Raw genomic sequence first — 56,813 nt, 5'->3', positions numbered from 1 at the left:
GCAGGCCTGCTGTCGGGACAGGCCACTGCGAGCGGTCAGTTCAGCGACCGCTTCGCGAACTGGCGAGTCCGCGAGGCGACCCACGCGTGGGACCGCGGCTACCGCGGCCGTACCGACCGAACCATCGGTTTGACCGACAGCGGCATCGACGCACGCCACCCCGACGTCGGTCCGTGGAACGGCGTTCGGGTGGTCGCCCGCGACGGCGAACTCGTCGTCACGAAAGACGGCCCGGACGCGGTACAGCGCGTCGAACTCGACCAGTCGGAATCTTTCTCCGGCACCATCGGGCCGGGGACATTCGTCGCTCCGACGACGAAACGCCACTCGTTCGTCGTGCCGGACGGCGCAGACGAGATCCGGGCCGCCTGCGCGTGGTCGCCTGACGACATTCAGGGTGAAGGTGAAGACCTCGAATTCTACATCGAGGACGCCGCCGGCGAGCGCGTCGCGACCTCCGCGACGGCGGAGAACCCGGAGACGCTCACCGTCGACGTGGACGCGGGCAGCGAGTACACCTTCGTCGTCGAGACCTACCTGAACGTCGCCGCCGACTACGAGATTACGGGCGACTACTTCCGGTACGAAGGCTCGCTCACGCCCTACGACGGGAGCGTCTTCCCATCCGGCGGTGTCGAACCGGACACCCCGAAGGTCGTCGGCTGGTACGACTCGGGCAGTCGGTACGGAAGCTACGCGAAACCCCGCGACGAGAACGGCCACGGCACGCACGTCACGTCCATCATGGCCGGGTCGGGAATCGCCAGCGCGGTCGATCCCGACACCGTCACCGAAGACGACCCTCAGACGACCCTGACGCTCGGCGAGACGCTCTCCTACGAAGTCGAAACAGGCTCCGACCGTGGCGTCTTCGGAAGCGCCTACGGCGACGGGATCGAAATCGTCATCGAAGGGCCGAACGGCCGGGAACTCGGCTCCTCGAAGGTGCTCTCGGACACCAGCGAGTGGGACAACAACGTCGCTGAGGCCCACACCGTCCACGATTCGGGCACGGCGACGTACACCGTCTACGTCCGCCCCGCCGAGGGAGAACTCGTCTCCACCGCCACGGTCGACACCGTGAGCGTCGGCGCGTTCTTCGCGGAAGACGAGTCCGTGGGCGACAGACTCGCCAGCGGGGACCGCTCCATCCACGCTGGCATCGCGCCCAACTCCAGCGTCGTCGGGTTGCAGGGACTCGGCGGCGCGACCGCAGACCTCGCACAGCACGCCGAGGCGTTCGCCGACCAGTTCAACATGCGCGTCGTCAACATGTCGTGGGGCTACGTCGGCGGCGCACCCCTCGGCGCGGCGGGTGGCCTGCTGGCCGAAGACCCGTCGCTCATCGAGGACATCGCGTCGGCGGGAATCCTCGTCTCAGCCGCGGCCGGGAACGCCGCGACGCCAGCCAACGGGAACGGTGCGCCGAACGTCGCGGACGAGACGATTTCGGTCGTCGCGACCGGCCCACTCGACGGCATCGCGGCCTACTCCAGCGGCGGCATCGGGGCGTACGACGAGGACTCCAATACGGTCTACCGCAAGCCCGACGTGACCGCGCCGGGCGGTACCATCACCGACCTCGCACGGGCGGCGAAGAAAGGCATCGCCGCCGACCCCGAGAGCGAGCAACCCCCGATTCGAGATTACACGGGCAAGGCGGGCACCAGCATGGCCGCACCCTACGTCTCGGGCATCTCGGGACTGGTCGCGGAGGCGATGGAGAGCGACGCCACGCCGAGCCAGATTCGGCTCTCGTCGCCCGATGCCGCCGGGATGGAGGACGTGCTCCTGCTCAAGCAGGCCGTCCTCGCGACCGCGTCCGAGACCGCGTTCACCGCCGCACCGTACCACCGAACCGAGGGACCGACCTACGACTTCGGTGCCCGCGACCCCTACGAGGGTTACGGCCGGGCGAACGTCGGCGCGGCCATCGACGCCGTGACCTGCGACGCGACGGGGATTTCGGATGCCACGCTCGGCCTGAACGTCCCCGAGGACGAACGCGCCTTCGCGGGCTACGTCGAGGCCGGGCCGGGGACCGTCGACGTGAGCGTGTCGTTCAGCCACCTCTCGGGTGGGAACAAGGGCATGGCGAAGGGTGACCCGCACGTCGACCTGTTCGTCTACGACGCCGCGAACCCGGCACAGAACGGCGAACCGAACGTCCTCGGACGAGCCCAGGGGCTGACCGGCGACGCCTCTCTTACGGTCTCGCTCGGTCGAGACGCCGGCGAGAAGGTGCTCTACGTGGTCGGCAAACTCGTCGACGTGCCCGGCGCGGTCAACGGAAACGACGTGCAGGCGCACTTCGACGTGGACGTCTCGACCACCGAGGGCTTCTTCGCGGACGGAACCCGCGAGAACGACGCCACCGTCTTCACTGGTGGGCAGACGAACCACGTACAACTCGCCGTCGACCCCTCCGAGGACTCGCAGGTTCGTGACGTGGTGCCCGCCGAGTGGAACGTGCTGGTCGAACACTCCGACGACGTGGCCCGGGTCGAGGATGCGGGCGACGTGCAGTACGTCTACTTCACGACCGACGCCACCGCCGACCAGCAGACCGAGTACGGCTACTTCGCGGAGGCACCCGACTCGCTCACCAACTCGGGCGAGTACGCCATGGGTCCGGTGCAGGTCAACCCCGGCGGGTCGTGGGTGGACGTGAGCGGAACGAGTGCGACGCTGGTCGTTCTGGGGGCCAGCACGTGAGGTGCGTGAGATGAGCGGAGATACTACAAGAGTCGACCGTCGTACCGTCCTCAAGGGCGTCGGCACCGTCGCGGCCGGGTCGATGCTCGCCCGCTCTGCGAGGGCCGGCACCGACACGAGCACCGTCGACGACGAACTCGACCTCTCGGCGTCCGGCCCTCACGAGGTGCTCGTCGTCTTCGACTCGCGGGAGTCGATGGGTCGGCTCACCAACCTCGACCTCCCGGACGGAAAACACGAGTACTCGGTGCTCCCCATCACCTACACCACCCTGTCGACCGATGCGATTCGCACGGTCGCAGAATGGGACGGCGTTCGCCGGGTTCGGAAGGCGGTCGAACTCGACTACTTCAACGACGACTCACGGGGTGCGATGGGCGTGGACGTGGTGCAGCGGGAACTCGGCTACGACGGGTCGAGCGTCGACGCCGTCGTCATCGACTCCGGGTTCAGCGGCCCGCACCCGGACTTCGAGGGTCGCCTCGAATCCAACTGGCAGTGGGTCGACGACCCCCTCGGAACGCGAGACGCAGACTGGCTCGACCTCGGCCCCGACGCCGACACCGACGACCTGGGACACGGCACCCACTGCGCTGGCATCGTCGCTGGCGACGGCTCGGCCAGCGACGGGCAGTGGCGGGGGATGGCCCCCGGCGCACGGCTGTCGGTCTACTCGGTGAATCAGGCGGTCTACCTGCCCTACGCCATCGGTGCGTGGGACCACGTGCTCGCCCGTGCCGCCGACCCGGACGACGACTTCGACCCGGCGGTCGTCTCGAACTCCTACGGCGTCGCCCGCGACGTGCGCTACAACCCGAACGACCCGCTGAACGTGGCGACGTGGGAGGCGTTCTGTCGTGGTATCGTCCCGGTGTTCGCGGCGGGCAACGACGGCCCCGACGCCGACACGCTCTCGCGGTTCGCCAAGGCTCCACACGTCCTCTGCGTTGCCGCGACCCGCGACGACGAGCACGTCACGAACTTCTCGTCGCGCGGTCGCCTTCCCGACGAGAACCGCGAGACGAACTACGACCGCAAGAAGGCACTCCGGAATCTCGGGAAGTTCCACGCCGCGATGACCGACGGACAGTACGTCGTGGACGTGGGCACGTGGAAGGGAACGGTCGGTCCCGCCGCGGACAACGGGACGACCGGCACCGACGCTTCGACCGAGAGCGAGTTCTACGAGTGGGACGCGCCGCCGAACGCGGACACGCTGGAATTTACCCTCGACGTCACACCGGACGGCGAGCAGGTGCGCGTGTCGGTTCACGAGGGGAGCGAAGACGGAACCGTCGTCGCACAGATGGGCGAAGAACCCGTCCACCAGCACCGAACGCTGACGACCGACGTCGACGGCGGAACGACCTACTGGGTCGAGGTGGAGCCAATGGTGTCGGTCGTCGTCGACTACACCCTCGACTACGAATCCCACGAGAAGGTCGACGAACCCGAGAAACGGCGACCGGTCGGTCTTTACCGTCCGGCGGTCGGGACACCCGGCGACATGGTGATGAGCACGCTCGGGCCGACCGACCCCCTGGACGCCTACGGCACGGACACCGAGACGTACTACGGCCCGATGAGTGGCACGTCGATGGCCTGCCCGGCCGCCGCAGGGGTCTGTGTCCTCGTGCTGGACGCGGCCCGCAAGAACGGCTACGAGCCCTCGCCCATCGAGGTTCTCAATACCGTCGAGGCGACCGCTCGTGACATTCACGAGAGCTACACGCCGTGGAACGTCGGCGCGGGCTTCGTGGATGCCGCTGCGGCCGTAAAGCGCGCCGAGTCGGGAGAGTTCGGGAAGTTCAACGACACGACGCTGGTCGACCCGGACACGCCGACGACGCTTTCGGTGCGCGGGTCGCGTGCCGACGACGGGTCGACGTTCACGGGCGGCCAGACGAACCAGGTCGACATCACCGTCGGTTCGGTGTCCCACACCGCAACGGTCCGCGATACGATACCCGCCGAGTGGACCGTCGAGAGCGACTACGGCGACGTGACGCGCGTCGAGACGACGGGCGACGTGAAACACGTCTATCTCGGCTCGGTCGCGCCGACCGACGGTGAGGTGACCCGCACCTACTTCGCGGAGGCACCGAGCGAGACGAGCGAGACCGGCGATTACTCGTTCGGCCCTGCGACGGCTAACGCCGCGAAGACCGACGACGAGTGGGTCGCCTTCAGCGAGTCGGAGACGAACACGGTCGTCGGCCAGGATACGAGTTTCTGATTCGAATCGGCAATTAGATTGAAATTACGACGAAATCATTACGAACCATGCTAGACGATAACGTCCTTCCCGATCTCACGAGACGGGATTTCGCACGGCTCGCAACCGCGACTGCGGGCGCACTCGCGCTCCCCGGTGCGTCCGAGGCGAAACTGACCTCGGGGTCGATGACCGCACGCTACCAGTACGTCGTCAACCACACGGCAGACGACTACGCGGTCGCGACCCTCGTCGAGTTTACGAGCGAGGCGGGCTTCGCGGAACTCGACGCGCTCGGCATCGACTACCGAAAGACGACGACGCCGAAATCGGCGGCTCACGCCCACCTGACGACCGGTGAGGTGGGCGACGTGCTCGACATCACGGCCGCCGAACGGCTCAGCCACTCGCCCGGTTCGAATCCGTTCTGGCGACTCGGGCAGTACCCGCTGGGCGTGTTCCCCGATCCGATGGAATCGACGGGGTACATCGACTACGAGCAGATGGTCGACGGGCTGAAACACCTGGAATCGAACAACCCTGACAGACTACGATTCTACTCCATCGGCGAGAGTCCGGGCCACTACAACTACGTCTCGGGCGAGGACGACCCGAAGGACGTGTGGGTCGCGGAAGTGACCAACGACGTAACCGACGACACTGCCTTCCGCGAGAAGGAGAAGGTAATGTTCAGCCTCTCGCTTCACGGGCTAGAACGCGCTGGCGCGGAGGCTGGGTCTCGGTTCATCGAGGATCTGCTGGGCGGCGAGGAACGGGACGTCGAATCGCTGCTGGACGACGTGGTGCTGATATTCGTCTACCCGAACCCGGATGGCTGGGTCGCAAAACACCCTCAGTACGAGAGCGGCTGGCAACTGCTCGGTCCGGAGAGCGGTGCCCCCGTCATCCCGTTCTACGAGCGCGGCAACGCCGAGGTGTTCGACACGAACCGCCAGTATCCGACCGTCGGGTGGATCGACCCCGCACACTATCCGGGTGAGCCACAGGGGGCGAACCTCGCATACGACGGTTCGGACGTGGACAGCGACGTGCCCGAGCGCAGTGCGACCCACGTCCCGGACGCGCTGGCGCTGGTCGAACACTTCCGGGAGTATCAGAACCTGAACTACGGCGCGGACTTCCACGGGATGCTCTGGTCGGACGATTTCATCCTCGGTCTCATCAGCCAAGACCAGTTCGACCACGGCCAACTCCACGAACTGTACGAGATGAATCGGGTCATCGACGGGCAGGTCGAGGAGGAACTGACGGCGTGGAACACGCTCGGTGACGCCCAGCAGCGCATCACCGGGAGTCTCAACCCGGACGCACTGGGTTTCGAGACGCTGCCCGAACAGGCGTTCGACTACAGCGCAATCTGGGACACCATCGGCTACACCGTCACGGGTGCGATGGGCGACTGGATGGCCCACCCCGAGGAACTCGGCGGCCTCGGGATGACGACGATGGACTTCGAGATGGCGTACTCGCACATGGTCGGTGCGAACGTCTACGACCCGAAACTGGTCGAGATGCAGGTTACGGGCTACGTGACCGCCATCCGAACCATCGCCGAGTACGCTCTAGCGAACACCTCGGCCACCATCGACACCGGCGGGAAGTCCACCGCCTACGTCACGACAGATTCGCTGACGCGTTCTTCTGACGACCTCTCGTTCGTCCAGAACCCGGACACCGGTTTCGTCGAGATGGACGCTGGCGAGCGCTTCTCGGGTACCATCGGGCCGGGCGCGTCGGCGGCCCCGGCGCGCAAGCGACACACCTTCACCGCCGTCAGCGACGCCGACAAGGTCGAAGCTTCGCTCTCGTGGACGCCGCCGGGCGAAGACCTGGAGTTCTTCCTGGAAGATGCGGACGGTAACGCCATCGCCACGTCCGCGACGGCGAGCAACCCCGAAGAACTGGCCGCGAACGTCGAAGCCGGGAAGGAGTATGCCTTCGTCGCCAAGACCTATGCCAACGTCGCCGCAGACTACGAGATTTCAGCCAGCTACTACACCTACGGCGAGAAATCGACGGAGACGGATTCGACGGAGGAATCGAAAACGTTCGGGCCGGACAGCGTGACGGAGTTCTACGCCGACGTGCGCGAGGACGTCGACAGCCTTTCGGTCGGCGTCCACACCCAACCGAACACCGTCCACGCCGCGAAACTCCTGCGACCGAACGGGACGGTTCATCGCCGATTCGATCCGACGAAAGAGGCAGCCGACGGCTTCGTCGGCATGGAGGAGTGGACGGTCGACGACCCCGACGCTGGTCGGTGGACGGTCGAAGTCGAGAACCTGATGGACGCCGAGAAAGGTGAGGTTTCAGTTCGGTTCGGCACGCTCGCCAGCACCGACCAGAACCCCGACCCGAAGGAGGCGCTGGGCTACGAGCAACGCTCCTACGAGGTGTCGCCGTTTGCCTTCTTCGAGGACTACGCCGCGTACGCCGACGGTCCGGTGGACGCGCTGACCGTCGCCGACGTGAAGGCGGGCGCACACCGGGAGTACGACAACCTGGTGGTCATCCACGACGACGCCGTCACCGACGGCAAGTACGTCGACGCGCTCGATTCGTTCGTGGACGACGGCGGAAACCTCGTGCTCACGGATACGGGAATCCGCCTGCTCGCGCCGATGGACAACCAGTTCGCCTCCGACATCGACGCCGGACACGTGACCGAGGAGTCGTTCTACATCGCCCACCTCGCGGAGAAGTACCCCGGCCACGCGCTGCTCGACGACACGCGACCCATCCAGAAGGAACTCTGGAAGATTACCGGCCTGGGTTACTCGACGGCGAACCAGGCCCCGATGACGCTCCTCGACGCCGACGCCTTCGACGCGGCGGGCGGCACCGTCGCGGGCGAGACCGACGGGAAGGTCGCGGCCGGGTCCATCACGAGCGGACTGAACGACGGCACCGGAATCCACGTCGTCGGGAGTCTCCTCCCGCCAGCCTCGCAGGCCAACCTCCACCCGTTCGGCCTGCTCGACTACTCCGTTGCGTTCCTGGGCCACACCCTGTTGACCAACGCGCTCGGTTTCACTCAGACGCGGCGGGTGGACGGCGAGACGGTCGCCACGTTCGGGGGCGAGTTCAGCGTCGACCCGAGCGTCACAGCAGAGCGAAGCGACGACGGCGACCTGTTCACGGGCGGGCAGACCGACCAGATTGACGTCACGGTGAGCGCCAACACCGAGGTTCGCGTCCGCGACCGGATTCCGAGCGAGTGGTCGGTCGTCGGCGGTGACGCCCACTCAACCCACGTCGAGGACGACACGCGGTTCGTCGAGTTCTCGTCGTCGGTCGAGGACGGCACTCGCACCTACTTCGCGGAAGCGCCCGCGTCGCTGACCGAGACGAACACCTACGAGTTCGGCCCGGTCGAGTACAGCCTCGACGGCGGGAAAAACTGGATAGCGATTCCGAACACGACGGACAGGAACAACGTGCTCGGCGCGGACACGAGCCTCTGAGACGTCGAATCGAGATAACGGACAGCACGACCCGAAGATAGCACGCATCGGCGGACGACCAGCAGACGACGCGAACCAGAAACCACGACGAATCCGCCGCCGACGCGAACCAGCAACCAACACGAACCAATTTCGACCCCACACACCATGTCAGACGACACGTCGAACACGACCGACCGACTCGACCGTCGCCGATTCCTCGCGCTCTCGGCCGCGACCGGGAGCGCGCTCGGCCTCGCAACCGGTACAGCAAGCGCCCACAACTACGGCAGCGACTCCGGAACGCAGTCGACCGGCGGTCACGACCACACGGACGAATCGGCTCACCAGCAGGCAGACCGGGCGGAACTGCTCGACTACCACAGCCTCGGCGGCGTCGGCGCGTCGAGCAACAGCGGTCGCCCCGAGGAACCACATTACGGCGCGATAACCGAACTCCACGTCCACGGCGATTACGCCTACGTCGGCGTCTTCTCGTCGGACGACCCGACGAACGACCGCGGAATGGCGATTCTCGACATCCACGAGTTCAACGACGCCGAGACGCTGGAAGAGGCCCGAGACGCCGAACTCTCGGTGCTCTCGTTCGTCCGGAACGACGACCCCGCCTCCGCCGTGATGGACGCTCGCCTGAGCGACGACGGAAAGTACGTCTTCATGTCGAAACAGCCCTACACCGCGCTGTTCAACGAGACCGACCCGACGCCGGGCACCGACGGCGACTCGACCGACCCCTCCGCCGGGTCGGTCGTCGCGGTGGACGTCGAAGACCCCGGCAACCCGACGGTCGTCGGCTCGTACAACGCCTGGACGACCGGGTCGCACAACGCCTGTTACCACCGCATCGACGGCGAGGAGTACGTCTTCGCCTGCAAAGACATGAACGACGGGACGGCGGGGCTGTACGTGCTCCAGTTCGACCGCACGACGGGCCAGTTCGTGCTCGTCGACCGGTGGACCGCGAGCGGCGCGACCGGCGGACTGGATTACATCCACGACATCACGATACAGAACGACCCCAAAACTGGGACGCCGACGGGCTACCTCTCCTACTGGGACAAGGGCCTGCGCATCCTCGACCTCTCGGACCCGACCGCAATCACCGAACTCGCGGTGTTCGAGATGAACTCGGCACATTTCGCGGAACCCGCCCCAACGCTTCTCGATGGGAAGCGCGTGGTCGTCGTCGGACAGGAGGTTCCGAGCGTCGAGGACGGATCGAGCGGCAAACTCTACCTGCTCGACGCTGACGGCATCGAAGACGGCGAGAGTCCCACCGAACTCGACGTGTGGGAGTGGAAATCGAGTACGACCTTCCAGAACTTCACGCTCAGTCCGCACAACTTCGACGTGACCGAATGCGGGTGGGTTCACCTCGGCCACTACCACGGCGGGGTTCGATTCCTCGACATCGACACCGACGACTGGGTGCTCCGCGAGGAGGGCTTTTACCTCCCACACGAGGACGTGCCCGAAGAATCGAAGATGCAAGGGCTGAACGAAGCGACACCGTTCACCTGGTGTGCCGTCGAGCAGGACGGCGTCACCTACGTCGCGGACGTCAACACCGGGGTGTACGCCATCCACCACGACTACGTGCCGTTCGGCAACGACTCGGGTCCCGGCGTCCACGTCACGGTCGAACGGGCCGACGACGGGTCGGCGTTCACCGGCGGCCAGACAAACCAGGTCGACCTGACCATCGCGGCGGACGAGTCGGTCCACGTCCGTGACCGAGTTCCGAGCGAGTGGAGCGTGGTCGGCGGCGACGCCCACACCACGTACGTGCAGGGAGGCGACCGCTACGTTGAGTTCGTCGGCACGGTCGACGGCGACGACCGCACCTACTTCGCGGAAGCTCCGAACGGGGTGGACGAGACCGGGTCGTACACCTTCGGCCCCGTCGAGTACAGCACCGACGGCGAGACGTGGCATCCGCTCCCAGGCACGACCGAGGAGAACTCCGTTCTCGCCGCCAGTACGGCAGGAATCGGCACGCTCGGAATCGCTGCGACGGGGACTGCGCTCTATCGTGTCCGCTCGAACCTTCGGCGACTACTTGGAGAGGAACGGGAGTAACGACGCGTCTCGTCTCGTGTCATTTTCCTCGACAGGCGGTGCAAAGACCATCTTCCAGATATACGTCCAACATCTGCTCTCCACAGCTATCACACTGTTCGAGTACATCCGTAGCTGTCACGACTCTTCGACACTCCGTAGATACCCGATTAGAATAGAGGTATCGATTCCGGAGAAGTGGAATCTGTCTCAGTAGTTTACGAGCGTGACGTCGCTGTACGTTCCCACGTTCCCGTTCTCCGCGCGGGTGACGGCGTCTGCGGCGTCCACGAAGCCCGACCCGACGTTCCACGGCGTGTAGCCACTGAGCGCGTCTTCGGCCTCCGCCGAGACGGTGTTCAGCAGTTCGGCGGGCGTCGGCGACCCGCCGTTGTTCTGCCGGTAGGCGTCGACGACGAGGGTGGCGATGCCGGCGACGGCCGGGCAGGCCATGCTCGTCCCGCTGATGGTCGCGTACCACAGGCGGGTGTCGCCGCTGGACAGATTGAGTGCGTCCGTCGGTTCCATCGTGCTGACGATGGCGTTGCCGGGCGCACCGACGCCTGGTCGGTAGACGCCGAGTGGCCCGGACGGTGACCCACCGTTGCGATACTGCTCCAAGTTGTCGAGCGCCGTCTTGCGGTCCCAGTTGCTCGGGTCGGCGCTCTGTTTGCGCCCGCGTGACGAGAAGTCGGTGACCGACTTCTCGTCTGTCGTCGCGGCGACGCCGAGGACGTTCGGTGCCTTGGCGTACTGATTGAGCGTGTTCGTGTCCGGCCCGGAGTTGCCCGCCGCGAACACGGGCAGGAGCCCCCGTGTCCACGCTTCCCACGTGGCGACGTTGAGCGCGTCGTCCGGGTTGAACGCCTCGCCGTTCGAGGAGCCATAGGAGTTCGAGACGATACTGATGTCCGTCTCGCCCGCTTGCTGGCGCGCGAGCAGGTGGTCGAACGCGGCGACCGGTTTGACGATGAGCAGAGCTAATCCCGCCGAGTAGACGGTGAGGTCGGCGTCCGGTGCCATCCCCCGGAACTGACCGTCGCTCTGGGTACCGTCGCCCGCGACGGTCCCCGAACAGTGGGTACCGTGCCCGTTGTCGTCCGTGTCGAGGTCACCGGCACGAACCCAGAGGGTGGGTTCGCCGAGCGGATTGCCCGCCCAGCGCCAGTTCGCGACGAGACTGGAGTCGAGGTCGGGGTGGTCGCCGTCCACGCCCGAGTCGATGACCGCGGTGTGGACGCCCTCTCCGGTGTACCCGCTCGATTGTACCTCCGACACGCGCGTCACGTCGCGCGTGTCGTCGTTGTAGTAGTCGAGTTCGACGTTCTTCTGGACGTACCGAACCGAATCCCAGTCGGTGAGCGTCTCCAGTTGGCTGACCGAGAGTTCCGTGTAGCCGATTGGAAGTACCTCGAATTTGTGATAGCCGTTTTCGAGGTCGAGCGACCCGAGCTGGTCGACGTCGTCGTTCGTCTCGAAGACGACGAGGGCTTGCTGTAATGCACTCGTCGTCAAGTCGAACGCGCTGTCGAGAATCCCGTCTCCGGCAGTTGCAGTTCCGCTGAGTGGGAGCGTCGTCGCAACGGCCGCCGCACCAGTCGCCTTCAGAAATCTTCGTCGTCCATGTGGCTGGTTCTCAACCATTCCGTTTTTACCACTGAAATTGATGAACTAAATAATTTCCGCCGATTTTTGAAAAGTATCTGTCCATGTAATGTCTAGAACGATGATGATGTTCTCCCCGGTTCGTTCGATTATTCGACGACCGGCGACTCGATATTCTCGCCCTGGTAGTCACCGTTGTACGTCGCGTCGTGGTCCGCCTCGCTGAGAACGAGTTGTGCGATGCGTGCGCCGCGTTCGAGTTCGATGTCGTGGTGGACCTGCAACAGTCCCTCGCCCTTGCCCTCGTATCCCGCGTCCCAGACCGCCGTATTGAGCATACAGGAGTTTCGCATGAGCGACGACCGAGGGAAGACGAATCCGACGTGGCCCTCCGGAATCCGAACGGTTTCGGCGTACTGGACGATGTATCCACCCTCCGGGAGGTAGTAGGTCTCGGGCGACTTCTCTGTCACCTGTTCGGGTTCGACCTGCTGTCTGTCCCCTATCTCCTTCCCGTTGCGCCCGATACGTCCGGAATCGCGCTGTTCGTAGACGGTTTCGAGCGTCAGGTCGATGCCGTTTGGCTGTATCTGCTCGTCTCTGGTGTCGGTGATGTGCTCTGCGACGAACGTTCCGCTCTGGAACATACTCGAACGAACCGGGCGGGGGGCCAAAGCCGTTATCCTTCTGGCTCGACGTACTCGAAGGGGTCAGTCCCTTTCGACTGCCGGACCGTCCGACCGGTGGATTGCTCGACCGATGGGCGACGCTCGCATCGCGAAAATTGCCACCCGAGAGCCGTATTTACCACGAACGATGGAAACGGAAACACGCGGGATTTATACCTCCGGAGAGTCGATTATCGACCGATATGGGACAGACACTTACGGAAAAGATTCTCGACGACCACCTCGTCGAAGGCGAACTCGAAACCGGCGAAGAGATCGGAATCGAGATCGACCAGGTTCTCACGCAGGACACGACGGGGACGCTCGTGTGGCTCCAGTTCGAGGCGCTCGAACTGGACGAAGTTCAGACCGAAATCGCCGCCCAGTACTGTGACCACCAGACGTACCAGTTCGACTTCAAGAACACGGACGACCACCGATTCCTTCGCTCGGCGGCGGGCACGTTCGGCGCACACTACTCGCGCCCCGGCAACGGTATCTGTCACAACGTCCACAAGGAGAACTTCGCGGCACCCGGGAAGACGATGCTCGGGTCGGACTCGCACACGCCGACCCCCGGCGGCCTCGGCGAACTCGCAATCGGTTCCGGTGGACTCGACGTGGCGGTCGCCATGGGTGGTGGCCCGTACTACATCGAGATGCCCGAAATCGTCAACGTCCGTCTCGAAGGCGAACTTCCCGAGTGGGCGACCGCGAAGGACGTCATCCTCGAGATGCTCCGTCGCCTCTCCGTGAAAGGCGGCGTCGGCAAGATATTCGAGTACACCGGTCCCGGCGTCGAGACGCTCTCGGTTCCCGAGCGCACGACCATCACCAACATGGGGACGGAACTCGGCGCGACGACCTCCATCTTCCCGACGGACGAGAAGACCGAAGAGTGGCTCGACCGCCTCGGCCGCGAGGACGAGTACGTCGACCTCCAGCCGGACGACGACGCGGAGTACGACGACGAAATCGTCATCGACCTCTCCGACATCGAACCGCTCATCGCACAGCCGTCGATGCCGGACAACGTCGTCCCCGTCCGCGAGGTCGCCAGCCAGTCGGTCGACCAGGTCATCATCGGTTCGTGTACGAACGGTGGCTACGAGGACATCCTCCCCGCCGCGAAGATGCTCGAAGGCCGCACGGTCGACCGGAAGACGGACCTGATCGTCGCACCCGGTTCGAAACAGGCCTCCGAGATGCTCGCTCGCGAGGGCTGGGTCGCCGAACTGATGGCGGCAGGCGTCAACTTCTCCGAGGCGACCTGTGGTGCCTGTATCGGTATCGGGCACGTTCCAGCGTCCGACTCCGTCTCGCTTCGAACCTTCAACCGTAACTTCGAGGGTCGTTCCGGTATCGAGGACGACAACGTCTACCTCTGCTCGCCGGAAGTCGCCACCGCGGCGGCCATCAAAGGCGAAATCGTCGACCCGCGTGACCTCGCGGACGAACTCGGCGACCTCGAAGACCCCGGCTTTGAACTCGGCGACAAGTACAGCAGTAGTGTCGACGACCCCGACCTCATCGCCCCCGACGAGGCCGTCGACGACGAACTCATCAAGGGGCCGAACATCGGTGACGTCCCGCTGAAGGACGAACTCGAATCCGATCTCGAAGGCCCGGCCCTGCTCAAGATGCAGGACAACATCACGACCGACCACATCATCCCAGCGACCCAGGACATCCTGATGTACCGGTCGAACATCCCGAAACTCTCCGAGTTCACCCTCTCGCGCGTGGACGACACGTTCGCACAGCGCGCACTCGACGCCGACGGCGGGTTCCTCGTCGCTGGCGAGAACTACGGACAGGGTAGCTCGCGCGAGCACGCCGCACTGTGCCCGATGTACCTCGGTGTCGAGGGCGTCCTCGCACAGAGCTTCGCCCGCATCCACAAGGCGAACCTGTTCAACTTCGGTCTCCTCCCGCTCGAAATCGACGAGGAGACCTACGAGAAGATAGAGCAGGGCGACGACGTCGAAATCGTCGACGACGTGGCCGAAGCGGTCCGCTCCGGGCAGGACGAGTTCACGGTCCGTGTGAACGACGAGTGGGAAGCGACGGCGACGCTCAACGCCTCCGAGCGCGAACGCCGCATCCTCGCCGACGGTGGCAAATTGTCCCACACGAAAAAGCAGGCCGAATCCGGCGACAGCACGGCACCTGCTGACGACTAACGACCGTTTCGCTTCCACCTTTTACGACGGTCGCAGGCAGGAGTGACGACCACGGTGGTCGTCACTCCTGCTGGCTCCCTGTAAAAGCTGGAGCAAAAGCACGGCGCTCCTCCCGATGGTCGTCGCTTGGCCCGGAAAATCTTCGATTTTCCGGAGGGTGCGCTGGCCCTCTGCCAGCCGGTCGGCTTGCCGTCACGCTGTGGCAGGCGACACGTCCGCCAGAGAGCAACGATTCACCGCGACCACCGGGAGAGAGCACGGACAGACGTACACTTCCGGAGCGCAACTCGACGAGCGAGCGGAACGAGGTATGCCGAACCTCTCATCGTCATTACGTGTCGGCGGCACGGTCGGACACGAGAGTTTTAGTGTCCTACGTCGAATGCTAGGTCGTGACGACCACCGCCAGCGAGGCGGAGACGCCGGTCATTCGCCCCGCCGAGAGCGCGGATTTGCTCGCCATCTCCCGCATCGAAAATGCGTCGTTCAGTCAGCCGTGGCCGTTTGCGGCGTTCGAACGCTTCGTGGACGAACCCACCTTCCTCGTCGCGGTCGACGGTGGAAAAATCGTCGGTTACGTCGTGGCCGACGTGGTCTCTAACCACGGCCGACCGCTCGGACACGTCAAGGACCTCGCGGTGCATCCCGCCCGTCGCGGCGAGGGAATCGGCCGGATGCTGCTGGAGCGGGCGCTCTCGGGCCTTCGGGAACGCTGCGTTCGGTCGGTCAAACTCGAAGTGCGCGCGAGCAACGAACCGGCCATCTCGCTGTATCACCAGTTCGGGTTCGGCTACCTCCGGACGATACCCGACTACTACGGCGACGGCGAGAACGCGCTGGTGATGCTGGCCGAACTGGACTGAATAGTTTTTCCGTCCGCGCTCCGTACCCTGCGGTATGGGATATGCGTGTCCTGTCTGCGAGACGCCACAGTCCGACGGGAAGCACCTCGCCAACCATTTCGCGTTCACCGCCATCCTCGGCGACGACGAGCACGAAGCGTGGTTGGACGAGCACGCACCGGGATGGGACGAGGAGAGCCCGGACGAACTTGCCTCCAGAATCACCGAATCCGTCCCTGAAGCGGAATATCCGCAGGTGTTCGAGGACACGGTTCACGACCACGGCCACGACCAGGGCCATCGACTGGAAGACGAACTCCAGCAGACCGGCGGCTACGGACGAGATACGGGCGTGAGTGGCGGAATGGGGAGCGGCGAGATTGACGCAGACGCCCGCGCCATTCTGGAGGAGGCACAGCGCATGACACGGGAGATGGTGGACGACGAACCGGAGGCGGACGAGTCGAACTCGGACGAAGCGAACGCCGAGGACGAAAACGAATAGTCCCCACCCCGAGAACGGTCACGCATGCAGACACACGGGCTTCTCGCCCCCGAGGACGAAAGCGACGTGCGAGAACAGTACGAGACCGTCGGGCCGGCGGCCCAGACGGTCGTCAAAGAGACGGCCAAGGCCATGCGCTTCGACCGCGCGGAGTACGACGAGCGCGTGACCAGCGACGTGGTCGAAACCGCGCGCGACGCACTGTTCGCGTCGTTGCTCCAAGTTTACACCGGAACGCGCGAGGAGTTCGAGGAGTCGATTCCGGCGGATTTCGACGTCCACGAGGAGGGCAGCGAGAACGTCGACCACGTCGTCTGGCACGCCTCCCCCGTGGAAGCGACGGTCATCGCCGCCACGTACCAGCACGAAGAACCCGCCGCGATTGCGACGCTTCGACGAATCACGTTCGGTCGCGTGTATCGAGACCTCGTATAACTCGGTCGTCGTGACCGGGACATCGTTTAACTCGTTCGCCCTCGATTTCACCGTCGAATGACGTACGACTACGGCCAGTTCGACCGCGGGCGCGGGATGAACTACTGGGAGTACGACCCCGTGCTCCGATACGAAGTCGCCCGAGCCTACCCCGGTGACCCACCCGAGGAACGATTCGCCGAGTTCGGCGACCTCGTGGGAACGACCGTGGCCGACAACGCCGACGTAATCGACCGCCACGGGCCGACGCTCCACCGCTACGACCGCCACGGGAGGCTCGTGAACGACGTCGAGTACCATCCTGCACAGAGAGAGAACGAAGCGTTGGTGTACGGCGCTGGCATCGTCGCCGACTCGCTCCGGTCGCCACCCGGAAGCGACGAACCGGAACCCATCCTCCACCATCTGACGATGGACTACTTGCTCGCCTACACTGACGTCGGACTGACCTGTCCCGTCGCCATGACCGCGGGCGTGGCGCTCGTGCTGGAACGTTTCGACGACGGGTCGCTGTCCGAGTTCTTCGACCGACTCACCACCCGCGAGTACGACGACCTGCTCCAGGGTGCGATGTTCCTCACCGAGCGACAGGGCGGCAGCGACGTCGGCGCGACCGAAACCGTCGCCGAACGGACGGGCGACGTGTGGGAACTCACGGGCGAGAAGTGGTTCTGCTCGAACGTCGACTCCGGTGCGATTCTCACCCTCGCCCGGCGACCCGACGCGCCGTCGGGAACCGCCGGTCTCTCGCTGTTTCTCGTCCCGGGAACGAAACGCGACGGGGAGCAAAACGACTACTACGTCCGTCGGCTGAAAGACAAACTCGGCACCGTGAGCGTCCCGACGGCGGAAGTCGAGTTTCGGGGAACCGAGGCGTACCTCGTCGGCGAGGCCGAATCGGGTTTCCGATACATGTCGGAGATGCTCAACCTCGAACGGATAGCGAACGCCTTCGCCGCCTGCGGTCTCATCGGACGGGCGTTGCTAGAGAGCAAGGTTCGGGCCGCCAACCGCGAGGCGTTCGGCCAGCCTATCGACCAGTATCCGCTGATGCGCCGGGACCTCGTGGAGATGGCCGTCGCCCACGAAGCGGCGACGGCGTTCACGTTCGACGCCGGACTGGCGTTCGACCGCTACCACCGCGGTGACGAGGATGCCTTCGCGCTGATGCGTCTTCTCGTCCCCATCGCGAAGGCTCGAACGGGGCGGATGGCGGTCGACGTGGCATCCTACGCGATGGAGGTACAGGGCGGAAACGGGTACGTGAACGAGTTCGTGACTCATCGCCTGCTGCGAGACGCACAGGTGCTTCCCATCTGGGAGGGGACGTCGAACGTCCTCTCGCTCGACGTGCTTCGGGCGATGGCACGCGAGAACGCCCACGAACCAGCGCTGGCTCGGATTCGAGAGCGACTCGATGCCGTCGACCACGACGAACTCTCTGACCTCGTTGCGACGACGCGCGAGGAACTCGGCGACCTGGAGGAGGCGCTGGTCACGCTGGCGACGGAAGACGAGGCGTACGCCCAGCTCAACGCGAAAGCACTTTCGGAGTACGTCTTCGACGTGTACACCGGTGCGCTGTTGCTCGCGGAAGCGGACCGCGAACTCGAGGCGGGATGCGACCGAAAATCGCTGGTCGCTCGGCAGTTCGTCACCGACCGACTGGACCACTTGCCAGCACGGGGAATCACGAGCGACGACCGACTTCCGCTCGACTACTTCGAGAAAATCGTCCGGTTCGCCTAGGTATCGCCGCGAACGTCGTCGAGGCACTCGCTGTACTCGTTTTGCGGGGCACTGCACTGCCCGGCGCACGGATGGTCGATTAGTTCGCGGAGTCGCGCCGCCACCTCGTCAGAGAGCGCGTTGCCCATCTCACGCGCTTCCGCCGGGTCGTCGATAGCGAGGTCGTCTGCGAAGAAGTTCTCCGCGACGCAGTGTTTCCACATCACCTCGCGGGCGGTCTCTTCGCCCTCGTCGGTGAGCGTCGCACCCTCGTACTTCTCGTACGTCGCGAGGTCGCGCGACTGGAGGGTGGCGAGCATCTCGGTGACGCTGGCGGCGCTTACGTCGAGTGCGGTCGCCAGTTCGCCGGTTTTCGCCGGGCGGCCAGTGCTCTGGCTGACGAGGTGTATCATGCTGAGGTAGCGCCCGACGCTCGCGGAAACCTCGTTCATGCTGAGAAGCTAGCGCGAGGCGGAGGCATAAATCATTCCCCACGACCTTTCGGCCACCACCTTTTACGACGGTCGAGGGTCGGCGGTCCAGCGGTACCGCTCGACCGCTGACCGTCTCCTTCACGGGCGAAGCCCGTGCCGGAACGAGACGGCTTTGCCGTCTCGCATTCCCTGTAAAAGCTCGACCAAAAGCACCGGAAGACGTTCCTGCTCGCTGACGCTCCGCGGGCGTGCGACTTCCGAGCCATTCGCTCGCGTCGCTCACGAAGACACTCCTCGCTCCCTCGGCTCGCGGCTTCGCCGCTCGCTTTTCGAGGCGCTCCGCGCCTCGCACCGGTCGCTCGTCGGCCCGGAAAATCTCTGATTTTCCGGTGGGTGGTCTGGGACTCTGGCGGCAGTGTAACCGGCTGATTTCTGGCGGTCGTGTCGCCTGCTGATTCGGTGGTCGTCTCGTCCGCTCTGCCCCGAAAGCTGGTGTTTCAGTCTCTCGTCGTGACCTGTCCGCCACTGCCTGCCGACCGCGATTCGTTCCTTCCGATTTTAAACGTTCGCCGCCACAGTTCGAACCATGACCGACGATTTGCGAGACGACGACTGGCGTGACCACGACTGGCCGGTGCTCGAATCGAAGGCAGAGTACGAGACGGGCTGGTACACGGGCGGGCACGACCTCGTGGAACAGCCGGACGGAACGACGAAGAAGTATTACTGGGCGGAACTCCCCCCGGCGGTGGTCGTTCTGGCCATCGCAGACGGACGGGTCGTGTTCGTTGAACAGTACCGACCCCCGATTCGGGAGACGTGTCTGGAGTGTCCCGCCGGAATCGTCGAGGACGGAGAGTCCTACACCACCGCCGGAGCGCGCGAACTCCGCGAGGAAACCGGCTTTGAGGCCGACAGCCTGGCCCTGCTGGAAACATTCTGGGTCGCGACGGGCGTCCTGCGCCACGAGCGCGGCATCGTCTTCGCGGAGGGGTTGACCCCCACAGAGCGCGAACTGGACGACAACGAGTTCCTCTCGGTGCGGGCGATTCCGGTCGAAGACGCCCTCACCGCCGCCCGCGAACCACCGGCCAACGACGCGACCATCGAGGCCCTGCTCCTCGCGAGCGAGGCCGGTCTGCTCGAACGATGAACTGGGAACGCCGCGGCGAGACGAGTCTCTCGGTCGGGAAGTACGCGGTGGGGTACGACCTGCTCCGCCGACCAGACGCGAGGCGAGTGCGCCGTCTCTGGTTCGACCCGCCGGATTCGGTCGCCATCGTCGCTCGGACGGGAGACGACGTCGTCCTCATCGAGGAGTATCGCCCGCGTCTCGGCGAGCCAGTGGTGTCCTGTCCCGCAGGTCGCGTCGAACCCGGCGAATCCTTCGAACGGGCGGCGAAACGCGAACTCCGCGAGGAGACGGGCTACGAGGCGGGTGCGGTCGAACACCTCGAAACCTACTATCCATCTGCGGGGATGCGAAAGCGCCGAGGTATCGTCTTCGCCTCCGATCTCACGCCGGGCGACCAGCACCTCGAACCCGACGAGTTCATCCACGTTCGAACCGTTCCAGTCGAGGACGCCATCGACGTGGTTCGCGCCGGGACGACCTGTGGCTGGTCGCTTCCACCATTGTTACTCGCCCGTGAAGAAGGGTTACTCTAATCGACGTGCTCTGACCGCTCGAAGCATCGGCGTGCTCTTTCGTTCCGCCGATTCGTCCCGAGTCGTCTTCGGAATCGCCGGGACGACGGTCGCTTTTCGCGACATGGTGCATGCTGTACGACAACGATGCACAAAAGCGTTCGCCCGGTGGGTCTTCACTTTCGTGGTGGTCGACGTGTGAGCCAAGTATCGAACGGGGTGACGGACGACCGCTCCATTTATTCCGGCGGCGACCATAGCCTGCGCCGATGGACGCGGAGATTTCTCCCACAGCGGTTCACGGCCTCGTCGAGTCCGACTCGGACGTACGAATCGTCGACATCCGGTCACGAGCGGAGTTCGAACAGGCTCACATCCCCGGCAGTGTGAACATCCCGTTCAACGCACTCCCCCGACGAATCTCGGAACTGGACGGTGCCGAACACGTCGTCACCGTCTGTCCGCTCGGCCAGTCGAGCGTGCAAGCCGCCCGACTCATCGGTTCGTACGAAGGCGTCCCGGACGACGCTCGCGTCGAGAGCATGGCCGGGGGGTTAGAAGCGTGGGACTACGACCTCCAATCGGAAGACGGCGTCGAGTCTGACGCGCCGTTCTGAGGCTGGTCGGCCACAGAGAACTCACTCACGACGTACTGCCGTCTCGAAAAGAAACTCGGATGTCGTCTCCGAACACCCGATACCGTATCAGGCGACGTTGAATCCTTTGTCGCGGAGGAAATCCTCGACGCGCCCGGTATGGTTTCCTTGTAGTTCTATCTGGCCTTCTTCGACCGTTCCACCGCAGGCGAATTTCGATTTCAAATCCGAAGAGAGACTATCCAAGTCCACGTCCTTGGGGTCGAATCCTTCGATTATCGTTACCTCTTTTCCGTAACGGCGCTCGTCGATGCGGATGGTGATCTGCTGGGATTCTTTTGCGACGTCTTCGCAGACGCAAAGCTCCTGAGGCAGCCCGCACGTCGAGCAGACTTCCGACATTACGCATGGGGCTACGAAAGCAACCTATTAAACATTGTCGGGTATGTTGCCATATCGAGAGATAATTATCCATGCATATTCCGTCGCTTCGACCCGCGGACGATGTCGTCGACGAGCGACACTGCCTCGTCGGCCTGTTCGCCCGTCACCTCTCCTGCGTAGCGCGCACGTTCGTACAGCGTGCCCACGCGTCGTGCTCGCTCGTCGACGCCCACGTGCGAGAGTGCGGCGATGTACTCGCGTGGCGTCTCCCCCGGTCGTCGCTGCCGATGTCGCTGGGCGAGGTGGTACTCCAGTCTGTCGAACGCGCGTTCCACGTCGGTCTCCGGGTCGTCGCGCGGTTGCCAGCGCACCCAGAGTGCGCGATAGACCCGCGAGAGGACGCCGGTTCGTCTCGCCGTGAGCAGCACCCCGACGAACAGCAACCCGCCGTACAGCAGTTGTGCCGTCGACGGCATCCGGATGGGAATCCCACCGCCACCGACTGCGGTCGTGTTCGCAGACCCGTTCGTCGTCACCATGCTCTCCCCGTCGCCGAGCGCGGGGTCTCCACGCCGCCCCTCGTCGACGTCGGGACCGGTCTGGGTGTCGTTCGTGGTGTCGGTGTCGTCCGTCGTTGTGGTCGTCGTGGTCGTCGGCTCTGGCGTCCACGTCCCGTTCTCGCTCCCGCTCGCGTCGACGCCGCTTACGTTCTCTTCACGGGCGTCCGAAACCATCTCCTGTTCAGCCGCAGACCGCGGTCCGCCCGGAGTCGGATCGAATCGGACCCACCCGGTGTCCGGGAAGTAGACTTCGACCCACGCGTGTGAGTCGAGTCCCCGGACGACCCACCTGTCCTCTGCCACGCGCTGTCCCGAGGTGTACCCCGTGACGAATCGGGCCGGGATACCCTGTGACCGAAGCATCGCGACCATCGACGTGGCGTAGTAGACGCAGTAGCCTTCTTCCATCTCGAAGACGAAGTTGTTAGCCACGTCGCCCTTGGGTTTGTCCACGTTGAGCGAGTAGCCCTTGTTCGTTTCGAGCCACCGTTCGATGGCAACCGCCGACTCGTAGGGATTGTCCGCCTCGGCCGTTATCTCGTCGGTCTTCTCTCGCAATCGCTCCGAGGTGCTCGCCGGGAGCGTCGTGTATCGTCGCTCGACTGCCGAGGGATAGTCCGTCCCGGCGTTTCGCAACTGTGAGGCACGCTTCGTGGGAACTCGACTGACGACGCTGTACGTCTCGCCGTTGGTCAGCGCCCGCCTCGGTGAGAGGCTTCCGTCGCTTCCGATTCGGAGGCCATCCTTTGCGTTCCCGACGACCCGTATCGGTTTCCAGGCGGCGGGCATCGCCGTGACGCTGGTCGCCTCGACGGTGAACGTCTGGCGTATTTCGTAGGACTCTCCCGGTGGCGGGGACTGTCTGCTGTACGGCTGACTGCCGTCGGTCCGCACCCAGTTCGTTCCGGTGTAGCGGTCGTACGCGGCCACCCGCCAGTAGCTCGCGTGGTTCGCGGTCACGGTGTACTGTACTTTCGGCGAGAGTTCGATACTCCCCTGGATGGCGACGTTCTGGCTGTTGCTGAGGAGACCGCCGCCACCGCCGGTGCCGCCGCCGCCACTCGGCAGAATCGGGCTCGCGCTGCCGCCGGGGACGAGGCTCACCGTCGTCGAGAGGAGCACTATCGCCACCAGCGCCACCGCCAGCACGTCTATCTGTGCGACCGACCCGCCGTACCGCGCCATCGTCCCGAACGCGAGGATGCCGAGGATGCCGAGCATCCCAGCGAGCGTCACGAACGACCCGGCGTCGCTGGTGAGGACGAAGAACCCGAGCGCCACTCCGCCGCTCACGACGGCGAGCACGTATCGTCGGCGGAAGACGAGATACCACGGGACGAAGACGGTCGCCGGGGCGACGCCCAGCGCCCACGTCCCGACCTCGCGCATCTGGAGAATCGACAGACCGGTCAACAGCGCGACGTTGTCCGCGACGATGCGACTGGTTTGAGAGAGCGTCGCCCCCGGAACCGTCGAGTAGTAGCTGAGCAATCCCCCACCGAGCAAGAGCGCACCGAGCACGAACGCTATCCACGCGGGTAGTTTGCGCGCCAGGACCGTCGCCGCGACGACCGCCCCCGCGACCACCAGGAGCAGGTCGTTTTTCCCACCGACGATGCTCGTGATGTGATAGAAGACGCTCAGGTAGGACGCGACGAGTACCGCCGTCGAAGCGACGGCCAACCAGTGGTAGGAAACGGCGACTCCCCCGAACCGGAAACGGTCTTCCCGTGCCGTGCTCATCGCCGGCCACCTCGTTCACTACGTGCGCCGCCGTCCGCGCGCACGGCACGAGACTGCGTTCGGTTCAGCCCACCCGTGACGAACTCGTCGAACGACACCGTGCGTCCGCCGAACTGGACTTCCGCATCTGCGCGCTCGGTCGACCCACGGACGACGATGTCCGCCTGGCTCCGCTCCCGGTCGTGGAGTCGTCCGCTCTCCATGTGCGCGAGCAGCGTCAGGATGTGGGTCTGTTGTCCCTCGCTGACGTCGGGGGCGACGCGGTCTTCCGGCGTCGTCATCCCGATGGCGACGCCCGCGTCGAGCAGGGCCACCGCGATGCTGGCCGCCGCGTCCGCGACGACGTCGACCCGGCCCGCGTCGGCCTCCGCACTGATTTCGACCCGCTGTCGTTCATCTTCCGACTCGAACTCCCGAACGAGCAGTTCGTCGCCCGGTCGTTTCGCGCTCGATTTCCAGTGGACGTCCCGAAGTGGGTCGCCGCGTTGGTACTCGCGCAACTGCTCGAACTCGCGTCGTATCGTGACGTTGAGACTCTCTTCGAGCGCCGTCACCGCTTTCACGCTGTCTATCTGTGTGATCTGTGGGAAGACGAGTATCGTCTCTCGTACCTGATGGGTGAACGTTCGCTCGAACAGACCGAATACGTCCTTCGCGACGACGAGCACCGGACCGATGGCCTGTTCGCCACGTTTCGCGAGCCGAACGTCGAACTCGACCGTCGTCTCGCCGATGCTGGCATCCACCGACTCACCCAGGTGTTCGAGACCGTCCGCGAGCCGTAACGAGACGTTCCCGGCGAACGGGTCGGCTGCCGAAAAATCGAGGGAGATGGTCGCCTCTTCGTCGCGGAATCCGACCGTCGGTGCGGACACGTCGAGATGCGGGTGGCTGGTTCGTTTCAACTGGACGTATCCGACGAGCAAAGCGACGACTATCGGGCTGACGACGGCGTTCAACGACCGTGCCCCGAACGAGAGGGCGAGTACGACTCCCACCACGCCGACGCCGACGAACACCTGCCCACGTCGAGTGAGCATCTTACTCCACCGGGACGTTGTCGAGGGCGTCCTGAACGACGGACCCGCCCTCGCCACCACCCATCGTACCGGTATCGCTCCGAATTCGGTGGGGGAGCACCGTCACCGCTTCCGATTTTACGTCGTCTGGCACGACGTACTCCCGTCCTTCGAGAACCGCTCGCGCCTGTGCTGCACGGAGGAGGGCGATAGATCCGCGCGGACTCACGCCGAGTTGACTCCGGTCGCGAGTGTAGTTCGCCAGTCGGGTGACGTAATCGCGGACGGGTGGGCGGACGGTCACCTTCGAGATGGTTGCCCGCGCCCGTCGGATGTCGCTGGCGCTCGCCACCGGGTCGAGTCGCCGAATGGGGTGTTCGCCGACGATGCGCCGGAGCACCTCGGATTCGTCCTCTGGACTTGGATAGCCGAGCGAGAGTTTCTTCATGAATCGGTCCACCTCGGCGACGGGGAGTTCGTAGGCGCGGTCTTGCTCGACTGCGTTCTGCGTGGCGATGACCGTGAACGGGTCGGGAACCTCGTGGGTCGTCCCGTCGATGGTGACTTGCTCTTCTTCCATCGCTTCGAGGAGCGCGGCCTGCGTCTTCGGCGGCGCGCGGTTGATTTCGTCCGCGAGGACGACGTTGCCGAAGATGGGGCCGGGCTGGAACTCGAACTCGTTGGTCTTTTGGTTGTAGACGTTCACGCCGGTCACGTCCGACGGGAGGAGGTCGGGCGTGAACTGCACGCGTTTGAACGAACAGTCGATAGAGCGCGCCAGCGACCGGGCGAGCATGGTCTTGCCGACGCCCGGGACGTCCTCTAATAGGAGGTGGCCGCGCGCGAGAATCGTCGTCAGGATGTGTTCGGCCACGTCGTGTTTGCCGACGATGACGTGTTCGATGTTCTCGATGATTCTCTGGGCCAAATCTGCTGTATCCTCGATAGAGAGTGGGTCTGCGAACTCGTTTGTCGGTCGTTCGACGGAAGTCGGCTCGGGTTCTTTATTAGCTTCCTTCATACTGTGAATACCGCGATTAGGTCGACGGTCTGAATTTCCCTACTGGAGACGCTCTTTCCACGTCTCCATGGTTACACGTACTATAGAGGCGTACCTTTGTAACTTTTGTCGCTACCCAAAGATGTGTTCTCGTTATCGTTGAATACTTTGTGAATTGGTGGTTCCCTAATTCCGACAGGTGCTATCGCCTGTCCCCGACGATGAGTCGACCCGCGCTCCACCTCGGCTATCCGCCGAGACAGCGCCCGAAGAGCGAATTCTCACACTCACCCACTGCAGACGGGCGAACGTCGTTCGTGGTGACGAAAACGAGTTCGTCCGCGACTGCCGGGACACTCGGTGAATCCTGCTGGTCTCCCAGCGAAAACTGCCCTCGTTTTTCTCCTGTCTTCGCGTCGATGACGGCTTTCTCAAAACCTATCTTTTCGCTCCGTTGTACCTGCTACCACTCTTTGCAGTCGACACAGACCATCCCGTCCTCGTCCCGCCACCGTCTCTCGACCGACTCGCCACAGTTCGCACACGCGACACCGCCGGGCGTCCAGGCGTACGTCGCACTGGCCGGTTCGATTTCGGATACCGTCTCATCGCTCTCCCCGACCTCCGCTTTCGCCTCGTCCGGGTCCTCGCCTCTCTCTCCCGTTTCCTCCGTCTCCACGTCCATCCCGTCCGTCTCGTGGACCTCGTCGTCTCGGTCGGTGGCGAACTCGGACAGCGACCTATCCTCTGACACGTCCCCGCCTACGAAGTCGGTCGTCGTAAGCGTGACGGAGCAAACAAGTACCCGCAGTACTGACTCTCGAATATGGTAAACCTCGTCAACAACGTCGTCGAAATGATTCGTCTGTTCACCGACGTAGCCACGGCGAGTCCCGTCTCCGGACTCCTCGTGCTCGCCGGCGGGATACTCGTCGGCTTCTCGGTGCTGTTTTTCGGCTACCTCGTCCTCGGCGGCCTCGTGGCGCCACTCATCCCCGACTCGCCCGGTCGAGCGCCGCCGCAGTGAGGGCGATTGCGTTCTCGCGGTCGGGACCGAGCGGCGACCCGGCGACGAAACTGTCCGCGTACTCGGTGACACGAGCGATGCGGTCGGCCACCGTCTCCGGCGTTCCGGCGATAGAGAAGGCGTCTATCATCGCCGGCGTCACCCGCTCGAACGCCGCCGAGAACTCGCCCGATTGAATCTCTCCGCCGATTGCGCTCGCCCGCTCGTGGTCGATTCCGTGTCGCTCCAGCACCGGCTCCGCCGCACCGCCGACGACGAACGCAACGGGCGGGCGAGCAGCCTCGCGTGCGTCGTCACCGTCCTCGGCGACGCTCACGCAGGCGTGGACCGCGAAATCGAAGCTTCCGCGCTCGTCCGGTCGTTCCTCTAGCCCCTCCGCGATTCGTTCGGCGGCCCACGCGAAATCGCGGGGATGGGAGGCGTTAACCAGCGTGCCGTCGGCGTGTTTCGCGCTCATGCGAAGCATGTGTGGTCCCTGTGCGCCGACGTACACCGGAATCTCGCTCACGGAGTAGTTCAGGCCCGCGTCCCGTGCGGTGAAGGTTCCGTCGTGGGTCACCCGTTCGCCGGCCCAGAGCCGCTCCGATACCTTCATCGTCTCAAGCACGCGCCGAAGTGGACGCTCGCGGTCGATGCCGAGGTTCCGCAGGGTCGAGCGGTCGCCTGCGCCGAGTCCGCAGACCGCTCGCCCGTCGCTGACTTCGTCGAGGGTCGCGATGCGGGAGGCCAGCGTGACGGGATGGCTCTCGTAGGGGTTCACGACACCCGGCCCGAGGCGGATGTCGTCGGTCGTCTCCGCCACTCGGGAGAGCACGGTGAGGGGGTCGCGGTTGTTGTAGTGGCTGCTGGCGAACAGTGTGTCGAAGCCCTCGCGTTCTGCCCGCTCACCCAGCGCGACCAGTTCGTCGATGGGGTGTTCGGGCGTGAGTTCAATCCCCCGCAAACTCCCACCCCCGGAGTGCCTGTCGAACGAAATCGCCCTCAACCGCTCGGAACAGGTTGTCGCTCCCCTCGTGGTTGCCGAACTCCCAGTCCCGAACGACGACGACCGGCAGACTGTCGTCGCCCTCGCCGGTCACGAGGTTGGCGGCGGACGCGAGTTCGTCCACGACCGACTCGACCGTGACTTCGAGTTCGTGGCCGTCCCTGTCGCGCTCGCCGCGCCAGTCCCTGCTGGCGGGCATCCCGGCCCAGCCGATGGCGACGCCGCGCTGGCCGTGCCGGAACGGCCGGCCACAGGTGTCGGTGACGACGACCGGCACGTCCACCGAAAGGGCCTCTCGAATTCGCGCGGCGCTCTCGCTCGGCCGTTTCGGGAGCAAGAGGAGGCCGGCGTCCCCGGTGTTCGAACGGTCGATTCCCGCGTTGACGCCGATGTGGCCGAACCGCGTCGCGGTGAGCAGGAAGGGTGCTTCCATGATGATCTCCGTGCTCTCTTCGAGGACGGCCTGTGCGAACCGCGGGTCTTTCTCGTCGCCCGAGATGTCGGCGAGTCGGGCCGCAAGTTCTTCAGCGCGCGGACTCGCCGGGAAATCCGAGAGGTCGGCCGTCCGCCCCTCGGCTTTCGAGACGATGGTGCTCGCTACCAGCAGTACGTCGCCCGGTTCGAGGTCGACGCGCTCTTCGACGAGTCGGGCGATATCGTCGCCGGGTTCGACCTCCGGAATCCCCGGTACCGCGAAGACGTTCATGCTCTGGCGTTGGTGCGCTCCGATAAAAACCCGCCCGGAACGAGCAAATCAGGTCAGCTTTCGTGTGTCTGGACGGTCAGGGTACCGTCGTCGACGGTCGCTCTGAGCATCGTCGCCTTCTGGGCCGGGGCCGAACCGGTCGCACTTCCCGGATTGAGCACGCGAACGCCGTCAATTACTTCGTCCATCACCGCGTGCGTGTGGCCGGCGACGCCGACCGCAGTTCCGCCCGACGACCCACCGACCGTCTCTCGAACCGTCTCCACCACTCGCTCTCGATACCCCTGTTTCGGTCCCGTTCCGTGGGTCACGACGAACGTGACGCCGTCGATTTCCACCGTCGCCACCTCGGGAAGTCCCAGCGAGCGCGGGTCGGTATTTCCGGCGACTGCGGTGAGATTCCCGTCCGTCAGTTCGGACACCGACGCCAGCGCGTCGCCCGAGTCGAAATCTCCCGCGTGAATCGTGTGGTCTGCGCGCTGGATTCTGGTTCGAACCCAGTCGGGGATTCGACGCTCGCGCGAGGGGATGTGCGTATCGCTGATGATGGCGACCCGGAGCATAGTCGCCGGTTCGACCCGCTGATAGAAAAACGTTCGATGGGTACCCTCACCCGGAACGTTTTTTTGCTCGCTTTCGAAGACACACGTATGAACAGTCGCTCCCGCCGTGATTTTCTCCGTACCGCTGGCGTCGGGTTGATGGTGGCTGGGAGCGGTTGCAGTATCATCCAGGGAAGCTCTCGGTGGACTGTAGAGCTAGACGGGATGCTCTCCCCCGTCTCAGCCCCGTACGACGGTGGATTCGTCGTCGGGAACACGCGCTCTACCGACACCGAACTCGGAACCGTCTCGTTCGACGGCACGTACGAGCGAGTGACGAACCTCCCGCGAACCACTACGTCTCCGGTCGTCTACGAGAACACGGCGTACATCGAAGCCAACGGCGTCGTCTGCGAGGCCTCAATGGACGCGAACGACTTCGAGCGACTCGACACCGAACATCTCTCGTTCAGTTGGTTCCCGCCGGTCGTCGCCGACTCCCGTATGTTCATCGCGGGGTACAGCGGTCGTGTCCAGCAATTCGGTCTGTTCGCGCTCGATTTGACCGACCGCCGAGTCGCGTGGCGACGACCCTTCGGCGAGACGCCGACCACCGTCGCTACCGACGGTGAGAACGTGTTCGTCAGCACCGAGAAGGGGACCGTCCGGGCGTACTCCGCGGACGGTGACCTCCGTTGGACGCACTCGACGAGCAAGAACGCCTACCTGACCTGCGACGACGGCGTCGTCTTCGTCACGTCGAACGACGGTGTGTCGGCGCTCTCGCCCGACGGACGCACGCGCTGGCACGCGAACGTCGACGGAACCGCCACGTCGATGCCAGTCGTGACGAAATCGTCTGCGTACGCGGTGCTGTCGCTCTACGGAGACGGCGAGCACTCGTCGATGGCGACCGACCCTCGATTGGTGGCGTACGGTCGGAAGAACGGGAACGAACGGTGGCGAGAGCAGTTGCCCGGTAGCGTCTCCGTCTCCCCATCGGCGATAGACGGTGCGGTTGCCGTCGGAACCATCGGGACCGAGGGGGATTCGGACGCGGATTACCTCTCGGTGTACGACGAGAGTGGCGAACGTCGACACCGGTACGCGATAGACGGGGGTATCCGGATGCGCCCGATTCTCCGGAACGGGATGGTCGTCGTCGGAAGTTTCGACGGCGTCATCGAAGCGTACGAACGCTAACTCCTCGCCCCACAGGTTCAACTCGCACCGGACCCACACGACTCTCATGGACGAAACCCACGTCGTCACCTGCTTCCTTCGCAATCGAGGGGACGTGCTTTTGCTCCGGCGAAGCGAGGACGTCGGGTCGTATTCGGGTCAGTGGGGCGGGGTCGCCGGCCACGCAGAGGACGACCCCGACGCTCTGGCACGGGAGGAAATCGAAGAGGAAACCGGACTGCTTGACGCTTGCACGTTCGTTCGGTCGGGCGATTCGTTCGAGGTGGTAGACGAGTCGCTCGGCAAGCGCTGGGTCGTCCACCCCTTCCTGTTCGACTGTGCGAGTCGGGACGTGGCGACGGACTGGGAGACGACCGAGGTGGCGTGGATGCCGCCGACCGAGATTCTACGCCGGGAAACGGTCCCCGGCCTCTGGACGTCCTACGAACGGATCGCACCGACCGTGGAGTCGGTCGCCGAAGACGAGGAACACGGCTCCGCGTACGTCTCGGTTCGGGCGCTAGAAGTCCTCCGCGACCAGGCCGGTGTGCTCGCGGTCCGTGAAGGGACGTGGGACGATTCGATGGCGACCGCGAACGACCTGCTCGACGCCCGCCCGAGTATGGCCGCGCTGGCGAACCGAGTCAACCGTGCGATGGCCGGGACGAACTCTCTCGCCACGGTCGAACAGGCGGCCATCGACGGTATCGAACGTTCCTACCGAGTCGACGAGGAGGCCGCCGAACACGCCCGTGAGCACCTCGCCGACGCCACGGTGCTCACCCTCTCACGCTCGGGAACGGTGCTCGACGCGCTCCGCGCCGCAGACCGCGTTTTCGTCGCGGAATCGCGCCCCGCCTGCGAGGGGGTCGGCGTCGCGGAAGCCCTCGCCACGACGACGAACGTGACGCTTCACACCGACGCCGCGATGGCGCACGTGCTGGCGACCGAGGAGGTCGACAGCGTCGTCGTCGGCGCAGACTCGGTGCTCCCCAGCGGTGACGTGGTGAACAAAACCGGAACGCGGGCGGCGGCGCTGGCGGCGACGTACGAGGGCGTGCCGGTGGTCGTCGTCACCGCGACCGACAAAGTACGAACCGACGACGACCCGACGTTGGAATCGGGCGGGCCGGCCACGGTGTACGACGGGGATGCGGACGTTTCGGTCTCGAATCCGACGTTCGACGTGACGCCCGCCGAAACGGTCTCCGGGTACGTCACGGAGCGCGGTATTCTCGGACGCGGAGAGATAGCGGACGTCGCCGAGGAACTGCGGTCGCTGGCGGAGTGGTAGAACGCGAGGGAAAGTGGGTCCGCCGGTCTTCGAACGTTCGCGGCGTCGTTACAGGTCGAGCCACGAGTACACGTACGCGGACATACTCGGCCCCACGACGAGGATGCCGCCGGTACAGACCACCAGCAGCGCCAGGATATCTCCGAGCGTCCACCGGTTCTTCGGTTCGTCGCTCCCGGGAAGTGGCACGTTGCCGCCGTGTTTCCCCGTGTCCGAACCGCCGCCCGAGCCGTTCGGGGCCGTCGTTCCGTCTGTCGATGACTCCGGTTCCGAGGTCTTCTCCGTCGCCGTGTTCGTTCCGGTTCTCGAGGTCGTTCCCGTCTCCGTGGTCGTTTCCGTCGCTACCGCCGTTCCCGGTGCTGCCGTCGTCCCCGTCGCCGTCGTAGTGGTAGTTTGCCTCGGTGCCGCCGTCGATGGTGGCGACGTCGTGGACCGGGTCTCGGTAGTGGTCGTGCCCTCTTCTGTGGTGGTCGTCGTAGTCGGCGTCGCGGTGGTGGTGGTAGTCGGTGTGGTAGTCGTAGTTGTAGTGGTGGTCGTCGGCGGCGTAGCAGTGGTGGTCTGTGTCGTCGTGGTGGTGGTCGTCGTTCGATTTTGATCACAGTCTGGATACAGCGGATTTTCGTACCGGTTCTGGTCGTTACCGGTGGCGATGGTGATCGCCACCAGCGGCTCTCCGCTATAGTTTCCAGTGCCACGGACGGTGTGTGTCCCCGGTGTGAGCACCTGCTGTTCACGACCGTCGGGGAAGTGCAGAATCGCGGTGACCGACGTGTTCGTGTCGACCGTCGCCTCGTAGCACTGGAACGTCACGGTCGTTTCCTCTCCGCTCGTCGTCGGTGGCGGTACTCGTGCGTCGCCGGTACTACTTGCGTACGGGCCGAGACTTCCGGCGAGAAGAAGTCCCGCGACGAATGCGAGCGTCAGCAATCGGGTCGGTGGGGGGTGCACGCGGAGTGGAGCCATGGGTCACCGTCCACCGATAGCTCCTTTCGGTTAAAAATCGTTCCGAATTTCTCAAAGATACTTAAAAAATAGACTGGTATTGTAGCTATATATTTCAGCACGAGGTAATATCTTCGACGGTTGCCGAACTCTACCAGTGGGGGTCGAGAGCGTCTCGATGGTGAACGTCACTCCGCGCCGGTGCTCGATTTGACCGACTGCACGCAAGAGTCAAACCGTTCGGGTGGCTACTCTCGGCCGGGCGGCGGTGACGAATGTTACCCCCTCCGAGCCCCTTGTGACGAGGATTTTACCCGAGCCGCCCCGTTCCGAAGATTCATTCCGGAGCCACGGGTACACCCCCTCGATGCAAATTTCCCACCTCGGAATCCACAAGTCGGTCGGAGCAGTCTTTCCCCCCGAGCAACTCCGCGACGCACTCTCGTCTCTCGACGTTCCAGTGGTCGTCGTGAGCGACGACCCCGAGGACCTCGGCGAGTGTGATGCCGTGGTCACGTTCGGCTACAGCGAGGAGTTCCTCGATTCGGACCTTCGGTGGATTCACTCGATTCAGGCGGGTTACGACCGCTTTCCGCTCGATGCTCTCGAGTCGGAAGGTATCGTTCTGACGAACAGCACGGGTATCCACGGCACCAGCGTCGGCGAGACGGTGCTCGGCATGATGCTCTCGTACGCCCGCCGCTTGCATGTCCACGCTCGACACCAGGCGGACCACGAGTGGCACCGCCCCGAGTGGGACGAACCGTTCACGCTCCAGGGCGAATCGCTGTGTGTCGTGGGCCTCGGTACCCTCGGACGGGGTATCGCGAAACGGGCGGACGCCATCGGGATGGACGTCACTGGTGTCCGGCGCTCGGCCGAATCGGTGCCACACGTCCGCGAGGTGTACCCCAACGACGACTTGCACGAAGCTATCGCAGACGCCCGGTTCGTCGCGCTCGCGACGCCACTCACGGACGAGACGCGGGGGCTGATGGGCGAAGCCGAGTTCGCCGCCATGCGCGAGGACGCCTTCTTCGTCAACGTGGCTCGCGGCAAGTGCGTCGACGAAACCGCCCTCGTTTCGGCGTTAGAGGCGGATGACATCGCGGGTGCGGCCCTCGACGTGTTCGAGGAGGAACCGCTCGCGGAGGAGTCACTGCTCTGGGATATGGAGGACGTAATCGTAACTCCCCACGCGGCGGCGGCGGAAGTCGATTACTACCGGCACATCGCGGAACTGGTGCGGGAGAACGTCCACCACGCCGACGCCGACGAAGACCTCGTCAACCGGGTCGTCTGAGCGGGGATTTCGGCGGTCGAACGGGCGGCGGCGGTCGGGAGCCACCGAGGCGAGTCGAAACTGTTGCAGCGTCGATTCGCCGACACTGACGTCGTCGCTCCACGGCCATCGAGCGAACCCCAACATTCCCGTACCTCCAGTGCCAACGTCCACCCGATGACAGAGACCAGCGAGACGAAAACCACGGACGAAGCGGACGAGTTCAAATCGCGGGTCGAACGCTGGCTCAGCGCCCAGATGCCCATCATCCAGATGCACGGCGGGACGAGCGCGGTTCGGAAAGCAGACCCCGACGACGGTGAGGTCATCATCGAACTCGGCGGTACCTGTAGCGGCTGTGCCATCAGTTCCGTCACGTCCCAGAACATCGAAGTCGACCTTCTGAAGCAGTTCGACGAGATAGAGGACGTCACCGTTCGCGTTCCAGACGACGGTACGAGTGGCTGGAAGACCGACCAGGCCGAGAGCGTGATGGGCATCGACCGAAGCGAGGGTGGACGGGGCGGAAAGATGGGCACTTCGTCCGACAACGAACACTTCTAGAACCGACCTTTTACGACGGTCGAGGGGTCTCGCTCGCGCGTGACGGCACGCGAGCGAAACCCGTCTCCTTCACGGGCGAAGCCCGTGCCGGAGAGACGGCTTTGCCGTCTCGCATTCCCTGTAAAAGCTCGATCAAAAGCACCGGAAGACGTTCCTGCTCGCTGACGCTCCGCGGGCGTGCTACTTCCGAGCCATTCGCTCGCGTCGCTCACGAAGACACTCCTCGCTCCTTCGACTCGCGGTACGTGTGCTAGCTCCTGGTGGTTGTGTCACACGCCGAAAATCGTGCCCTTTCGCTTCTACTACTTCTTCAAGACCGTCTCCACGCTCGCCGCCACGCTCCGGGCTTTCTCGGCTAGTTCCTGGGAGACGTGCCCCGCTTCCACCGTCGAGTCCAGTTCGTCGTCGTCCACTCGCTCGACGCTCCCGTCCGGGCGCTTCACGACGTCGACGTGCAGGTCCACGTAACGCACGGACCGGGGGAACAACTCGACCGGCGTACAGACGTTGACGTAGGTGCCCTTCGAGTCGCCGTCCTCGCTCCGGTAGGCGGTGGGGTACCACCACCGCCCTTCGCGGAACTTCGTGATGGCGACGTCGCCCACCTCGCGGTCGGTGCCGAGGGCGTCGTAGGTGCCACCACCCTGCATCTCGCGGCGGACGGTGTACTTTCCGGACTCGGGGTCGATGTCGGCCACATCGCCCTTTCCGAGCGAGAAACAGCGTCCGTCCGGCTTCCCGTGGTTGATGAACACCTTGCCGTCCTCCTCCGGGCCGAACTGTCTGAGGGTCGGTCCGGTCGGAAATTCGTCGTCGGGGTCGTAGAGGTCCTCCGCGAAATCGACCGCCGCGCTCGCCGACTCGTCTGCGGCTTTGATTCGATGGTGGCCGGGGATAGTGGTCGTGACCTCCCCTCGGAGGTCGTCCAGTTCGAATCGGGACTCCCTGCCGAACCAGAGCCACGCCGTCGCTTCGGGTGCGGCGACGGTTCGCGGGTGGTCGATTTCTCCACCCCGGTCGTCCGCCAGCGCGTCGTCGATGGCGTCGGCCCGTTCGACGGCCCGAGAGAGTGCGGCGTCCATCTCGCCGATGTCGGCGTCGGTCGCGGCGTGCTCCCAGCGGACGCCCCACCCGTCGGGCACGTCCGTCGGGAGCATCTCGGTCGTTCGCGCGAGTTCGCGTCTACTGGCGTCGTCGGGTGCACTCGCTACGACGCGGTCGACGCCCTTCGAGAGGCTAGCGACGCCGCCGAACACTTGCACGTCCGTCCCCAGGAGCGGTCGGTCGCGCGCCCAGGGCGGCGCGGGGTCGTGGACCTGCACGCGCACGTCGTCGCCTTCGTCGATTTTGCGGTCGACTTTCCCGTAGGGGAGAAAGCCGTCGCGGTCACCGAGAGTTACGACCGCGCCGCTTCCGAGCGTCTCATCGACGACGCCGTCGAAGAGCGCACCTCTGGCGGCGGTGTCGTCCCAGTGGAAGGCGTCGACGCCGACGTCGACGAGTCGCGTCGAGATGTCGGCCACGGTTTGCGGGTCGCCGACGATTCCGACGCCCTGTCTGTCGTCGGTCGTCTCGACGGTCGTGGCGTACTCGCCGGTCTCGAACTCACGGTCGAATCGACGCTGGATGGGTGGCGACGCCTGTACCACGTCAAACTCGTCGGCGAGGAGATGCGTGAGAGCCGTGGTGTAGATTCCACGGACGCGAACCCGACTCATCGGCGGGCACGAGGTTGGCGGTTGTCGGTCGACGGACGAGCGTTCGTTGGCATACCACCCGGTTGGGGTCGACGGGATTTTAGCGTGACGAGGTGGTCGTCGGTGAAAACGAAGCCAGCACTCGAAAAATGGCGACGTCAGTCGTCTGCCGGGACGGTGCCGGTCCAGTTCGCGTCGGCTCCGGGGGTGATTCGTTCGTCTGTCGATTCCGTCGATTCTTCGTCGACTGGTGTGTTATTGTCGTCTCGTACTGTTTTTTCCGGTGGTGCCGAGTACAAAATTCCTCGGCTTCGGCTCTTTGGCGACATCTTGTGTCACGGTTGGCCTGTTCCCGGTAATAAACGCACCCCTACAGGAGTACATGTTATATATATTCGTATTAGGTGTATAAAGTCACCGTCTCCGAACGATTTACTCCTCGCCCGTTCGATGACGGAGTATGGACGAGCAACGCGACCCAGTCTCGCGTGGGATAGACGACTCGGTCGACCTCTACGGTATCTCGACGTGGGAAGAACGGACGCGACTGGACTGGTTTGCGAGGAAACTGTACGGAACCATTGTGGCGACCGCGCGGGTAGTCGTCATCCTGCTGGCACTGGCGATTCTCCTCGTGCAGTTCGCGCTCGGTGGACTGGCGGCGGCGACCGACCCGTGGGTCGGAACGTTCATCCTCCTCTCTGTCGTCCCCGCGTTCGCGCTGGCAGCCTACATCTGGTACGCCGACGTGACGATGTCCGAACCCCTCCCGCTTCTCGTCGGCACCTTCCTGCTCGGCGTATTGTTCGCCGGGTTCGCGGCGGTGTTCAACTCGTATACGGAGCCACTGTTCCGGAACATCCCGGTCGTCGGCATGGTGTTTTTCTTCTACATCATCGTCGCCCCCATCGAGGAGACGGTAAAGTGGCTGGCGGTGCGTCTCTACGCGTTCCGCAGTCCTCGTTTCGACGCCGTCATAGACGGTGCGGTGTACGGCGCGATGGCTGGACTCGGCTTCGCGACCATCGAGAATGCCATCTACATCAGCCAGGAGTTTCTGAGTTCGGGGGGAACCGACCAGTTCCTGCGGGCGGGACAAACGGCCGTCTTCCGGCTGTTCGCCGGGCCGGGGCACGTCATCTACTCCGCGTTCGCTGGCTACTATCTCGGACTGGCGAAGTTCAACCGTGAGAACGCCGGACCGATCGTCGTCAAGGGGTTGCTCATCGCGGCGTTCATCCACGCGACGTACAACTCGCTCGTCGGTTTCGTGCCCGCCCTCGTCTCGACGTTCTTCCCCACCGTCTCGACCGCGATGGCGTACATCGCTTTCGTGTTGGTCTACGACGGCTTCTTCGGCTACCTGCTCTACCGAAAAATCGCCCGCTACCGCAGACTGTACGACCGGGCGGACCAACAGGAGCCAGTGGCGCTCGACGACGAAGGACAGCCATCGGACGACACGGTCGACGTGAAATCGGAGTAGTTTCGCCGTACTCCCCGCCATACAGTCGTTTCACACTTCGTCGGACACCCGAAGTCTAGCGTCCGTTTCGTACTCTACCGTCTCACACTCTATCCTACGATACGTCTATCGTGACCGGTGTCGAAGCTAGTAGTAGCGTCTCCAAGCAGAAGGCGACGGAACGAAGGAGACGAGAAAGGGATGAGGAGGCAAAGAGCGAGACGGGAGGAGCGGGCGACACGAGGGGTGAGCAAACGGTAGCGAGGAGACGAGAAGAAATGGGGAGGTGTCGGGGAGACGCTATGGGGGTACGATGGCAACAGTATCAATCGAGGAGAAAAAGCGCCTCGCGCGCCACATTCCGGAAGATGTGGCCACCGAACGGAACTTCGACCTCGTCGAAGAGGTGTGCGCCGAGGACTGTATCGAACACGGTGCGTTCGGGGAACGAACCGAAGGGAGAGACGCGAACCTAGAGCGACTCCGGAATCTTCTCGATGCGTTCCCGGACTTCGAGGCGACGGTCGAGGACATCGTCGCCGAAGACGACGAAGTCGCAATGCGCGTGACGCTCCGGGGCACGCACGAGGGCGAGTTCATGGGAATCGAGCCGACCGGAAACTCGTTCGAAGTGCAGAACATGGTCTTCACCCGTATCGAAGACGGCAAGATAGTCGAGCGATGGACGCAACCCGACACGTTGGGGATGTTCCAGCAACTCGGCATCGCCGAGTCACCGATGGACTGACGCCCCGAATCAGTCTTCCGGTCTTTCGGTTTTCGTTTGGGTATCGAACTACTCCACGAGCAGTCGTTCCGCGTACTTGGCGAGCACGTCCACTTCGAGGTGGACGGGGTCGCCCGGTTCTTTCTCCGAGAGGTTCGTCAAATCGCGCGTCGTCGGGATGATGGCGACCGTGAAGGTGGTCTCGTCTCGTTCGGCAACAGTGAGGCTGATGCCGTCCAGGGCGACCGACCCCTTGTCGACGATGTACTGGCCGTAGCCCTCTGGAATGGCGAACTCGTACTCCCAGTCCTCGCCGACCTGTCGCACGTCCACGACCTGGGTCGTCGTATCGACGTGTCCCTGGACGAAGTGGCCGTCGAGACGCGCGTCCGCTCGAAGCGCGCGTTCGAGGTTGACGGCGTCTCCCACCTCGACCTCACCGAGGTAGGTCTTCGCGACCGTCTCGCTCGCCAGAAACACTTCGAACGTCTCGTCGTCGAACCGCTCGACGGTCAGGCAGGCCCCGTTGACGCTGATGCTCGCGCCATGCTCGACGTCCGAGAGCGCCTCCTCCGCCGCTATCGTGAGTCGGCGGCCACCCTCCGTCTCCTCGACGTGGCGTACCTCGCCGGCCTCTACAACAATTCCGGTAAACATAACGGAACTGTGACGCCGGGCGGTTGAAAACCGTTCCGAATCGTCCGGGTCGTCCGAGTCGGCCGTTCCGAATCAGCGGCGTCGTGGCGGCGCACTTTTGGTCGGTGGCCGGCTACGGAGGGGCATGAAACTGGGCATCCTCGACACCGTGAGTCTGGCGGCGACGCTGGTCTTCGCCATCCCCATCGCTCTGTTCGGCATCGAACGCCTGCTCGCGGGCCAGACCCTCCTCGGCGGCGCGTTCGTCGTCGTCGCCGCGTTGATGGTCGTCCTCCGCGAGTGGCTGACCACCCCGACTGACATCCCGGTCAGTGCGGTCCAGAAAGTCGTCGGGAAGGTCGCGAAGACCGAGGACGAAAAGGAGTGACCACGTGAACGGCTGTACTGAAACGTACTGTTTTGTACTATCAATGTGGAGCTGGACTTTTTCGGGATAGTTCCGGCTGCTACGTCGTTTCTCGAAATAGTTTTTGGGGTGTTTCGTTTGCTGTTGCTTGAGCCTCGTCACGCCTGCGGAAGAGAGAAGCTTTTCCGCGGCCGAGGAAATCTTCGATTTCCCCCAGCCCTCACTCACTCAGTCGCTCGCCCGTTGCCACCAGGCCGCAGAGGCCGGGTGGGCGAGGCCCACCCGGCCAAGCCTAAGCCGACCAGCCGCTTTCGTCGGTTGGCCGTCTTCCGAATCTCACGGAAAGTCAACCAGCCAACCCACGAGGGCAGGCCGACCAGTCGATGTTCGATTCTCGCCAATCGGCCGCTGTGCTGTTTCATCCACAGCCACCAATCACTATGCCAGCATCTCAGAGGGTGTCATACAATAGTTCTCAATCGATATTATCCACGATCTTAATCTTGGATAAAACAGATGACTGGTGGAACCACTGGATTACAAGTGAAATGAGGACCGTATAATTGCTGGGTAGTGGGTGTGAGACGTATTCTATGACACGCTCTCTCATCCAACACCTCGAAGAAAAACAGAGCCAGAAATAAATCGAATTACTCTAAATCCCCGAACAGAACTTAGTCGAGGTCGTAGATTTCAGAGTACTTCTCGGTGACGTACTCCAGGAAGTAGTCGGCGGTCAGCGGTTCGCCGGTCGCTTGCTCGATGAGTTGGTCGGTGGTGTACTTCTGGCCCTGTTCGTGGATGTTCTCGGTCAGCCACTCGCGGATGGGGTCGAAGTCGCCCTCGCGGATGAGCGCCGTCGGGTCGTCCAGTTCCTCCTCGATGGTCGCCCACAACTGGGCGGCGAAGACGCTACCCACGGTGTAGTTCTGGAAGCCGCCGAACCGACTGGTCCAGTGGATGTCCTGGAGACAGCCCTCCGAGTCGGTCTCGGGGGCGACGCCGAGGTACTCGTCCATCAACTCGTTCCAGCGGGCGGGGATGTCGTCCACGTCGAGGTGGCCGGAGACGTACTCCTGTTCGATCTCCGACCGCAGGATGATGTGCATGTGGTACGTGAGTTCGTCCGCCTCGACGCGAATCAGGTTGTCCGTGAACACCTGGTTGACCGCCTCGTAGGCTTCGTCTACGTTCACGTCTTCGGTCTCCGGGAACCGGTCGTGCATCTTCGGCAGGAACAGTTCCCAGAAGGCCTTCGTCCGGCCGACGTGGTTCTCCCAGAACCGCGACTGGGACTCGTGGATGCCCGAACTGCGCGACTCGCCGAGCGGGGTGCCGTAGGCGTCGTCGCGCAGGCCGAGCTGGTAGGTGGCGTGTCCGAACTCGTGAATCGTCGCGGTGAGCGAGTCGATGGGGTCGGTCTCGTTGTACCGCGTCGTCACCCGCGCGTCGAACTGCGTGCCGGACATGAACGGGTGCGGCGCGGTGTCGAGGCGACCCCGGTTCCAGTCGTAGCCCAGCGTATCGAGGGCGTCTCGGCAGAGGTCTTCCTGCGTCTCGGCGTCGAAGGTGCCCTCGAAGGCGTCGTCCGCGATGTCTGCACCGTTCTCCTCGATGTCCTCGATGAGCGGAACCAGTCCCTCGCGGAGTTCGTCGAAGATTTGCTCCACGGTGTCGAGCGAGAGGTAGGGTTCGCCCTCCTCGAACATGACCTCGTAGGGGTCTCTGTCGGGGTCGATGTGCTCTGCGCGTTTGGTGTGGAGTTCACGCAGTCGGTCGAGGTAGGGTTCGAACGTCTCGAACTCGTCTTCGGCTTTCGCCTCCTGCCAGGCCTGCTGGGCCTCACTTATCGTCTCGGTGAGCTCCTCAACGAGTTCGCCGGGCACGTCCACCGCTCGGTCGTACTCTCGGCGGATCTCTCGAACGACGGCGGCCTGTTCGTCGTCCAGTTCCTCGTCTTCGAGTTCGTCGAGCAGTTCGCCCGTGCGCTCGTCGGTGAGCAGTTCGTGTTGAATCGACTGGAGCGCAGACAGCTGTTTCGAGCGCGCAGGGGTCCCTCCCTCTGGCATCTTCGTCTGCTGGTCCCAGTAGAGCACCATCCCCGCTTTCCCGACGTTCGAGATACGTTTCACTCGGTCGAGCAGTTCGGCGTACCGAGATTCCGATTCGTGTTCGGCAGTTGCCATGCGAATTGATTGCTTCGTGAAACGGTATCAATGCACGGGTATCGGAAAACGGGAGACGACCGACGAACGAGGTTCGATAGCGTCGCCTCGACTACTCCGCTTCGACTTTCTCGCCGAGGATGTCTTCGACCGACTTCTCGTTCGGTTCGTTGAACAGCAGCACGTCGAGTTTGAGCGTCGGCGCGCCGCTGACGAGGTTCTCCATGAGCACGAGACGCTCGCGGGCACGACTCATCCCGACGTAGAAGACCCGCCGCTCGTTGTCGGTGAGGATGGGAACGGGGTCGGTTCCGGCGGTGAACTTCCCTTCTATCGGAACGTCGATGCCCTCGTTTTCGACCGTCGCCGCCATCTGTTCGACGACTTTCTCGGTGAGGTCGGTCGCCACGAACACGTGGTCTGCCTCGCGACCTTTCGCGCTGTGGATGGTGCCGATGCGGAGGCGGTCGCGTTCCATTCCCCGGTATTTCCCCTTGAAGTAGGCGTCCATGGAGCGTTTCTGATAGCTCGTGACCTTCCTGACCATGTCGGACGCCGACTTCGGGCCGGGCATGAACGGCGCGAAGTTCCGCACGAAGTCGGCGTCGAACGAGAGTTCGGTGAGGTCGTCGACGCCCCCCTTTTCTTTCCGTTCGTCGATGGCGTCGAACATCTCGTCGCGCTCGTTCGTCCCGAACGTGGAGTCAGCGAGCATGTCGGCGAGTCTGCGGGCTTGCAGTCCGTCGATGGGTTCGTCGGCCTCTATCTGCTCGACTGCGTCCACGTACTGGTTCAGTCGGTCGGTCCACATCCGCTGGTCGGTGAGCGTCTGGAACGGGATTCCCTCGTCGATGAACTCGTCGACGAACCGGAACATCTGGTAGCGGGCGCGGAACAACACCATCACGGTACCGTCGAACTCGCGGATGGTGTAGCGGACGTTCCGCACGAGGTCCAGCATCGAGGGGTTCTCGACGGCCTCCACGACACCGCCTTCCTTGCGCGGTTTGAGGTTCTTCTCCTGTCGTTCCTCGATGTGCGTGACCTCCTGCTGGACGACTTTGAGGACGCGAGAGGGGAGTCGATGCGAGGTGTCGAGAATCACGTCTTCGCCACCCTCGCCGAGCAGCAGTTTCGGGTCTGCACCTTGCCACGCGTAGACCACCTGGTCGTCGTCACCCGCAATGAGAACGCTTTTCATGTGGGGTTTCCACCCCTCGTAGATGTCGAACTGCAGTTGGGTGATGTCCTGAAACTCGTCGATGATGAGATAATCGACGCTCGGCAGGAGCGAGCGCTGTTTCACCCGTTCGAGCATATCGGCGAAACCGACGAGTCCTTCGTCACCCTTGTACTTTCGCCACGCTCGGATGGCCTCGGGAACGTCGAACCGGTCGTCGCTACTGGGCCACGTCGGGGTGTACTTGTTGCCCTCCTGTGCGTTCGGGTCGATGTCCGGAGGCAGGCGGACCGTCTCTACGTCCCACTGGAAGGGAACGTCGTACCAGTCGGCGACCTGTCTGCGGGTTCGCTGGAGCCACTGCGAGGTGGCGATTATCTTGTTGCCGAGCGTGGTTGAGCGTGCGGTTCGACGGCCAGAGCCGCTGTACTCGTCTTCGTACTCCAGTCCGTACTCCTCACAGAACTCCTCTTTGTGCTTCTCGCCTACGACGTCGCCACGAGAGAGATTCAGTAGTTCGTAGGCTTTCGCGTGCATCGTACAGACGTTGCCCTGCAACGAACGCGGGTCGACGTCGAGTCGCTCAGCGAGTCGGTCACGAACTTCGTTCGCGGCGGCACGGGTGTACGAGACGACGAGGATGTCGTTTACTGTAACACCGTCCTCGGCGAGAATATCTTCGACTCTGTCCAATAGTTCGGTCGTCTTCCCGCTTCCCGGTCCACCGAACAACCGGGTTACTTTCGCGTCAGTCTCCGCCGTTGGTACGGTCATTACACCATCACAGGGGCCGGTAACGTATAAAACGACGTGAATCGAATTCGAGGTATTTTCGGTTCAGGTGCCACGAGGCGAGCGTGCGTTGCGTACCTCCGCACCGTCTCGAACCTTGTCTTCACAGTCCGGACAGACGCGGGGGTCTTCTTCCTCCGGTGGTGTGAACACTCTCGCGTAGGCTGCCGTCACGAACGACCCACAGTTCTGACACTCTGGCATTCTCTCTCTACCCACCGGTTCGTAATATTACAGTATATGTGTACCGACATCGATTCGGACGAGGGAGTTAAGCCGCCGGATGGTCACCTTCCTGCAATGACGCTCCCCGTCGAAGTGTACCTCCTTTCGCTTCTTCCTGCCGTCCTCTGGGGATTCGAACCCATCGTCTCGAAACGGGGAATGGCCGACGGTGGCAACTCGCTCCAGGCGTCACTGGTCGTGGTCGTCGTGGATTCGGTGCTGTTCTGGACGGCGCTCATCGCCCTCGAAGGGACGAACCCGTTCGTCGGACTCTCACCGGTCACCGTCGGTATCTTCCTCTTCGGGGGGTTCGTCGGAACGGCGGTCGGTCGACTGGCCGCATTCGGGGGTGTCCGGCGCGTCGGCGCGAGCATCAACAGCGCCGGCATCAGTACGCGACCGCTGTTCGCGACGATGCTCGCGGTCGCCGTGCTGGACGAACCGCTCTCTTTGGCGACCGGCATCGGTATCGTCGTCCTCGTCGCGGGACTGACGATACTCGCGCTGGCGAAGGGCGGTGACATCGGTGGGTGGGAACGCCGTGATTTGGCGTTTCCGCTGGCGGCGGCGGGGGCGTTCGCCGTCGGGAACGTCGTTCGCCGGTTCGGACTGGCGACGACGGAGACGACACCGTTGCAGGCCGTCGCGTTGAACGAAACGGCGGCGTTCGTCGCGCTCTTCGGGTACGCTATCGCGCGAAATCGCCGGGACGTGCTCACCGCGCCACGGGAAACCTACGGCCTGTTCGCAGCGAGTGGAACGCTCACTGCCGTGGCGTTGCTGTCGCTGTTCGCGGCGCTGTCGCTTCCGGACGGCCGGGTGGCTATCGTCGATCCGCTGACCGGGACGGCACCCCTCTTCACGACCGTCTTCGCGTACTTTCTGCTTCGGGACGTAGAACGAGTCACACGCGGCATCGTCGTGGGCGCGTCGCTGGTCGTCGTTGGCGCTGGAATCATCACCGCGCTGTGAGCGCGGCGAATCTCACTGGACGGACGGGCTACGGGTGCCAACCGCAGACGGAACACTCGCTCGCTGCGAGGTCGTGTAATCCGCCGCACTCCGGACACTGCTTTTTGTTGTACTCCTGCTCCCAGTCTAGTCGTTCTGTCTCGTGACCGCGGTCGGCGAGGAACTGGTCGAACATGGATTCGTCGTTGCCGGTTGGTGCGGAGGCCATACGTGCTATGGTAATGCACACCAACCATATAACCCTACTGGTTAGACAGACGCCAGACTCGCTGCACCTTCGAAATTCAGTGTTTGCGACACTCACGGTTTCGGGTCGAAGTAGCCCGCCAGGTCGACGCCGAACTCCGGTGCCAACGTCCCGACTTCGTCGCCCGAGAGCACCTGGTATCCCGCGTTCATCGCTCGTTCGACGTGGACGCCCAGGGCAGCGTCGAAGACGGCGTCGCTTTCGAGGAAGGAGACGGCACTGGTAAACTCCCGCTCTCGTTCGACTACGTATCGGTCGTCGTCGACGAACGGGCCGTAGGCCTCGGCGTCGTCGGCGTACGTCTCGTAGAATCCGGTCGAGTGGTCGCGGACGTGGACGGGCGGGCCGGAGTGGCGCTCGATTGCGGGACGCTCCGTGACTTCGAGTTCGAAAAAGAGCACCGCGGAGTCGTCGGCGAACAGGGCACTACGCAGGACGTCGAACCCTCGCCGAGCGAGCGCGTCACCCACGCCCGAGAGCGACTTCTGGAGCTGGGGGTAGAGCTGGTCGTCCACCACGTCCGGCGCGTCGAATCGGAGGGCGACCGGCGTGGTTCCCCGGTCGGCGACGAACTCGCGAACGTCGGCGGGCGTGAGTGGGTCGGGCGACTCCGGAAAGAAGACCGATTCGCGCGGCGTCGCGAGCAGGTCACGGGCGTAATGTTGGAGTCGCGCGACGTTCCTGGCCGAGAGGACGGCGGCGACGTTGCGTTCCGGGTCGGTGGGGTCGATGACCACCAGTGGGTCGTCGAACGTCGCTCGTCCGTGCGCCTCGGGGTCGAGGTGTACGGGTGGATGCCACTCCGACGCGGCTTCGAGGAGGCCGCGGAACCCGCCGAACTCGAGGACGAGGAGTTCGGCCAGGTAGCCCGAAAATCCCCTGGTTCGGAGGTCGCTTCCGTACACGCCGATACCCTTCAAAAACTGCTTGAACAGCAGCACCTCGCGGGTGAGCGCCTCGTCCAGTTTCGCTTCGAGATACTGAGTGTGGAAGGGAGTCCGGTCGACCGCCGACCGAATCGCCGCCGCCGACTCGACGCGGTAGCACGGGACGAGGTCGACGTCGAACCCCTCGAACTCCCCTTTGACGTAGGGATGTTCTGCGAACTCTTCGTGGCCATCGGGCAAGACCGCGTGGCCGACCTCCAGTCCGTAGGTCTCCAGCGTTTCGCGGTCGAGATCGGGGGGGAACCGGACGAACAGGTCGATGTCCCGGTCACCACTGACCCACGTCCCTCGGGCGGTGCTCCCGACCCGTATCACGTCGGCGTCGGTCGGCAGGTCGGCGACCGCCTCCTCGGTTCGTTCGACCAACAGGTCGGCGACGCGCTGGAGTCGCGCTCGTTCGTCGGCGTCCGGTTCGACCTGCTCGCGGACTGCCTCGACGACCGCTTCGAAGCGTTCCATCGTCCGAAACTTTTCCACGAACGCGTGAAAGCGTATCGATGCTGCCGGGGGAAAACGAAAGCCCTATCAAAGAACTCCATCTATGGGGAGATGCAGAGAAAGCCGCCGTAGCTCAGTTGGTAGAGCACCTGGTTGTTACCCAGGTTGTCCCAGGTTCGAGCCCTGGCGGCGGCGCTTTTCCAGATTCAGTACGCGTCGAGGAGACCCGCTCTCGACTCCAACCCGGTACGCTAAAGAGGTGGCCCAGATTACGAATAGGCGAGAGGGCCCTTAGCTCAGTCTGGTTAGAGCGCTCGGCTCATAACCGGGTGGTCGTTGGTTCGAATCCGACAGGGCCCATCTGCCGCGAACGTCGTGAGCACCAGGAGGACCCCGATCGTCGCTCCGTACGACCCCGTGGACCGCGGGCCGAAGTCACGCCGTTCGCTGTCACGTCGGGTATCAGTCGGTCGATTACCGTTCGAGATACCAGCCTCCGAAACCTGTCAAGAATCGTAGGTTTCGACGAAGGCGAACGAGTGGCATGGGAACGGATGACGCCCGGAAAGGCCACGGAACCGACGAAATCTATACGCTGACTGAACCTATGAACCGTATAATTCTCCCACGCTGAGGCGTTCGAGGCGTTAAACAGGCCATAAATAAGGGCCTAGCCTCACTACCCCCTGGTATGGATATTCGGGAACGGTACAATCTGCAGAACGCCCTCCGGGTCATACGAAAGCCGTCTCTCATACGTGGTGAAACACGGCGACTGCGCAACGACGCACTGAAGGTGAACGCCTACGCCTCTCGCCGGTGGAACGACGAGGAGCGCGTCGACGTGATGGCCGAGGATTGGGACAATCTCGTCATCCTGGACGCCTGCCGGTACGACATGTTCGCCACGCGTGCCACCCTCGGCGACCGCGTGACCAGTAAACTCTCGCCGGGAAGCGAGAGCTGGGAGTTCATGCAGGAGAGCTTCGTCGGGCGCGAGTTTCACGACACGGTGTACGTCACGTCGAATCCACACGCCTACAAACTCCCTGACGGCACCTTCCACGCCGTCGTCAATCTGCTGGACGGCCACTGGAACGAGGACCTCCGTACGGTCACGCCCGAGACGATGGTCGAACAGACGCTCGCGGCGTTCGAGGAGTATCCCGACAAGCGCATCATCACGCACTTCATGCAGCCACACTACCCGTTCATCGGCGAGAGGGGACGGAAACTCAAGCACTCGGGTATCGAGATGCAACTCGACGACGACGAACGCAGTGGCGAACCCCATCCGTGGTTCGGCCTGTTCAACGGACGGACGGAAAACGAGTCGGAGATCATCGAGGCGTACGTCGAGAATCTGGACGAAGTGCTCCCACACGTCGAGCGACTGGTCGGCGAACTCACCGGCAAAACCGTCATCACGGCCGACCACGGCAACCTCATCGGCGAGCGCACGTATCCGATTCCGCTCAAGACCTACGGTCACCCCGGCGGACTCCACAAGCGCGAACTCATCGAAGTGCCGTGGGCTGAAATCGATTCTGACGAGCGTCGCGACGTGACGACCGAGTCGCCGCAAGCGCGCGAGGGGATGACCGACGAGGTCATCGAGGACAGGTTACGGAATCTCGGCTACGCCGAGTGACCTACAGCGAGGCGAGGCGGGCGATGTAGACGAGACTCACCACGTGGTCGCTCGTATCGAGGTCGGCGGGACCGGTCTCGCCGAATCGGTCGCTCTCAGAGAATCCGAACATGTATGCTCTGAGACTCTCGTAGGCGTCCTCGCTCAACCAGTCTATCTCTTCGTAGTAGGCCAGGGCGTTCCCGGTATTCTCGAATCCGGCCTTTTCGACGAGGAAATCGAGCCACTCGAAGACGACGACTTCTGCCCCGTACCGGTTCGGAGCGTCCTCAGGTAGGGTTTCTCCGGAAGCGACCCGGACGCGAGCACTCGCGTCTGGAGTTTCAGTAGCTCCTCGCGTTGCCCCAGGCGAAACAGGTCGTCTGCCACGCGCTCTTCGCCCCCCGAGGAGAGGTCGAGTGGCGGCTCGTCCTCGTCGGCCATCCTGCGAAGTTCGCGCAGGTCGTAATCGGCGGGTTTGATAGTCATCTGATGTTTCGGATACAACCCTCTCAAAATGTATAAATCTTGGTACGACGAGACGCACGAAACAAATCTCAGAAAGTAGTCAATTCCGCTTACTCCTGCGACGACCCGCCTCGGACTTTTCGCGCGACAACGAAGAGACCGAGGAGGCTTCCGAGGATGCCGACTGCGCGGGCGGCCGTTCGACCGCGGCCCAGTCGAGAGTCGGAATCGTCCGTTTCGGTTTCGACTTCCGTTTCCGTTTGCTCCGCTTCCGTCTCCTCGCTCGCCGACGACCGACGTTTCCGGACGAGCAGGCCGATTCCGACGACGACGAGTAGGCCGACCACCGGTCCGAGCACGGCACGCAGCGACCCCCCGGACGACCCCGTCTCCGACGACGTGGTCTTCGCGGTCGTTGGTGTGGCGTCCTCGTCGGCGTACACTCGCTCTTCGAGGAGTGCCGGCTTTTCGAGGTTGATTTTGAAGAGTGTCATCACGATTCTGTTCGTGACCATAGGTCATTATACCTTCTGGCTCGTGCGAAAAGCTATTCTTCTCAAACAAGTAAGGATAATATAATAAATACTACGTCAGGTTTACGTATGTTTGTGCATAGGGAGGGGTATGACGAAGTCAATCCGCGTGTTAGTGGTCGACGACGACCCCGACCTCGCGGATATGTCCGCACTCTTTTTCGAGCGCGAACGAGAGTATTCGAGACGGACTTCGAGACCGACCCCGAGGCGGCCATCGCCCACCTGGAATCCGAACGAGTCGACTGCGTCGTCAGCGACTACGACATGCCCGACGTGAATGACCTGGAACTGCTCGCCGCGGTTCGGGAGACGCACCCAGACCTCCCGTTCGTCCTCTTTACTGGCAAGGGGAGCGAAGAAATCGCGAGCGAGGCCATCGCTGCCGGCGTCTCCGGCTATCTCCAGAAGGAGACTAACACGGACCAGTACACCGTCCTCGCGAGCGTCGTCGAAAACGCAGTCGAGAAGTATTGGGCCGAACGCGCCCTCAAAGAAGAACAGTCGTTCATAGAAAGTGCGCTCGATTCGCTCGCCGACATCTTCTACGCCGTCGACACGAACTACGAGTTCATCCGCTGGAACGACACCATGTGCGAGGTGACCGGGTACGACGACGAAATCGCCGACATGCGACTTATCGACCTCTTTCCCGAGGCCGCCGCCGTCGAGATGGATTCGATTTTTGCGGAGGGAACCGGCGTCTTCGAAACCGACGTTCACTCGAAAGTTCTACAGAAAGTCGTACAGCGAGTATACGACAATCTCTCGACGCTTCGCGGTCGCAAAGAGAACGGCTACGGCGTCGGGACGCTCAAGTGGAAAGCACCGGGCGAGTACCGCAGTTTCACCTATAGTCAATCCGGTTTCAAGCTCAAGAACACGAGCGGTCGGACGCGCTGTGGCTCTCGAAACTCGGTGATATCCCGCTCACCTTCCACCGCGACCTCCCCGACGACGCCGAAATCAAGACCGTCACGGTCAAACAGGAGCCGACCGGGAAATGGTACGCTATCCTCGGCATCGAGACGCTCGACGACCCGCCCGCGAAACCGGAGAACCCCGAGCGGTGTATCGGTATTGACGTGGGCATCCTCAAGTACGCCCACGACACCGACAGAACCGCCGTCGAATCACTCGACCTGTCCGACGAACGGGAGCGGTTGGAACGTGCACAGCGTGACCTCTCGCGCAAGCAACACGGGTCTACGAATTGGGAGGAACAGCGCCGAGTCGTGGCCGAGCGTCATGCTGAGTTGAAGAACAAGCGACGGGACTTCCTCCACAAGCTCTCGAACTACTACGCCACCGAGTACGAGCTCGTGGCGGTCGAAGACTTGGACGCGAAAGGGTTGGTCGAACTGCCGGGCAACTCTCGGAACCGAGCGGGCGCGGCGTGGGGAACGTTCCTGCGGATGCTTGAATACAAATGTGAGCGCGAGGGAACGCATTTCGTCGCCGTGAATCCGCGCGGAACGACGAAAGAGTGTGCGTCCTGCGGGGTTTCGACCGAGAAGCCCTTGTGGGTCCGTGAACACTCGTGTCCCTCGTGTGGGTTTGAAGCAGATAGAGACGCGAACGCGGCGTGGAACATCCTTTCTCGCGGTCTCAAAGATATAGGAGCGGGACGCTCCGAATCAACGTCACCAGAAATCGAAGATTTCTGATTGGCGAACGAATCGCTGAGCGATTCGTCAACGCCTGTGGAGACTGCGCTCCCTGTGGATACGCCTGTATCTGCACAGCGCGTCGTAGAAACAGGAAGCCCCACCCTCAAGCGTGAGCCGTCAGGCGAGCGGTAGGTGGGGTAGTTCACCGCGGACAACCGGACAACCGACGACCTGATTCTCCTCGACGTGTCGATTCGCCCCGTTCGCAACGAATCCGGAACGGTGGAGACGCTCATCGTGGAAGGCCGGAGCATGGAATCACTGCGAGAACGGTCGAAGAGTTAGAGTGAGACCGACCCGCGCACTGCTTCACCGAGCGTGTGTCTGGTTCCCGGACTCGCCGCGAGGAGGACCGCGAGGTAGACGCCGCCGCCCAGCGAGACGAGGAGGGCGAGGTCCACCCACGACCGAACGGGAATCGAAGTGTGGGCTATCGACACGGCGCCGAACATGACGAGACTCGCCCCTACCTGTGCGACCATGGGGCGCGAGAGGGGGACGAATCCCGAAACGGAACGCCGGAAGAACACCACGCCACCGAGATACCGAAGCGTCTCCGCGACGAGCGTGGCGACGACGACGCCGATAGGGCCGAACTGGAGCGTGAACGCGACGCCGAGTACGAGGTTCACGGCTACCGCGACGGCGGAGAGTCGCAGCGCGACGTCCGGTCTGTCGAAACCGTTTATCGCCTGCACGAGTGGCCCGCTCTGCGCTCGAACGACGCGATACCCCGCGAGACCGACCAGCAGGAGGGCCGCCTCCCGATACTCCGGGCCGTACACCGTCACGACGAGCGGTTTCGAGAGCGCCAGCGCCCCGAAGAAGATGGGGAACGCGAGCACTCCTGCGTAGGCGACGGTGTTGGAGACGTCCCGCCCGACGGCCGCTCCCTGCGCGTTTCGAGCGCTCACCGCCGCCATCAGACCTCGCCCCGCGACGTCGGCGACGAACACCGCCGGGAGCGTGAGTTTCCACGCCACCTCGTAGAATCCCGCCGCAGCGGGTGTGAGCAAGAACCCGAGCAAGAGCACGTCGAGGCGGTCGTACGTCGTTCCTAGCGCCACCGTCGGGATGCTGTATCGCGCGTAGTCGGCGAGACTCCGGACGAACGTCCGGGACGGTACCGCCGGACGCGCTCCGACGAACCACGAGATGACGGGGAGCACGAGCGCCGACGCCGTCGCCAACCCGTACACCATCCCGGCAGCCCCTACCGCCCCGGCGGTACTGAGCAGTGCGACGAAGCCCACCTGAAGCGGCAACGTGAGCACCGACCTGAGGGTATCTATCCACGTCGCGACGCTGATTCGGCCGCGACCCTGGACGAGGCTATCGAGGCTCTCGTAGACGGATTCGGTCACGAGCAGGACGACGAGCAAGAGGGGGGCCGCCGCGAGGCCGGTGTACCCCCGGAGCGCGTCGCCAGCGAGGAAGACGACGCCCCCTGCGACGAGGAGCCAGCACGCGTCGAACAGCAGTTGCGCCCCGAAAGCGGGCGGGCGGAGCGCGTCGCTCTCCGAGAGACGTTTTTTCGCCGCCAACGACCAGCCGTTCATCGGTCTGTCGACGAGCTTCGCCAGCGCGTACAGCAGGTAGACGCCGCCGAACGCGGTCGGCCCGAGCCACCGCGCGAAGACGACCGTCCCGGCGAAGCCGATTGCCGCCATCGTGAACTGGGCGACCGTTCCGCCGAGCGTCTCCTTGCTGAGGCTGATGTCCGCTGCTTCGCTCACGCGTAGCCTAAGTCTCGGAGTTGGTTCTCGACGGCCTCCGAAACGCCCACGTCGTTCTCGACGACTCTCCGTTCGAGTTGGTTCACGAGCGTTTCGATTCGCTCGCGTGGCTTGTCTATTTCGCCCAGTTCGTGATAGCCGTCCGGCGTCTCCCACCCGTAGTACCCCGGTGCTATCAGCGCGTTCAGTTCGGTGTCGAGCGGTGCGGTGTCGAAGCCGTCCCTGCCCAGCGAGGTGCGGTGGCGGTCGGTCAGGCCGTGATACTCGGCCAGCCACTGCCCGTCGGTCACGTCGCCGAGCAAACAGCGCCCGCGGGACTCACCGTCCAGGTCGGCGAGGTCGAGCATCGTTCGGTGAACGTCGAGCAGGCTCACCGTCTCCTCGCAGGTTCCGTCCAGTTCGTCACCCCAGACGCACAGCGGAATCTTCGTCACCGCCGGGTACAGCCCACAGAGGTGTTCCCACGCGTCGTACTCGCCGAGCGCCTCGCCGTGGTCGGAGAGGGTGACGACGTAATCGAACTCCTCGCGGAGTGTCGAAAAGATGGCACGATAGCTGTCGGAGAGGTAGCGAACGCTGTCGTCGTACGCCCGCCGAATCCTGTCGGGGTCGGCGTCCGGCGCGTCGAGGGTCGCCCGTAGCCCGTTCAGTTCGGGTGGGTCGACCGACTGGTACTCCTCGGGGGGGTCGTAGGGAGTGTGTGCCTCCATCAGGTTGACGAACAAAAACTCGTCGTCGCCGAACTCAGTTTCGTGGACGAACTGCGTGGCCTCGGTCGCGCCGTCGTCGCGGGTGGTCCGGCCCCAGCCCATATCGCGCAGTTTGAGCAGCGCGCCGCGTTTGAGCGAGGGAATCGTATCGCAGTCGCCGGTGAGCACGTCGCGCACGGCGTGGAGGTAGCGTTCCGGCCCCATCTCTCGCGTCTCGGCGATGAAGCCGTCCCAGTCGAAGACGTTCTCGGAGAGCGCCCGAAGTCGCCAACTCCCTTCGAACTGGTCGAACCCGCGATGGAAGTCGAACGGCCGGGAGACGTTGACGTTCGCGCTGAACGCCCGGGTGGTGTAGCCCGCGTCCCGAAACGACTCCGCGAGCACTGGTTCGGGACAGTCGAGCAGTTGCGCGCCGGCGTACACCCCCAGTTCGCTGGCGTACTTCCCCGCGAACAGGGACGCGTGGGCCGGGACGGTCCAGTGGGACGTGGAGTAGGCGTTCTCGAACCGTCTGCCCGGAAGCCAGTCGAAGTGCTCGTCGAAGGCGTCCTTTCGCAAGGTGTCGAGGACGACCAGTGCGACGTTCATCGGTACCCCAGCGCTGAAAGGCGGTCGGAGACCGATTCGACCGGCCGGTTCGTCTCGTGTGTCCAGTCAGCGGGGTCGTGTGCTCCCGAATCGCTGGCGCTGGTGACGACCCACGGCACCTCCCGCAGAACGCGAATCGGCACCCTGTCGGGGTGGCCGTAGACGTACCACTCGCCGAATCCATTGCCGTGGTCCGCCGTGAGCACGACGCGGTCGGCGTCGAGATTGTCGAGCAAGAGCGAGACGTCCGCGAGCACGTAACGGAGGTTCTTGCGGTACGCACGCCACACTCGCTCTCTCGTGAGGTCGCCGCGGCGCAGTCGCTCCCAGACGCCGACGCGCTGCCCGAACTCGTCGCGGCTCATCGCCCCGCCGGGAAGCGGGTCGGGGACGGACGGGAAGTGCGGTTGCATATAGTGGACGAGGAGCTTTTCGGGGTCGTACTCGCGCGCCGCCGCGATGGCTCGGTCGGTGACGGCGCGGGCCGGAACCGTCCCCCGTTCGTCGTTCCAGCCGTCCCGCCAGACCTCGTCCAGCAGGTGGAAGTTCTCCGGGTCGAGGTGTGCTTCGGAGTTCGGGTTCGCCGTGACGTGAACCGTGTCGGTACAATCGCGGGCGTCGAAGTTCGCGTGCATCCACTCGTCCGAGCGCGTGCCCGCCGATTCGAAGCGCCAGACGTGGTCGATAAAGGAGAACTCGCGGGCGACCTCGCGTAGCGCGTCGACCCGGCACCCATCCAGGACGACGAGCGCGTCCCACGGGTGGCTGTAGATAGACTGGCCGTAGGCTCGACGTTCGCCGAGTCTCCGAAGCCCGCCTTTGTAGAACTCGTAGGCCGATTTGTCCACGCCGCGCCAGCCTTCCTCGCGGATGCGGTCTCGACTCTCGGCGACCCAGTCGGCCAACGTCATCGGCTCTCTCCGGGGGAACGAACCCTGTCCACCGCGTCCCAGACCCCTCGTCGCCAGAGCCAGTCGTTGATTCGCCCGAGCGTCGTGTCGGGGACGATTCGCTGCTCGTAGCGTGCGGGATACTCACGTTTCAGGCTCGCTTCTTTCTCCTCGTCGATACTGGCGCGTGGTCTGTCGGGATGGTACATTACCAGATCCGAATCGTAGCGACACGGGCCCGCGTCCTCGAGACGCCAGCCGAACTCGGTGTCGTCGCGCCACCCTGCGTACTCGCTCCGGAACCCGCCCGCAGCGAGCGCGACGTCGCGGTCGAACGCGAGGTTACAGCCCACGTACAATCCCTCGCCGCGATACGTGCGTCCTCCCTCGACCCGTCCCTCGACGCAGACCGCATCGCCCGAGAGGGCGTCGTGGACGCGAGCCACCCAGTCCGGCGGCGGCCGACAGTCGTCGTCGGTGAGCGCCACGACGTCGGCCTCGGCGGCCTCGATTCCGGCGTTTCTGGCCTCGCAGATGTCGAGACTGGCGTCGTCGACGACCAGTATCTCGAAGGCCGTCGTCGTCTGCTCTCGCAGGTCGGCGACCACTCGGTCGTGGTCGTTCGCCGGGAGGGTCGGTATCACGACCGAGACGCGGGGTTCAGCGGACGTGTATGGTTTCCGTATCATCGACTGTAGAGCGTTTCGAGGCGGTTTCTGCGTGCGTCCTGCGAACGACGTTTCGGAGCGTTCGGGCGAACGTCGCCCTGTCGTACCGTTCGGCGAATCGCTGTATCTCGGTAGAATCGAAGTCGTCCGGGTCGAAGCGGTCGATGGAGTCGCGTAACGACGCGACGGTCGGTTCGAATCGGAGTCCGGTCTTCCCGTCGACCGCCTGGTGGCGGGTGAACCCCTCGTTCACGCCGATGAGGGGTTTTCCCGCCGTCAGTGCTTCCGCGCCGACGAGACCGAAGTCCTCGTCCTTGGGTGCGTAGACGACGGCGGTGGCGCGAGCGACCACGTCTTCGACCCGTTCTACGTACCCTCGAACGTCGATGTTGTCGTGGGGCTTTGCTTTCCTCTCGATAGTCTCGCGCTCTTCTCCATCGCCCACGACGACGAGGCGTTCGTCCAGTCCGGCGAACGCGTCCACGACGAGGTCGATTCGCTTTTCGGGTGCGAGCCGTGACCACGTGACGAAATAGCCGTCGTCGCCGTCGTCGCGCCACTCCCCGGTGACCGGCGGGTAGACGATAGCCGCGTCCCGGCCGTAGTACCGCTGGATGCGGTCACGAACGAGTTCGCTGTTGGCGACGAAGCGGTCTACGTAGTCGTTTCCTTCCTTGTCGAGTGTCCGCCACCACTTCGCGTACGCTTTCAGTGCGAAGCCGATGCCGGGGTACTCGAATCCCGAGAGACGGTCGCTGTAGAGGTCGTAGAGCCACCGTGGCGGGCTGTGTGGGTACTGGAGAACCGTCTGTTCGACTCGCGGGACGTACGACTTCGAGAGGGGTGCACTCTCCAGGAGCACGTCGTAGTTCGCGAGTTCCTCGTGGGCGTCCGTCATGTCGAGCGCCACCGACAGCGTCTCCAGGGGATTCATCCCCTCGCTCTTCCACTCAAGGAACTGCCCGGTGAGTCCCCGGGTGTACTTGTCCTGTTGGATAGGGACGACTCGCACGTCGTCCGGCAGGTCGACGCCGTCAGCGACGTACATGGTGTATATCGGTGCGTCAAGCACCCGTGCGGCTTCGATTGCGAACCGTTCTCCCCCACCGACGCCGGGAAACCGGTCGTGTAACACCGCCACGTTCCGTGGTTCCTGGCTCATTGCCCCACTCTCATCGGTCTGGCAGTGCTACAATGCGTTAGGTTATAAGTTGATTGCTCTATTTGAAATCATCGAGCCGAGCGTTCGATCTACCGGCGTTCAGGAATTGAACCCGTGTTCGTACCTGTCGACCGACCGTGGGTCGAAACCCTCGAGAGCAACCAGAAAAGATATGCTTCGGGATTTCTCCGTTGAAGATGTGTCACTTCACCATCTTTCTAGGCGGTCGGTTCTGGTTGGTGGGCTTTCTTTTTTAGCAGGATGTTCGGACGGAATCGGTCAGGACGGTCTCCGTATCGGCGGAATCGTTCTCGTCAATCGAGATGTGACTCACACGGCCGTGTTTAATCGCCTGAAGGGAGTGGAATCTCCTGTTCTGCGGCCTTCTTGATGTTGTAGACGGCACACATCAGTGCAAGTTCACGAAATTCTCGGTACCAGGTACGCGCTCGCAGGGCAACGCCCAGCGAGCGCTTCACCGAGGAGAAGACGGTTTCTGACATGGAGCGCTGATGGTAGAGATCGTCGTCAATCCGGGCGTTGTGGGCGTG

The 56,813-nt window shown here is 63.8% G+C and carries 50 protein-coding genes, 2 tRNA genes and 2 pseudogenes (1 of these 54 running past the window's edge); 26 read left to right on the top strand and 28 right to left on the bottom strand.

Annotated elements, in window-relative coordinates; all coding sequences use genetic code 11:
* The 4 genes from ACR3FF_RS05975 to ACR3FF_RS05960 all read left to right on the top strand — a co-directional run.
* Positions 1-2,715, top strand: the 3' portion of a protein-coding gene (locus ACR3FF_RS05975) for a S8 family serine peptidase (RefSeq protein WP_458186926.1). The gene continues 84 nt to the left of window position 1, outside the view; only the last 2,715 of its 2,799 coding nucleotides appear in the window; the start codon falls outside the window, past its left edge; it ends in the stop codon at positions 2,713-2,715.
* Between the two features lie 10 nt (positions 2,716-2,725).
* Positions 2,726-4,951 carry a S8 family serine peptidase gene (locus tag ACR3FF_RS05970; protein WP_458186924.1) on the top strand — a complete coding sequence of 742 codons (2,226 nt, stop codon included), beginning with the start codon at positions 2,726-2,728 and terminating at the stop codon, positions 4,949-4,951.
* Between the two features lie 47 nt (positions 4,952-4,998).
* Positions 4,999-8,418 carry a M14 family zinc carboxypeptidase gene (locus ACR3FF_RS05965; protein ID WP_458186922.1) on the top strand — a complete coding sequence of 1,140 codons (3,420 nt, stop codon included), beginning with the start codon at positions 4,999-5,001 and terminating at the stop codon, positions 8,416-8,418.
* Positions 8,419-8,565: 147 nt separating this feature from the next.
* Complete coding sequence (locus ACR3FF_RS05960) at positions 8,566-10,497, top strand: LVIVD repeat-containing protein (protein ID WP_458186920.1); 1,932 nt, start codon at positions 8,566-8,568, stop codon at positions 10,495-10,497.
* A gap of 189 nt (positions 10,498-10,686) precedes the next feature.
* On the opposite strand, the gene ACR3FF_RS05955 is transcribed toward ACR3FF_RS05960, so the two are convergent.
* A complete protein-coding gene (locus ACR3FF_RS05955) occupies positions 10,687-12,120 on the bottom strand; it encodes a S8 family serine peptidase (protein ID WP_458186918.1) in 1,434 nt (477 codons plus the stop codon).
* A gap of 110 nt (positions 12,121-12,230) precedes the next feature.
* Positions 12,231-12,728: a deoxyuridine 5'-triphosphate nucleotidohydrolase gene (locus ACR3FF_RS05950; RefSeq protein ID WP_458186916.1), complete on the bottom strand. Its 498-nt coding sequence runs from the start codon at positions 12,726-12,728 to the stop codon at positions 12,231-12,233.
* A gap of 224 nt (positions 12,729-12,952) precedes the next feature.
* Between ACR3FF_RS05950 and ACR3FF_RS05945 the strand changes: the two genes are divergently transcribed.
* The 5 genes from ACR3FF_RS05945 to ACR3FF_RS05925 all read left to right on the top strand — a co-directional run bounded on the left by ACR3FF_RS05945 (position 12,953) and on the right by ACR3FF_RS05925 (position 18,463).
* On the top strand, positions 12,953-14,932 hold the full coding sequence (locus ACR3FF_RS05945) for an aconitate hydratase (protein ID WP_458186914.1): 1,980 nt from the start codon (positions 12,953-12,955) through the stop codon (positions 14,930-14,932).
* A gap of 392 nt (positions 14,933-15,324) precedes the next feature.
* Positions 15,325-15,795, top strand: coding sequence for a ribosomal protein S18-alanine N-acetyltransferase (gene rimI, locus ACR3FF_RS05940; RefSeq protein WP_458186913.1), 471 nt, complete (start codon positions 15,325-15,327; stop codon positions 15,793-15,795).
* A 34-nt stretch (positions 15,796-15,829) separates the two neighbouring features.
* Positions 15,830-16,279, top strand: a complete 450-nt coding sequence (locus ACR3FF_RS05935; protein WP_458186912.1) for a DUF5810 domain-containing protein — start codon at positions 15,830-15,832, stop codon at positions 16,277-16,279.
* Between the two features lie 24 nt (positions 16,280-16,303).
* The gene (locus ACR3FF_RS05930; protein ID WP_458186910.1) at positions 16,304-16,714 is read left to right on the top strand and encodes a DUF5809 family protein; all 411 of its coding nucleotides are present in this window, start codon (positions 16,304-16,306) and stop codon (positions 16,712-16,714) included.
* A 57-nt stretch (positions 16,715-16,771) separates the two neighbouring features.
* Positions 16,772-18,463, top strand: a complete 1,692-nt coding sequence (locus ACR3FF_RS05925) for an acyl-CoA dehydrogenase family protein (RefSeq protein WP_458186908.1) — start codon at positions 16,772-16,774, stop codon at positions 18,461-18,463.
* Here the strand turns inward: ACR3FF_RS05925 and ACR3FF_RS05920 are convergent.
* The gene (locus ACR3FF_RS05920; RefSeq protein WP_458186906.1) at positions 18,460-18,894 is read right to left on the bottom strand and encodes a metal-dependent transcriptional regulator; all 435 of its coding nucleotides are present in this window, start codon (positions 18,892-18,894) and stop codon (positions 18,460-18,462) included. The genes ACR3FF_RS05925 and ACR3FF_RS05920 overlap by 4 nt on opposite strands.
* A 568-nt stretch (positions 18,895-19,462) precedes the next feature.
* Between ACR3FF_RS05920 and ACR3FF_RS05915 the strand changes: the two genes are divergently transcribed.
* From ACR3FF_RS05915 to ACR3FF_RS05905, 3 genes are all read left to right on the top strand, one after another.
* Positions 19,463-20,029 (top strand): NUDIX hydrolase, encoded by a 567-nt coding sequence (locus tag ACR3FF_RS05915; protein WP_458186904.1) that lies wholly within the window; start codon positions 19,463-19,465, stop codon positions 20,027-20,029.
* Positions 20,026-20,544, top strand: coding sequence for an NUDIX hydrolase (locus tag ACR3FF_RS05910; protein WP_458186902.1), 519 nt, complete (start codon positions 20,026-20,028; stop codon positions 20,542-20,544). The genes ACR3FF_RS05915 and ACR3FF_RS05910 overlap by 4 nt, the downstream gene beginning before the upstream one ends.
* A gap of 248 nt (positions 20,545-20,792) precedes the next feature.
* Positions 20,793-21,140, top strand: coding sequence for a rhodanese-like domain-containing protein (locus ACR3FF_RS05905; protein ID WP_458186900.1), 348 nt, complete (start codon positions 20,793-20,795; stop codon positions 21,138-21,140).
* A gap of 87 nt (positions 21,141-21,227) precedes the next feature.
* Here ACR3FF_RS05905 and yciH read toward each other — a convergent pair whose 3' ends face one another.
* The 5 genes from yciH to ACR3FF_RS05880 all read right to left on the bottom strand — a co-directional run bounded on the left by yciH (position 21,228) and on the right by ACR3FF_RS05880 (position 26,579).
* Complete coding sequence (gene yciH / locus ACR3FF_RS05900) at positions 21,228-21,521, bottom strand: stress response translation initiation inhibitor YciH (RefSeq protein ID WP_458186898.1); 294 nt, start codon at positions 21,519-21,521, stop codon at positions 21,228-21,230.
* Between the two features lie 65 nt (positions 21,522-21,586).
* A complete protein-coding gene (locus ACR3FF_RS05895; protein ID WP_458186897.1) occupies positions 21,587-23,806 on the bottom strand; it encodes a transglutaminase TgpA family protein in 2,220 nt (739 codons plus the stop codon).
* The gene (locus tag ACR3FF_RS05890) at positions 23,803-24,846 is read right to left on the bottom strand and encodes a DUF58 domain-containing protein (RefSeq protein WP_458186895.1); all 1,044 of its coding nucleotides are present in this window, start codon (positions 24,844-24,846) and stop codon (positions 23,803-23,805) included. Before ACR3FF_RS05890 ends, ACR3FF_RS05895 begins: the two co-directional genes overlap by 4 nt.
* Position 24,847: 1 nt before the next feature.
* A complete protein-coding gene (locus tag ACR3FF_RS05885; RefSeq protein WP_458186893.1) occupies positions 24,848-25,846 on the bottom strand; it encodes an AAA family ATPase in 999 nt (332 codons plus the stop codon).
* Between the two features lie 442 nt (positions 25,847-26,288).
* Positions 26,289-26,579 (bottom strand): DUF7573 domain-containing protein, encoded by a 291-nt coding sequence (locus ACR3FF_RS05880; protein WP_458186891.1) that lies wholly within the window; start codon positions 26,577-26,579, stop codon positions 26,289-26,291.
* Between the two features lie 72 nt (positions 26,580-26,651).
* On the opposite strand from ACR3FF_RS05880, the gene ACR3FF_RS05875 reads away from it, so the two are divergent.
* The gene (locus ACR3FF_RS05875) at positions 26,652-26,852 is read left to right on the top strand and encodes a DUF8024 family protein (protein ID WP_458186890.1); all 201 of its coding nucleotides are present in this window, start codon (positions 26,652-26,654) and stop codon (positions 26,850-26,852) included.
* On the opposite strand, the gene ACR3FF_RS05870 is transcribed toward ACR3FF_RS05875, so the two are convergent.
* Genes ACR3FF_RS05870 through ACR3FF_RS05860 form a run of 3 tightly spaced genes read right to left on the bottom strand, consistent with a single transcriptional unit; the run spans position 26,815 to position 29,106 of the window.
* The gene (locus ACR3FF_RS05870; RefSeq protein WP_458186888.1) at positions 26,815-27,795 is read right to left on the bottom strand and encodes a 5,10-methylenetetrahydromethanopterin reductase; all 981 of its coding nucleotides are present in this window, start codon (positions 27,793-27,795) and stop codon (positions 26,815-26,817) included. The genes ACR3FF_RS05875 and ACR3FF_RS05870 overlap by 38 nt on opposite strands.
* Entirely contained in the window at positions 27,782-28,543 is a 762-nt protein-coding gene (locus ACR3FF_RS05865) for a coenzyme F420-0:L-glutamate ligase (RefSeq protein ID WP_458186886.1), read from the bottom strand. Before ACR3FF_RS05865 ends, ACR3FF_RS05870 begins: the two co-directional genes overlap by 14 nt.
* Positions 28,544-28,596: 53 nt before the next feature.
* Positions 28,597-29,106 carry a metallophosphoesterase family protein gene (locus tag ACR3FF_RS05860; protein WP_458186884.1) on the bottom strand — a complete coding sequence of 170 codons (510 nt, stop codon included), beginning with the start codon at positions 29,104-29,106 and terminating at the stop codon, positions 28,597-28,599.
* A gap of 87 nt (positions 29,107-29,193) precedes the next feature.
* Here ACR3FF_RS05860 and ACR3FF_RS05855 point away from each other — a divergent pair, with 87 nt between their 5' ends.
* The gene (locus ACR3FF_RS05855) at positions 29,194-30,288 is read left to right on the top strand and encodes an outer membrane protein assembly factor BamB family protein (RefSeq protein ID WP_458186883.1); all 1,095 of its coding nucleotides are present in this window, start codon (positions 29,194-29,196) and stop codon (positions 30,286-30,288) included.
* A 46-nt stretch (positions 30,289-30,334) separates the two neighbouring features.
* Positions 30,335-31,561 (top strand): eIF2B alpha/beta/delta subunit family protein, encoded by a 1,227-nt coding sequence (locus ACR3FF_RS05850; protein ID WP_458186881.1) that lies wholly within the window; start codon positions 30,335-30,337, stop codon positions 31,559-31,561.
* 48 nt (positions 31,562-31,609) lie between these two features.
* On the opposite strand, the gene ACR3FF_RS05845 is transcribed toward ACR3FF_RS05850, so the two are convergent.
* Positions 31,610-32,524 carry a hypothetical protein gene (locus ACR3FF_RS05845; RefSeq protein WP_458186879.1) on the bottom strand — a complete coding sequence of 305 codons (915 nt, stop codon included), beginning with the start codon at positions 32,522-32,524 and terminating at the stop codon, positions 31,610-31,612.
* Positions 32,525-32,870: 346 nt separating this feature from the next.
* Between ACR3FF_RS05845 and ddh the strand changes: the two genes are divergently transcribed.
* Both ddh and ACR3FF_RS05835 read left to right on the top strand, forming a co-directional pair.
* Positions 32,871-33,806 carry a D-2-hydroxyacid dehydrogenase gene (gene ddh, locus ACR3FF_RS05840; RefSeq protein WP_458186877.1) on the top strand — a complete coding sequence of 312 codons (936 nt, stop codon included), beginning with the start codon at positions 32,871-32,873 and terminating at the stop codon, positions 33,804-33,806.
* A gap of 156 nt (positions 33,807-33,962) precedes the next feature.
* On the top strand, positions 33,963-34,349 hold the full coding sequence (locus tag ACR3FF_RS05835; protein WP_458186875.1) for a NifU family protein: 387 nt from the start codon (positions 33,963-33,965) through the stop codon (positions 34,347-34,349).
* Between the two features lie 302 nt (positions 34,350-34,651).
* On the opposite strand, the gene ACR3FF_RS05830 is transcribed toward ACR3FF_RS05835, so the two are convergent.
* Together ACR3FF_RS05830 and ACR3FF_RS05825 are read right to left on the bottom strand one after the other, a co-directional pair.
* A complete protein-coding gene (locus tag ACR3FF_RS05830; RefSeq protein WP_458186873.1) occupies positions 34,652-36,067 on the bottom strand; it encodes a ribonuclease FAU-1 family protein in 1,416 nt (471 codons plus the stop codon).
* A gap of 137 nt (positions 36,068-36,204) precedes the next feature.
* Positions 36,205-36,345 carry a hypothetical protein gene (locus tag ACR3FF_RS05825; RefSeq protein WP_458186871.1) on the bottom strand — a complete coding sequence of 47 codons (141 nt, stop codon included), beginning with the start codon at positions 36,343-36,345 and terminating at the stop codon, positions 36,205-36,207.
* A gap of 161 nt (positions 36,346-36,506) precedes the next feature.
* On the opposite strand from ACR3FF_RS05825, the gene ACR3FF_RS05820 reads away from it, so the two are divergent.
* Positions 36,507-37,532: a PrsW family intramembrane metalloprotease gene (locus tag ACR3FF_RS05820; RefSeq protein ID WP_458186870.1), complete on the top strand. Its 1,026-nt coding sequence runs from the start codon at positions 36,507-36,509 to the stop codon at positions 37,530-37,532.
* 292 nt (positions 37,533-37,824) lie between these two features.
* On the top strand, positions 37,825-38,259 hold the full coding sequence (locus tag ACR3FF_RS05815; RefSeq protein WP_458186869.1) for an ester cyclase: 435 nt from the start codon (positions 37,825-37,827) through the stop codon (positions 38,257-38,259).
* Between the two features lie 48 nt (positions 38,260-38,307).
* Here ACR3FF_RS05815 and ACR3FF_RS05810 read toward each other — a convergent pair whose 3' ends face one another.
* Positions 38,308-38,895, bottom strand: coding sequence for a riboflavin synthase (locus tag ACR3FF_RS05810; RefSeq protein ID WP_458186868.1), 588 nt, complete (start codon positions 38,893-38,895; stop codon positions 38,308-38,310).
* A gap of 124 nt (positions 38,896-39,019) precedes the next feature.
* On the opposite strand from ACR3FF_RS05810, the gene ACR3FF_RS05805 reads away from it, so the two are divergent.
* Complete coding sequence (locus ACR3FF_RS05805) at positions 39,020-39,262, top strand: DUF7533 family protein (RefSeq protein WP_458186867.1); 243 nt, start codon at positions 39,020-39,022, stop codon at positions 39,260-39,262.
* Between the two features lie 653 nt (positions 39,263-39,915).
* Here the strand turns inward: ACR3FF_RS05805 and ACR3FF_RS05800 are convergent.
* The 3 genes from ACR3FF_RS05800 to ACR3FF_RS05790 all read right to left on the bottom strand — a co-directional run bounded on the left by ACR3FF_RS05800 (position 39,916) and on the right by ACR3FF_RS05790 (position 43,582).
* Positions 39,916-41,427: a carboxypeptidase M32 gene (locus ACR3FF_RS05800; protein WP_458186865.1), complete on the bottom strand. Its 1,512-nt coding sequence runs from the start codon at positions 41,425-41,427 to the stop codon at positions 39,916-39,918.
* A gap of 91 nt (positions 41,428-41,518) precedes the next feature.
* Positions 41,519-43,360, bottom strand: a complete 1,842-nt coding sequence (locus tag ACR3FF_RS05795; protein ID WP_458186863.1) for a UvrD-helicase domain-containing protein — start codon at positions 43,358-43,360, stop codon at positions 41,519-41,521.
* A gap of 63 nt (positions 43,361-43,423) precedes the next feature.
* On the bottom strand, positions 43,424-43,582 hold the full coding sequence (locus tag ACR3FF_RS05790; RefSeq protein WP_458186861.1) for a DUF7563 family protein: 159 nt from the start codon (positions 43,580-43,582) through the stop codon (positions 43,424-43,426).
* A 96-nt stretch (positions 43,583-43,678) separates the two neighbouring features.
* On the opposite strand from ACR3FF_RS05790, the gene ACR3FF_RS05785 reads away from it, so the two are divergent.
* Positions 43,679-44,575 (top strand): EamA family transporter, encoded by an 897-nt coding sequence (locus tag ACR3FF_RS05785; protein WP_458186950.1) that lies wholly within the window; start codon positions 43,679-43,681, stop codon positions 44,573-44,575.
* Between the two features lie 28 nt (positions 44,576-44,603).
* Here ACR3FF_RS05785 and ACR3FF_RS05780 read toward each other — a convergent pair whose 3' ends face one another.
* Positions 44,604-44,783, bottom strand: coding sequence for an HVO_0416 family zinc finger protein (locus ACR3FF_RS05780; RefSeq protein WP_458186859.1), 180 nt, complete (start codon positions 44,781-44,783; stop codon positions 44,604-44,606).
* Positions 44,784-44,875: 92 nt separating this feature from the next.
* Positions 44,876-46,228, bottom strand: a complete 1,353-nt coding sequence (gene cca / locus ACR3FF_RS05775) for a CCA tRNA nucleotidyltransferase (protein WP_458186858.1) — start codon at positions 46,226-46,228, stop codon at positions 44,876-44,878.
* A 101-nt stretch (positions 46,229-46,329) separates the two neighbouring features.
* On the opposite strand from cca, the gene ACR3FF_RS05770 reads away from it, so the two are divergent.
* From ACR3FF_RS05770 to ACR3FF_RS05760, 3 genes are all read left to right on the top strand, one after another.
* Positions 46,330-46,402 (top strand) — tRNA-Asn (locus ACR3FF_RS05770).
* Positions 46,403-46,492: 90 nt separating this feature from the next.
* Positions 46,493-46,567, top strand: a tRNA-Ile gene (locus tag ACR3FF_RS05765).
* A gap of 331 nt (positions 46,568-46,898) precedes the next feature.
* A complete protein-coding gene (locus ACR3FF_RS05760) occupies positions 46,899-47,858 on the top strand; it encodes a hypothetical protein (protein ID WP_458186856.1) in 960 nt (319 codons plus the stop codon).
* A gap of 1 nt (position 47,859) precedes the next feature.
* Here the strand turns inward: ACR3FF_RS05760 and ACR3FF_RS05755 are convergent, their stop codons facing one another.
* Entirely contained in the window at positions 47,860-48,384 is a 525-nt protein-coding gene (locus ACR3FF_RS05755; protein WP_458186855.1) for a FlaD/FlaE family flagellar protein, read from the bottom strand.
* A 31-nt stretch (positions 48,385-48,415) separates the two neighbouring features.
* The gene (locus tag ACR3FF_RS05750; RefSeq protein ID WP_458186853.1) at positions 48,416-48,799 is read right to left on the bottom strand and encodes a hypothetical protein; all 384 of its coding nucleotides are present in this window, start codon (positions 48,797-48,799) and stop codon (positions 48,416-48,418) included.
* Between the two features lie 108 nt (positions 48,800-48,907).
* On the opposite strand from ACR3FF_RS05750, the pseudogene ACR3FF_RS05745 reads away from it, so the two are divergent.
* Both ACR3FF_RS05745 and ACR3FF_RS05740 read left to right on the top strand, forming a co-directional pair.
* A pseudogene (locus ACR3FF_RS05745) lies at positions 48,908-49,207 on the top strand (response regulator); the annotation flags it as partial.
* A pseudogene (locus ACR3FF_RS05740) lies at positions 49,202-50,640 on the top strand (RNA-guided endonuclease TnpB family protein). The pseudogenes ACR3FF_RS05745 and ACR3FF_RS05740, both read left to right, overlap by 6 nt.
* Positions 50,641-50,789: 149 nt before the next feature.
* On the opposite strand, the gene ACR3FF_RS05735 reads toward ACR3FF_RS05740, so the two are convergent.
* The 6 genes from ACR3FF_RS05735 to ACR3FF_RS05710 all read right to left on the bottom strand — a co-directional run.
* On the bottom strand, positions 50,790-52,244 hold the full coding sequence (locus ACR3FF_RS05735) for an oligosaccharide flippase family protein (protein ID WP_458186852.1): 1,455 nt from the start codon (positions 52,242-52,244) through the stop codon (positions 50,790-50,792).
* Complete coding sequence (locus ACR3FF_RS05730) at positions 52,241-53,542, bottom strand: sulfatase-like hydrolase/transferase (RefSeq protein WP_458186850.1); 1,302 nt, start codon at positions 53,540-53,542, stop codon at positions 52,241-52,243. The genes ACR3FF_RS05735 and ACR3FF_RS05730 overlap by 4 nt, the downstream gene beginning before the upstream one ends.
* Complete coding sequence (locus tag ACR3FF_RS05725) at positions 53,539-54,453, bottom strand: alkaline phosphatase family protein (protein ID WP_458186849.1); 915 nt, start codon at positions 54,451-54,453, stop codon at positions 53,539-53,541. Before ACR3FF_RS05725 ends, ACR3FF_RS05730 begins: the two co-directional genes overlap by 4 nt.
* Positions 54,450-55,121: a glycosyltransferase family 2 protein gene (locus ACR3FF_RS05720; protein ID WP_458186847.1), complete on the bottom strand. Its 672-nt coding sequence runs from the start codon at positions 55,119-55,121 to the stop codon at positions 54,450-54,452. Before ACR3FF_RS05720 ends, ACR3FF_RS05725 begins: the two co-directional genes overlap by 4 nt.
* Positions 55,093-56,262 (bottom strand): glycosyltransferase, encoded by a 1,170-nt coding sequence (locus ACR3FF_RS05715; RefSeq protein ID WP_458186846.1) that lies wholly within the window; start codon positions 56,260-56,262, stop codon positions 55,093-55,095. Before ACR3FF_RS05715 ends, ACR3FF_RS05720 begins: the two co-directional genes overlap by 29 nt.
* A gap of 344 nt (positions 56,263-56,606) precedes the next feature.
* Positions 56,607-56,813, bottom strand: a 207-nt coding sequence (locus ACR3FF_RS05710; RefSeq protein ID WP_458186844.1) for a transposase, incomplete at its 5' end; no start/stop codon positions are given.

This window comes from Haladaptatus ordinarius, from assembly GCF_054177595.1.
The sequence above is the reverse complement of the archived record's forward strand: the minus strand, read 5'-3'. Positions and strand labels throughout refer to the sequence as shown.

Excerpts from the sequence above, each read along its gene's own strand:
- ACR3FF_RS05890 (WP_458186895.1), bottom strand. The coding sequence starts at position 24,846 with ATGCTCACTCGACGTGGGCAGGTGTTCGTCGGCGTCGGCGTGGTGGGA.
- ACR3FF_RS05845 (WP_458186879.1), bottom strand. The coding sequence starts at position 32,524 with ATGGCTCCACTCCGCGTGCACCCCCCACCGACCCGATTGCTGACGCTC.
- ACR3FF_RS05925 (WP_458186908.1), top strand. The coding sequence starts at position 16,772 with ATGACGTACGACTACGGCCAGTTCGACCGCGGGCGCGGGATGAACTAC.
- ACR3FF_RS05915 (WP_458186904.1), top strand. The coding sequence starts at position 19,463 with ATGACCGACGATTTGCGAGACGACGACTGGCGTGACCACGACTGGCCG.
- ACR3FF_RS05860 (WP_458186884.1), bottom strand. The coding sequence starts at position 29,106 with ATGCTCCGGGTCGCCATCATCAGCGATACGCACATCCCCTCGCGCGAG.
- ACR3FF_RS05795 (WP_458186863.1), bottom strand. The coding sequence starts at position 43,360 with ATGACCGTACCAACGGCGGAGACTGACGCGAAAGTAACCCGGTTGTTC.
- ACR3FF_RS05715 (WP_458186846.1), bottom strand. The coding sequence starts at position 56,262 with ATGAGCCAGGAACCACGGAACGTGGCGGTGTTACACGACCGGTTTCCC.
- ACR3FF_RS05785 (WP_458186950.1), top strand. The coding sequence starts at position 43,679 with ATGACGCTCCCCGTCGAAGTGTACCTCCTTTCGCTTCTTCCTGCCGTC.
- ACR3FF_RS05830 (WP_458186873.1), bottom strand. The coding sequence starts at position 36,067 with ATGAGTCGGGTTCGCGTCCGTGGAATCTACACCACGGCTCTCACGCAT.
- ACR3FF_RS05950 (WP_458186916.1), bottom strand. The coding sequence starts at position 12,728 with ATGTTCCAGAGCGGAACGTTCGTCGCAGAGCACATCACCGACACCAGA.
- ACR3FF_RS05805 (WP_458186867.1), top strand. The coding sequence starts at position 39,020 with ATGAAACTGGGCATCCTCGACACCGTGAGTCTGGCGGCGACGCTGGTC.
- cca (WP_458186858.1), bottom strand. The coding sequence starts at position 46,228 with ATGGAACGCTTCGAAGCGGTCGTCGAGGCAGTCCGCGAGCAGGTCGAA.
- ACR3FF_RS05810 (WP_458186868.1), bottom strand. The coding sequence starts at position 38,895 with ATGTTTACCGGAATTGTTGTAGAGGCCGGCGAGGTACGCCACGTCGAG.
- ACR3FF_RS05970 (WP_458186924.1), top strand. The coding sequence starts at position 2,726 with ATGAGCGGAGATACTACAAGAGTCGACCGTCGTACCGTCCTCAAGGGC.
- ACR3FF_RS05820 (WP_458186870.1), top strand. The coding sequence starts at position 36,507 with ATGGACGAGCAACGCGACCCAGTCTCGCGTGGGATAGACGACTCGGTC.
- ACR3FF_RS05760 (WP_458186856.1), top strand. The coding sequence starts at position 46,899 with ATGGATATTCGGGAACGGTACAATCTGCAGAACGCCCTCCGGGTCATA.
- ACR3FF_RS05905 (WP_458186900.1), top strand. The coding sequence starts at position 20,793 with ATGGACGCGGAGATTTCTCCCACAGCGGTTCACGGCCTCGTCGAGTCC.
- ACR3FF_RS05965 (WP_458186922.1), top strand. The coding sequence starts at position 4,999 with ATGCTAGACGATAACGTCCTTCCCGATCTCACGAGACGGGATTTCGCA.
- ACR3FF_RS05865 (WP_458186886.1), bottom strand. The coding sequence starts at position 28,543 with ATGAACGTCTTCGCGGTACCGGGGATTCCGGAGGTCGAACCCGGCGAC.
- ACR3FF_RS05955 (WP_458186918.1), bottom strand. The coding sequence starts at position 12,120 with ATGGTTGAGAACCAGCCACATGGACGACGAAGATTTCTGAAGGCGACT.
- ACR3FF_RS05750 (WP_458186853.1), bottom strand. The coding sequence starts at position 48,799 with ATGACACTCTTCAAAATCAACCTCGAAAAGCCGGCACTCCTCGAAGAG.
- ACR3FF_RS05850 (WP_458186881.1), top strand. The coding sequence starts at position 30,335 with ATGGACGAAACCCACGTCGTCACCTGCTTCCTTCGCAATCGAGGGGAC.
- ACR3FF_RS05885 (WP_458186893.1), bottom strand. The coding sequence starts at position 25,846 with ATGAAGGAAGCTAATAAAGAACCCGAGCCGACTTCCGTCGAACGACCG.
- ddh (WP_458186877.1), top strand. The coding sequence starts at position 32,871 with ATGCAAATTTCCCACCTCGGAATCCACAAGTCGGTCGGAGCAGTCTTT.
- ACR3FF_RS05910 (WP_458186902.1), top strand. The coding sequence starts at position 20,026 with ATGAACTGGGAACGCCGCGGCGAGACGAGTCTCTCGGTCGGGAAGTAC.
- ACR3FF_RS05815 (WP_458186869.1), top strand. The coding sequence starts at position 37,825 with ATGGCAACAGTATCAATCGAGGAGAAAAAGCGCCTCGCGCGCCACATT.
- yciH (WP_458186898.1), bottom strand. The coding sequence starts at position 21,521 with ATGTCGGAAGTCTGCTCGACGTGCGGGCTGCCTCAGGAGCTTTGCGTC.
- ACR3FF_RS05790 (WP_458186861.1), bottom strand. The coding sequence starts at position 43,582 with ATGCCAGAGTGTCAGAACTGTGGGTCGTTCGTGACGGCAGCCTACGCG.
- ACR3FF_RS05725 (WP_458186849.1), bottom strand. The coding sequence starts at position 54,453 with ATGACGTTGGCCGACTGGGTCGCCGAGAGTCGAGACCGCATCCGCGAG.
- ACR3FF_RS05935 (WP_458186912.1), top strand. The coding sequence starts at position 15,830 with ATGGGATATGCGTGTCCTGTCTGCGAGACGCCACAGTCCGACGGGAAG.
- ACR3FF_RS05875 (WP_458186890.1), top strand. The coding sequence starts at position 26,652 with ATGGTAAACCTCGTCAACAACGTCGTCGAAATGATTCGTCTGTTCACC.
- ACR3FF_RS05920 (WP_458186906.1), bottom strand. The coding sequence starts at position 18,894 with ATGAACGAGGTTTCCGCGAGCGTCGGGCGCTACCTCAGCATGATACAC.
- ACR3FF_RS05930 (WP_458186910.1), top strand. The coding sequence starts at position 16,304 with ATGCAGACACACGGGCTTCTCGCCCCCGAGGACGAAAGCGACGTGCGA.
- ACR3FF_RS05835 (WP_458186875.1), top strand. The coding sequence starts at position 33,963 with ATGACAGAGACCAGCGAGACGAAAACCACGGACGAAGCGGACGAGTTC.
- ACR3FF_RS05960 (WP_458186920.1), top strand. The coding sequence starts at position 8,566 with ATGTCAGACGACACGTCGAACACGACCGACCGACTCGACCGTCGCCGA.
- ACR3FF_RS05800 (WP_458186865.1), bottom strand. The coding sequence starts at position 41,427 with ATGGCAACTGCCGAACACGAATCGGAATCTCGGTACGCCGAACTGCTC.
- ACR3FF_RS05945 (WP_458186914.1), top strand. The coding sequence starts at position 12,953 with ATGGGACAGACACTTACGGAAAAGATTCTCGACGACCACCTCGTCGAA.
- ACR3FF_RS05895 (WP_458186897.1), bottom strand. The coding sequence starts at position 23,806 with ATGAGCACGGCACGGGAAGACCGTTTCCGGTTCGGGGGAGTCGCCGTT.
- ACR3FF_RS05855 (WP_458186883.1), top strand. The coding sequence starts at position 29,194 with ATGAACAGTCGCTCCCGCCGTGATTTTCTCCGTACCGCTGGCGTCGGG.
- ACR3FF_RS05780 (WP_458186859.1), bottom strand. The coding sequence starts at position 44,783 with ATGGCCTCCGCACCAACCGGCAACGACGAATCCATGTTCGACCAGTTC.
- ACR3FF_RS05720 (WP_458186847.1), bottom strand. The coding sequence starts at position 55,121 with ATGATACGGAAACCATACACGTCCGCTGAACCCCGCGTCTCGGTCGTG.
- ACR3FF_RS05730 (WP_458186850.1), bottom strand. The coding sequence starts at position 53,542 with ATGAACGTCGCACTGGTCGTCCTCGACACCTTGCGAAAGGACGCCTTC.